At 67.2% G+C, this 42417-nt stretch carries 35 protein-coding genes, 3 rRNA genes and 2 pseudogenes; 29 read left to right on the forward strand and 11 right to left on the reverse strand.

What is annotated here, in order from left to right:
* From ABZW96_RS34635 to recN, 9 genes and pseudogenes are all read left to right on the forward strand, one after another.
* A 16S ribosomal RNA gene (locus ABZW96_RS34635) occupies positions 1 to 1396 on the forward strand; the annotation flags it as partial.
* Positions 1397 to 1722: 326 nt separating this feature from the next.
* Positions 1723 to 4836 (forward strand): 23S ribosomal RNA (locus ABZW96_RS34640).
* Positions 4837 to 4980: 144 nt separating this feature from the next.
* Positions 4981 to 5097, forward strand: a 5S ribosomal RNA gene (gene rrf, locus ABZW96_RS34645).
* A 662-nt stretch (positions 5098 to 5759) separates the two neighbouring features.
* A pseudogene (locus ABZW96_RS34650) lies at positions 5760 to 6824 on the forward strand (hypothetical protein); the annotation flags it as partial.
* A gap of 858 nt (positions 6825 to 7682) precedes the next feature.
* Positions 7683 to 8573, forward strand: a complete 891-nt coding sequence (locus ABZW96_RS34655) for an HAD-IIA family hydrolase (RefSeq protein ID WP_355080717.1) — start codon at positions 7683 to 7685, stop codon at positions 8571 to 8573.
* Between the two features lie 13 nt (positions 8574 to 8586).
* The gene (locus ABZW96_RS34660) at positions 8587 to 8889 is read left to right on the forward strand and encodes a hypothetical protein (RefSeq protein ID WP_355080718.1); all 303 of its coding nucleotides are present in this window, start codon (positions 8587 to 8589) and stop codon (positions 8887 to 8889) included.
* Position 8890: 1 nt separating this feature from the next.
* On the forward strand, positions 8891 to 9712 hold the full coding sequence (locus ABZW96_RS34665) for a TlyA family RNA methyltransferase (RefSeq protein ID WP_355080720.1): 822 nt from the start codon (positions 8891 to 8893) through the stop codon (positions 9710 to 9712).
* Positions 9709 to 10668, forward strand: coding sequence for an NAD kinase (locus tag ABZW96_RS34670; protein ID WP_355080722.1), 960 nt, complete (start codon positions 9709 to 9711; stop codon positions 10666 to 10668). The genes ABZW96_RS34665 and ABZW96_RS34670 overlap by 4 nt, the downstream gene beginning before the upstream one ends.
* Entirely contained in the window at positions 10646 to 12430 is a 1785-nt protein-coding gene (gene recN, locus ABZW96_RS34675) for a DNA repair protein RecN (RefSeq protein WP_355080724.1), read from the forward strand. The genes ABZW96_RS34670 and recN overlap by 23 nt, the downstream gene beginning before the upstream one ends.
* Before the next feature lie 9 nt (positions 12431 to 12439).
* Here recN and ABZW96_RS34680 read toward each other — a convergent pair whose 3' ends face one another.
* Positions 12440 to 12859: an SRPBCC family protein gene (locus tag ABZW96_RS34680; protein WP_355080725.1), complete on the reverse strand. Its 420-nt coding sequence runs from the start codon at positions 12857 to 12859 to the stop codon at positions 12440 to 12442.
* 1280 nt (positions 12860 to 14139) lie between these two features.
* Here ABZW96_RS34680 and steA point away from each other — a divergent pair.
* The 13 genes from steA (at position 14140) to ABZW96_RS34745 (ending at position 27850) form a co-directional block, all read left to right on the forward strand.
* Complete coding sequence (gene steA, locus ABZW96_RS34685) at positions 14140 to 15354, forward strand: putative cytokinetic ring protein SteA (protein ID WP_355080727.1); 1215 nt, start codon at positions 14140 to 14142, stop codon at positions 15352 to 15354.
* An 8-nt stretch (positions 15355 to 15362) separates the two neighbouring features.
* Positions 15363 to 16307, forward strand: coding sequence for a copper transporter (locus ABZW96_RS34690; protein WP_355080729.1), 945 nt, complete (start codon positions 15363 to 15365; stop codon positions 16305 to 16307).
* Between the two features lie 223 nt (positions 16308 to 16530).
* Entirely contained in the window at positions 16531 to 18252 is a 1722-nt protein-coding gene (locus ABZW96_RS34695) for a CTP synthase (protein ID WP_355080731.1), read from the forward strand.
* A 4-nt stretch (positions 18253 to 18256) separates the two neighbouring features.
* Complete coding sequence (locus ABZW96_RS34700) at positions 18257 to 18916, forward strand: NUDIX hydrolase (RefSeq protein WP_355080733.1); 660 nt, start codon at positions 18257 to 18259, stop codon at positions 18914 to 18916.
* A gap of 6 nt (positions 18917 to 18922) precedes the next feature.
* The gene (gene xerD / locus ABZW96_RS34705) at positions 18923 to 19867 is read left to right on the forward strand and encodes a site-specific tyrosine recombinase XerD (protein ID WP_355080735.1); all 945 of its coding nucleotides are present in this window, start codon (positions 18923 to 18925) and stop codon (positions 19865 to 19867) included.
* Positions 19868 to 20006: 139 nt separating this feature from the next.
* Complete coding sequence (locus tag ABZW96_RS34710) at positions 20007 to 20471, forward strand: cupin domain-containing protein (RefSeq protein ID WP_355080736.1); 465 nt, start codon at positions 20007 to 20009, stop codon at positions 20469 to 20471.
* 160 nt (positions 20472 to 20631) lie between these two features.
* Positions 20632 to 21606 (forward strand): ParA family protein, encoded by a 975-nt coding sequence (locus ABZW96_RS34715; RefSeq protein WP_355080738.1) that lies wholly within the window; start codon positions 20632 to 20634, stop codon positions 21604 to 21606.
* A 548-nt stretch (positions 21607 to 22154) separates the two neighbouring features.
* Positions 22155 to 22961, forward strand: coding sequence for a segregation/condensation protein A (locus ABZW96_RS34720; RefSeq protein WP_355080777.1), 807 nt, complete (start codon positions 22155 to 22157; stop codon positions 22959 to 22961).
* Between the two features lie 55 nt (positions 22962 to 23016).
* Entirely contained in the window at positions 23017 to 23673 is a 657-nt protein-coding gene (scpB, locus tag ABZW96_RS34725) for an SMC-Scp complex subunit ScpB (protein ID WP_355080740.1), read from the forward strand.
* A 9-nt stretch (positions 23674 to 23682) separates the two neighbouring features.
* The gene (locus tag ABZW96_RS34730) at positions 23683 to 24756 is read left to right on the forward strand and encodes a pseudouridine synthase (RefSeq protein ID WP_355080742.1); all 1074 of its coding nucleotides are present in this window, start codon (positions 23683 to 23685) and stop codon (positions 24754 to 24756) included.
* A gap of 65 nt (positions 24757 to 24821) precedes the next feature.
* Positions 24822 to 25499, forward strand: a complete 678-nt coding sequence (gene cmk, locus ABZW96_RS34735; RefSeq protein ID WP_355080779.1) for a (d)CMP kinase — start codon at positions 24822 to 24824, stop codon at positions 25497 to 25499.
* Positions 25496 to 26914, forward strand: a complete 1419-nt coding sequence (gene der / locus ABZW96_RS34740) for a ribosome biogenesis GTPase Der (protein WP_355080744.1) — start codon at positions 25496 to 25498, stop codon at positions 26912 to 26914. The genes cmk and der overlap by 4 nt, the downstream gene beginning before the upstream one ends.
* A 120-nt stretch (positions 26915 to 27034) precedes the next feature.
* Positions 27035 to 27850 (forward strand): acyl-ACP thioesterase domain-containing protein, encoded by an 816-nt coding sequence (locus tag ABZW96_RS34745; protein WP_355080746.1) that lies wholly within the window; start codon positions 27035 to 27037, stop codon positions 27848 to 27850.
* On the opposite strand, the gene ABZW96_RS34750 is transcribed toward ABZW96_RS34745, so the two are convergent.
* Both ABZW96_RS34750 and ABZW96_RS34755 read right to left on the reverse strand, forming a co-directional pair.
* The gene (locus ABZW96_RS34750) at positions 27847 to 29295 is read right to left on the reverse strand and encodes a mannitol dehydrogenase family protein (RefSeq protein ID WP_355080781.1); all 1449 of its coding nucleotides are present in this window, start codon (positions 29293 to 29295) and stop codon (positions 27847 to 27849) included. The genes ABZW96_RS34745 and ABZW96_RS34750 overlap by 4 nt on opposite strands.
* 97 nt (positions 29296 to 29392) lie before the next feature.
* Positions 29393 to 29569 (reverse strand): hypothetical protein, encoded by a 177-nt coding sequence (locus ABZW96_RS34755; protein ID WP_355080748.1) that lies wholly within the window; start codon positions 29567 to 29569, stop codon positions 29393 to 29395.
* A 273-nt stretch (positions 29570 to 29842) separates the two neighbouring features.
* On the opposite strand from ABZW96_RS34755, the gene ABZW96_RS34760 reads away from it, so the two are divergent.
* From ABZW96_RS34760 to ABZW96_RS34770, 3 genes are read left to right on the forward strand one after another with little or no spacing between them, the layout of a single operon-like run.
* Positions 29843 to 30322: a DNA starvation/stationary phase protection protein gene (locus tag ABZW96_RS34760; RefSeq protein ID WP_355080750.1), complete on the forward strand. Its 480-nt coding sequence runs from the start codon at positions 29843 to 29845 to the stop codon at positions 30320 to 30322.
* Complete coding sequence (locus tag ABZW96_RS34765) at positions 30322 to 30762, forward strand: anti-sigma factor (RefSeq protein ID WP_355080754.1); 441 nt, start codon at positions 30322 to 30324, stop codon at positions 30760 to 30762. The genes ABZW96_RS34760 and ABZW96_RS34765 overlap by 1 nt, the downstream gene beginning before the upstream one ends.
* Positions 30752 to 31591 (forward strand): RNA polymerase sigma factor SigF, encoded by an 840-nt coding sequence (locus tag ABZW96_RS34770; RefSeq protein WP_355080756.1) that lies wholly within the window; start codon positions 30752 to 30754, stop codon positions 31589 to 31591. The genes ABZW96_RS34765 and ABZW96_RS34770 overlap by 11 nt, the downstream gene beginning before the upstream one ends.
* Before the next feature lie 6 nt (positions 31592 to 31597).
* On the opposite strand, the gene ABZW96_RS34775 is transcribed toward ABZW96_RS34770, so the two are convergent.
* Complete coding sequence (locus ABZW96_RS34775) at positions 31598 to 31831, reverse strand: hypothetical protein (protein WP_355080757.1); 234 nt, start codon at positions 31829 to 31831, stop codon at positions 31598 to 31600.
* A gap of 385 nt (positions 31832 to 32216) precedes the next feature.
* Between ABZW96_RS34775 and ABZW96_RS34780 the strand changes: the two genes are divergently transcribed.
* A complete protein-coding gene (locus tag ABZW96_RS34780) occupies positions 32217 to 34235 on the forward strand; it encodes an AMP-binding protein (protein WP_355080783.1) in 2019 nt (672 codons plus the stop codon).
* 24 nt (positions 34236 to 34259) lie between these two features.
* Here ABZW96_RS34780 and ABZW96_RS34785 read toward each other — a convergent pair whose 3' ends face one another.
* Together ABZW96_RS34785 and ABZW96_RS34790 are read right to left on the reverse strand one after the other, a co-directional pair.
* A complete protein-coding gene (locus tag ABZW96_RS34785) occupies positions 34260 to 35624 on the reverse strand; it encodes a wax ester/triacylglycerol synthase family O-acyltransferase (protein WP_355080759.1) in 1365 nt (454 codons plus the stop codon).
* A gap of 182 nt (positions 35625 to 35806) precedes the next feature.
* Entirely contained in the window at positions 35807 to 36457 is a 651-nt protein-coding gene (locus ABZW96_RS34790) for a hypothetical protein (protein ID WP_355080761.1), read from the reverse strand.
* Positions 36458 to 36656: 199 nt separating this feature from the next.
* Here ABZW96_RS34790 and ABZW96_RS34795 point away from each other — a divergent pair, with 199 nt between their 5' ends.
* Positions 36657 to 37151, forward strand: coding sequence for a hypothetical protein (locus ABZW96_RS34795; protein ID WP_355080763.1), 495 nt, complete (start codon positions 36657 to 36659; stop codon positions 37149 to 37151).
* Positions 37152 to 37208: 57 nt separating this feature from the next.
* Here the strand turns inward: ABZW96_RS34795 and ABZW96_RS34800 are convergent, their stop codons facing one another.
* The 3 genes from ABZW96_RS34800 to ABZW96_RS34810 all read right to left on the reverse strand — a co-directional run bounded on the left by ABZW96_RS34800 (position 37209) and on the right by ABZW96_RS34810 (position 39166).
* Entirely contained in the window at positions 37209 to 37973 is a 765-nt protein-coding gene (locus tag ABZW96_RS34800) for a hypothetical protein (protein WP_355080765.1), read from the reverse strand.
* Between the two features lie 193 nt (positions 37974 to 38166).
* Positions 38167 to 38550, reverse strand: a complete 384-nt coding sequence (locus tag ABZW96_RS34805) for a helix-turn-helix transcriptional regulator (protein ID WP_355080767.1) — start codon at positions 38548 to 38550, stop codon at positions 38167 to 38169.
* A 130-nt stretch (positions 38551 to 38680) separates the two neighbouring features.
* Positions 38681 to 39166 (reverse strand): nitroreductase family deazaflavin-dependent oxidoreductase, encoded by a 486-nt coding sequence (locus tag ABZW96_RS34810; protein WP_355080769.1) that lies wholly within the window; start codon positions 39164 to 39166, stop codon positions 38681 to 38683.
* Positions 39167 to 39343: 177 nt separating this feature from the next.
* Between ABZW96_RS34810 and ABZW96_RS34815 the strand changes: the two genes are divergently transcribed.
* Positions 39344 to 40204 (forward strand): mycofactocin-coupled SDR family oxidoreductase, encoded by an 861-nt coding sequence (locus ABZW96_RS34815; RefSeq protein WP_355080771.1) that lies wholly within the window; start codon positions 39344 to 39346, stop codon positions 40202 to 40204.
* 21 nt (positions 40205 to 40225) lie between these two features.
* On the opposite strand, the gene ABZW96_RS34820 is transcribed toward ABZW96_RS34815, so the two are convergent.
* Together ABZW96_RS34820 and ABZW96_RS34825 are read right to left on the reverse strand one after the other, a co-directional pair.
* Entirely contained in the window at positions 40226 to 40804 is a 579-nt protein-coding gene (locus tag ABZW96_RS34820) for a helix-turn-helix domain-containing protein (protein ID WP_355080773.1), read from the reverse strand.
* Between the two features lie 81 nt (positions 40805 to 40885).
* A complete protein-coding gene (locus ABZW96_RS34825) occupies positions 40886 to 41761 on the reverse strand; it encodes an LLM class F420-dependent oxidoreductase (RefSeq protein WP_355080775.1) in 876 nt (291 codons plus the stop codon).
* Positions 41762 to 42095: 334 nt separating this feature from the next.
* On the opposite strand from ABZW96_RS34825, the pseudogene ABZW96_RS34830 reads away from it, so the two are divergent.
* Positions 42096 to 42417: pseudogene (locus tag ABZW96_RS34830) on the forward strand (cytochrome P450); the annotation flags it as partial.

Below are 42417 nucleotides of genomic sequence, written 5' to 3' on the forward strand. Positions count from 1 at the left end.
TGCCTCGCACTTCGGGATAAGCCTGGGAAACTGGGTCTAATACCGGATATGACCTCTTGTCGCATGGCTTGGGGTGGAAAGATTTATCGGTGCGAGATGGGCCCGCGGCCTATCAGCTTGTTGGTGGGGTAATGGCCTACCAAGGCGACGACGGGTAGCCGGCCTGAGAGGGCGACCGGCCACACTGGGACTGAGACACGGCCCAGACTCCTACGGGAGGCAGCAGTGGGGAATATTGCACAATGGGCGAAAGCCTGATGCAGCGACGCCGCGTGAGGGATGACGGCCTTCGGGTTGTAAACCTCTTTCGACAGGGACGAAGCGCAAGTGACGGTACCTGTAGAAGAAGCACCGGCCAACTACGTGCCAGCAGCCGCGGTAATACGTAGGGTGCGAGCGTTGTCCGGAATTACTGGGCGTAAAGAGCTTGTAGGCGGTTTGTCGCGTCGTCTGTGAAAACTCACAGCTCAACTGTGAGCTTGCAGGCGATACGGGCAGACTTGAGTACTGCAGGGGAGACTGGAATTCCTGGTGTAGCGGTGAAATGCGCAGATATCAGGAGGAACACCGGTGGCGAAGGCGGGTCTCTGGGCAGTAACTGACGCTGAGAAGCGAAAGCGTGGGTAGCGAACAGGATTAGATACCCTGGTAGTCCACGCCGTAAACGGTGGGCGCTAGGTGTGGGTTTCCTTCCACGGGATCCGTGCCGTAGCTAACGCATTAAGCGCCCCGCCTGGGGAGTACGGCCGCAAGGCTAAAACTCAAAGGAATTGACGGGGGCCCGCACAAGCGGCGGAGCATGTGGATTAATTCGATGCAACGCGAAGAACCTTACCTGGGTTTGACATACACCGGAAACCTGCAGAGATGTAGGCCCCCTTGTGGTCGGTGTACAGGTGGTGCATGGCTGTCGTCAGCTCGTGTCGTGAGATGTTGGGTTAAGTCCCGCAACGAGCGCAACCCTTGTCCTGTGTTGCCAGCACGTAATGGTGGGGACTCGCAGGAGACTGCCGGGGTCAACTCGGAGGAAGGTGGGGACGACGTCAAGTCATCATGCCCCTTATGTCCAGGGCTTCACACATGCTACAATGGCCGGTACAGAGGGCTGCGATACCGTGAGGTGGAGCGAATCCCTTAAAGCCGGTCTCAGTTCGGATCGGGGTCTGCAACTCGACCCCGTGAAGTTGGAGTCGCTAGTAATCGCAGATCAGCAACGCTGCGGTGAATACGTTCCCGGGCCTTGTACACACCGCCCGTCACGTCATGAAAGTCGGTAACACCCGAAGCCGGTGGCCTAACCCCTTGTGGGAGGGAGCCGTCGAAGGTGGGATCGGCGATTGGGACGAAGTCGTAACAAGGTAGCCGTACCGGAAGGTGCGGCTGGATCACCTCCTTTCTAAGGAGCATCTGCTCAGACACCTCGAACAGTCGAGTGTGGCTGTGCCAGAGCCGTTCATGTCCTCGAATGTGGGACTGCGGAGCTCATGGGTGGAACGCTGGCAACTTCTTCCGCGTATCGGTCGGTCTTCGATGGCTGGCTGGTGGTTGATATATCGACACACTGTTGGGTCCTGAAAGAACAGACGTTCTTTCCAGGCAAAAAATACGATCCGCTCGGATCTCCGGTTCATACCGCGGGGCTTTGTGCTTCGGCTGGTGTCGGGTTCGGGTTCGAGTGGGTGTGTTGTTTGAGAACTGCACAGTGGACGCGAGCATCTTTGTTTGTAAGTGTTGAAGAGCGTTCGGTGGATGCCTTGGCACCAGGAGCCGATGAAGGACGTAGGAGGCTGCGATAAGCCTCGGGGAGCTGTCAACCGAGCTGAGATCCGAGGATTTCCGAATGGGGAAACCCGGCACGAGTGATGTCGTGTCACCCTCCGCTGAATATATAGGCGGTGGGGAGGGAACGTGGGGAAGTGAAACATCTCAGTACCCACAGGAAGAGAAAACAATTGTGATTCCGTGAGTAGTGGCGAGCGAAAGCGGATGAGGCTAAACCATGCGTGTGTGATAGCCGGCAGGTGTTGCACGTGTGGGGTAGTGGGGCTCACTTTCCTATCACTGCCGTGGTAGGCAACAGTCAGAAAAGTGCGTGTTAGTCGAAGTGGTCTGGAACGGCCTGTCGTAGAGGGTGAGAATCCCGTAGGCGAAAATGCGTGCTCTGTTGTAGTGGGTGCCCGAGTAGCAGCGGGCCCGTGAAATCTGCTGTGAATCTGCCGGGACCACCCGGTAAGCCTGAATACTCCCTGGTGACCGATAGCGGACTAGTACCGTGAGGGAAAGGTGAAAAGTACCCCGGGAGGGGAGTGAAATAGTACCTGAAACCGAACGCTTACAATCCGTCAGAGCCTTCCCTTTTGTGGTGGGGTGATGGCGTGCCTTTTGAAGAATGAGCCTGCGAGTCATCGGTGTGTGGCGAGGTTAACCCGTGTGGGGTAGCCGTAGCGAAAGCGAGTCCGAATAGGGCGTTTGAGTCGCATGTCATGGACCCGAAGCGGAGTGATCTACCCATGGCCAGGGTGAAGCGACGGTAAGACGTCGTGGAGGCCCGAACCCACTTAGGTTGAAAACTGAGGGGATGAGCTGTGGGTAGGGGTGAAAGGCCAATCAAACTCCGTGATAGCTGGTTCTCCCCGAAATGCATTTAGGTGCAGCGTCACGTGTTTCACATCGGAGGTAGAGCTACTGGATGGCCTAGGGGGCCCACAAGCTTACCGAAGTCAGCCAAACTCCGAATGCCGGTGTGTGAGAGCGTGGCAGTGAGACTGCGGGGGATAAGCTTCGTAGTCGAGAGGGAAACAGCCCAGATCGCCGGCTAAGGCCCCTAAGCGTGTACTAAGTGGAAAAGGATGTGGGGTCGCGAAGACAACCAGGAGGTTGGCTTAGAAGCAGCCACCCTTGAAAGAGTGCGTAATAGCTCACTGGTCAAGTGATCCTGCGCCGACAATGTAGCGGGGCTCAAGTACACCGCCGAAGCCGCGGCATTCCAGCATTATTCTGCTTTCGAGCCAGGAGCTGGGATGGGTAGGGGAGCGTCGTGCAGCCGTGGAAGCAGCGGGGTGACCTAGTTGTGGAGGCTGTGCGAGTGAGAATGCAGGCATGAGTAGCGAAAGACGAGTGAGAAACTCGTCCGCCGAATGACCAAGGGTTCCTGGGCCAGGTTAATCCGCCCAGGGTGAGTCGGGACCTAAGGCGAGGCCGACAGGCGTAGTCGATGGACAACGGGTTGATATTCCCGTACCCGTGTATCCGCGCCCAATGGCGAATCAGTGGTGCTAAGTGCCCAAATGTGGATGGACTTCCTTCGGGAAGCTTGAAGCGGCTGCGCACGACCCCTGCTGTAGTAGTCAAGCGATGGGGTGACGCAGGAAGGTAGCTGGGCCAGGTGGTGGATTACCTGGTGTAAGCCGGTAGGGCGTTGTGTAGGCAAATCCGCACAACATGTGCCTGAGAGGTGATGCGTAGCCGATTGAGGCGAATTCAGTGATCCTATGCTGCCGAGAAAAGCCTCTAGTGAGTTGGTACACGGCCCGTACCCCAAACCGACACAGGTGGTCAGGTAGAGAATACCGAGGCGATCGAGAGAACTGTGGTTAAGGAACTCGGCAAAATGCCCCCGTAACTTCGGGAGAAGGGGGACCACGTCTGGTGACGATCTTTACGGTCCGAGCTGGGTGTGGTCGCAGAGACCAGAGAGAAGCGACTGTTTACTAAAAACACAGGTCCGTGCGAAGTCGTAAGACGATGTATACGGACTGACGCCTGCCCGGTGCCGGAAGGTTAAGAGGACCGGTTAGCGCTTTCGGGCGCGAAGCTGAGAATTTAAGCCCCGGTAAACGGCGGTGGTAACTATAACCATCCTAAGGTAGCGAAATTCCTTGTCGGGTAAGTTCCGACCTGCACGAATGGCGTAACGACTTCTCTGCTGTCTCAACCACAGACTCGGCGAAATTGCATTACGAGTAAAGATGCTCGTTACGCGCGGCAGGACGAAAAGACCCCGGGACCTTCACTATAGCTTGGTATTGGTGTTCGGTACGGTTTGTGTAGGATAGGTGGGAGACTGTGAAGCGGGCACGCCAGTGTTCGTGGAGTCGTCGTTGAAATACCACTCTGGTCGTATTGGACTTCTAACCTCGGACCCTGATCGGGTTCAGGGACAGTGCCTGGTGGGTAGTTTAACTGGGGCGGTTGCCTCCTAAAATGTAACGGAGGCGCCCAAAGGTTCCCTCAGCCTGGTTGGCAATCAGGTGTCGAGTGCAAGTGCACAAGGGAGCTTGACTGTGAGACTGACGGGTCGAGCAGGGACGAAAGTCGGGACTAGTGATCCGGCACCGGCATGTGGAAGCGGTGTCGCTCAACGGATAAAAGGTACCCCGGGGATAACAGGCTGATCTTCCCCAAGAGTCCATATCGACGGGATGGTTTGGCACCTCGATGTCGGCTCGTCGCATCCTGGGGCTGGAGTAGGTCCCAAGGGTTGGGCTGTTCGCCCATTAAAGCGGCACGCGAGCTGGGTTTAGAACGTCGTGAGACAGTTCGGTCTCTATCCGCCGCGCGCGTCAGAAACTTGAGGAAGGCTGTCCCTAGTACGAGAGGACCGGGACGGACGAACCTCTGGTGTGCCAGTTGTCCTGCCAAGGGCACTGCTGGTTGGCTACGTTCGGAAGGGATAACCGCTGAAAGCATCTAAGCGGGAAGCCTGTTCCAAGATGAGGTTTCTCACCACCTTCGAGTGGTTAAGGCCCCCTATAGACCATGGGGTTGATAGGCCGGAACTGGAAGCACGGTAACGTGTGGAGGTGACCGGTACTAATCGGCCGAGGACTTACCAACAAAGGTTGCTACGCGTCCACTGTGCGGTATCTGAAACAACACACAGATACCCGGAACACATTCCGTTTCCCATCCACCATTTGTGGTGGTGGGTGCGCCCGGCAGGGTGGGAGTGTGGGAGGGGTGTGGATAGTTTCATAGAGTTACGGCGGCCATAGCGGTGGGGAAACGCCCGGTCCCATTCCGAACCCGGAAGCTAAGCCTGCCAGCGCCGATGGTACTGCACTCGACAGGGTGTGGGAGAGTAGGACACCGCCGGAACATCCTTTCACGATAGGGGACCCAGACTCTGGGTCCCCTATCGTCGTTTGAGCACCTGTTGGAGCTTCGGCGAAGCCGCCGTGCCCGCGCCCCACCGTTGGTACGTGATTGAATCTGTGGGCAATATCGACTTTTCGAAACAGAAAGGGAGCACCGTGCCGGAACAAAACGACGATCGGAAGCCCTTCCGGCGCGGCGCTCCCGATTCCGGGTCCGGCCGGCGAGGCGACAGCCAGGACGCGGGCCGCCGCGGTGGGGGATTCAACCGTCGAGGTGACTCCGGGGAACGCGGCGACTACGGCCGCCGCGGTGATTCGGGCGGTTACGGTGCACGAGAGGGTTCGTCCGACCGGGGCGGGTTCCAGCGCCGAGACAATTCCGGCGGGTCCGATCGTCGCGGGGACAGCGGTGGTTACGACAAGCGCGGCGGCGAGCGCGGTGGATTCGGACGCCGGGACTCCGGCGACCGGCCCGGTGACACCGGTGGTTTTCGTCGCGGTGGTGACGCGCCCAGGCGCGGGAGTTTCCAGCGCCGGGACGAGCCCACGGGCCGTGGCGCCGCCGGTCGAGGCGGTCCGGGCGACCGCGGTGGTTCCAAGCGGTACGAGGATTCCGGTGAGCGCGGTGGCTTCAAACGCAGGAGTGATTCCGAAGAGCGGCGCGATGAATCGCGGGGTGGCTTCCGCCCCGGCGGCGATTCGGGTAGTCGCGGCGGGTTCCGTCGTGGTGATTCCCCGCGCGGTGGATCCGACCGTCGCCGTGACGATTTCGGCGATCGAGGTGATGCCCGCCGCGGCGAAACGGGCGAGCGGGGTGCGTTCAAGCGGCGTGGCGACTTCGAGGATCGCGGCGACGCCGGACGGCGTGGTGAGTCCGGTTTCCAGCGCCGTGACGACGATCGCCGTCGCCAGGGACCGGACCGGGAAGGTCGGCGCGACGTGGGCCGCGAGGCATCGGCACCGCGTGGTGAGGCGCCGCAGGAACGCCGCCGGGGCGGCGAAGGCGCTCGTGTCGGCGGAGGCCGTTCGCTCGACCGCCGCCCGCCGCGGCCGGAAGAACCCGATCTGCCGGAAGAGGTGCAAGCGACCGATCTCGACCCCGCCGTGCGGCGGGATCTGCTCAGCTTGGACAAAGGCAATGCGGAGACGGTCGCCCGGCACCTGGTGATGGCGGTGCGGCTGCTCGATGACGATCCCGGGCTCGCTCTCGCGCATGCCAGGGCTGCACGGCAGCGTGCCGGGCGGATCGCGGTCGTGCGCGAGACCGCGGGAGTGGTGGCCTACCACGCCGGTGAATGGGCGGAGGCCTTGTCGGAGTTGCGTACCGCGCGCCGGATGTCCGGTGGCTCGGGACTGCTCGCGGTCATGGCCGACTGCGAGCGCGGCCTGGGGCGTCCCGAGCGCGCGATCGAGCTCGGTCGCAGTGACGAGGCGCGCGCCCTGCGCGGCGACGATGCCGCCGAACTGCGCATCGTCGTGGCAGGCGCGCGCATGGACCTGGGCCAGTACGACCAGGCCGTCGTGACCCTCCAGACCTCTGATCTGGACCCGTCTCGGACGGGTTCGGCCGCGGCCCGCCTCTTCTACGCCTACGCCGACGCCCTGGTCGCCGCCGGACGAACCGACGAGGGCCTCACCTGGTTCCTGAACGCCGCCTCCGCAGACTTGGACGCGGAGACGGACGCCGAAGAACGCGCCGCCGAACTCACGGGCGACACCGACATCTGAACCTGCGATCGCAGCCGCGGAGGCGGGCTACCCTCGACGGCCCGTCATGGCGGAGTTGCCGAGCATACAGGCCCACCTCGTGGATTACGGGCAACCGGAGACGCTGTGGTGTCCGGAAGGTGTGTTGCCCATGCTGTGCCCGTCCCGCGTGGTCATCGCCGCGATTCGGACCCGGGGAGATGGGTTGGCCTCCGCGGTCTGTCGTGGCGGATCGGGTGCGGCGCGGTCTCGATCGGAGAAACCGGCAGGCTCATCTCGTGGATTACGGGCAACCCGAGGCGCTGTGGTGTCCGGAAGGAGTGTTGCCCATGCTGTGCCGGTCCCGCGAGGTCGTCGCCGGGACTCGGCCCGGTCGAGGCGGATCGTGGGCCGTCCGAATGCGCCCTCTGTCGGACGCGGCGACCGTTCCTGCGGCGAGTCCGGCGATGAGCAGCGCGGATGCCCCCTGCTTCGACTTTTCCCGGCTGCCTCTGGTCGCCGGGCCGCGACGACCCGCTCCCCCTGCCGCGATCGTCACCGGAAGAACACTGCGCATGCGGACCTCAATCGTTCGGGGTGTGCAGCCTGTCGGCATCGCGCTGAGGCGATTTCGACTGCATGACCTCACCCCGTGTCCGGGTCGCTCCCGGTGATACCGAGTCCGGAGCGAATTGCCCGGTGGACGCGGGCATACCGAGGACGTGGCCGCTGGTCGGAAACCGCCGTCGGGGTATGTGATCCGACGCTGCGGGAGTGGCTGACGCCACGTCTTTCCGGTCCGCTCGCTGGCGTAGTGTCGGTGTCTCGGACTCGGCGGACGGCGGGTCCGGCGGTGATGCGTCGGCACGGCGCCGATCGGTGACACGGAGTGAGAGTGGTGTGAAGCGACTACGAGAGCGCTACCGAGCCCTGCTGCTGGATCTGGACGGCACGTTGTATCGCGGTCACGCGGTGATCGAAGGGGCGCCGGAAGCGCTGGCGGCGGACGGGCAGGCGGACCAGCGGCTGGTGTACGTCACCAACAACGCCAGCCGCGGACCGCAGGTGGTGGCCGCGCATCTGTCCGAACTCGGGTTTCCCGCATCCACCGACGACGTGGTGACCAGCGCCCAGGCAGCGGCGCGGCTGTTGGCCGAGCGGCTCGACCCGGGTGCGCACGTGCTGGTGGTCGGCACCGACGACCTGGCCGCCGAGGTGGACGGCGTCGGACTTCGGCCGATCCGGCGCTTCGACGGGGACGCGCCCGCCGCTGTGGTGCAAGGACATTCACCACACACTTCTTGGCCGGACCTCGCCGAAGCCGCCTACGCCCTGCGCGCGGACGCACTGTGGATCGCGGCCAACACCGACCGGACCCTGCCGAACGAACGCGGCCTCGCGCCCGGTAACGGTGCGATGGTCGCGGCGTTGCGCGCCGCCTCCGATCGGGAGCCGATCGTCGCGGGCAAACCGTATGCGCCGCTGCTGGAGGACGCGCTCGTCCGGGCCGGTTCCCGCTCCGCTCTGGTGGTGGGCGACCGCCTCGACACCGATATCGAGGGCGCCAACCGTGTCGGTCTGGACTCGTTGCTTGTGCTCACCGGTGTCAGCACGCTGGACGAACTCCGGAAAGCCCCGGACGGGCAGATCCCGACATATGTCGCCGACTCGCTCGACGCCCTCAACCACGCGGTCGTTGCCGCCGAGCCGGAAGCCGATCTCGGTGAGATGCTTCAGCGCAACCCGGGGCGAGCTGTGACGGTCCGCGCGTCCGATTCGGAAATCCGATAGCGTTGACGCCACGATGACTACTCCAACGCCTCGTCCGCACGGCCCCGGTACGGGCGCCGGTGCACCGGGTCCCCGCCCAGGGGCCCCACTGCCCGGTCAGCACCTGCCGGGTGCGCAAGGGCGCCCGGAGCCTGCCGATCCGGATCGAATTCGCGGCGAGGTCGACAGCCTGCTCGCCGAACTCGACTTCCCCGGCCGAAGCGGAGTCGCGACCGACAGCGCCGAAGCCGGAGTCGACATCACCCGTCGCGCTCGCATCCTGGAGCAGGCACATGACGTGCTGGTACAGGCCTTGGCCACGGTGGACAAGATCTGAGGTGGCCAGGCGCGCGCGGGTGGACGCGGAACTGGTTCGCCGCGGGTTGGCGAGATCGCGAGAACACGCGGTCGAGCTGATCGGCGCGGGCCGCGTCCTGATAGCTGGAACGGTCGCGGTGAAGCCGGCGACCGCCGTCGAGACGGGCACCCCGCTGGTGGTCCGCGACGAGCCCGACGAGGTGTCGTGGGCCTCGCGCGGTGCGCACAAACTGCTCGGGGCGCTGGAGCGGTTCGAGCAGGACGGGTTGTCCGTAGCGGGTAAGCGCTGTCTGGACGCGGGCGCCTCGACCGGCGGTTTCACCGACGTGCTGCTGGCACGGGAGGCGCGGGAGGTCCTCGCGGTCGACGTCGGCTACGGCCAGCTGGTCTGGCGCCTGCGCAACGACGAGCGGGTCCGGGTGTTCGATCGGACCAACGTGCGCAACCTGACGCCCGAAACCATCGGCGGCACGGTCGAAATGGTGGTGGGCGACCTGTCGTTCATCTCGCTGAGCCTGGTGCTGCCCGCGCTGGCCGCGTGCGCCGCGCCGGGCGCCGACCTGCTGCCCATGGTGAAACCGCAGTTCGAAGTCGGCAAGGAGCGGGTCGGTTCGGGCGGCGTGGTGCGTGATCCCGCGTTGCGCGCCGAGGCGGTGCGCACGGTGGCGGCCGCGGCCGCGGAACTGGGCATGCGTACCGCCGGTGTCGTGGCGAGCCCGCTGCCGGGCCCGTCCGGCAATGTCGAATACTTCTTGTGGTTGCGTACCGACGGGCCGTTCGAATACGACGGTGAGCAGGTCGCCGCGCTGGTCGAGCGTGCGGTTGAGGAGGGTCCACAGTGAACGCGCTGGCCGAGCCCTGCGGCCGGGAGATCTTGCTGGTGTCGCATCCCGGTCGCGCGGAGATCATCGAAACCGCCCACCGGGTGGCGAAGATCTTCGCCGACGCGGGCATCTGCCTGCGTGTACTCGCCGACGAAGCGGACAGCACGCGGTTCGAGTCCGAGCCGGGCGGTTTTCCGGTGCGCGTGGTCGAGCACAGCGCGGAGGCGGCGGTCGGCTGCGAGATGGTGCTCGTGCTCGGCGGCGACGGTACGTTCCTGCGTGCCGCCGAGTTGGCGCGCCCGGCCGGGGTGCCGGTGCTCGGGATCAATCTCGGCCGCATCGGTTTTCTCACCGAGGCCGAGGCCGAGCACTTGGACGAGGCGCTCGCGCAGGTGGTCCGACGTGATTACACGATCGAGCACCGGATGACCATCGACGTCACCGTGCGGATCGAGGACGAGGTCGTCGACAGCGGATGGGCGCTGAACGAGGCGAGCATCGAGAACGCTTCGCGCATGGGGGTTCTGGAAGTGGTGCTGGAAGTCGACGGGCGCCCGGTCTCGTCGTTCGGCTGTGACGGCATCCTCATCTCCACACCGACCGGATCGACCGCCTACGCCTTCTCCGCGGGCGGCCCGGTGGTGTGGCCGGAACTGGAAGCGTTGCTGGTGATTCCGAGCAATGCCCATGCCCTGTTCGCGCGACCGCTGGTGACCAGCCCGGATTCCCGGATCGCGGTCGAGTCCGTGGCGACCGGACACGATGCGATAGTTTTCCTGGACGGCAGGCGCACGCTCGCACTGCCCAGCGGTGGACGGGTCGAAGCGGTTCGCGGCGCTCGACCGGTGCGCTGGGTGCGGCTGGACTCCGCACCGTTCGCCGACCGGATGGTGCGCAAGTTCCAATTGCCCGTGACAGGCTGGCGTGGCCGACGGCGAACGGAGAGCACAAGTGCTGACAGAGATCAGGATTGACGGGCTTGGCGTCATTTCCACGGCGACCGCGCAGTTCCACGCGGGACTGACCTGCCTGACCGGCGAGACCGGCGCGGGCAAGACGATGGTGGTGACCAGCCTGCATCTGCTCAGCGGTGCGCGCGCGGACGCGGGCCGGGTCCGGCTCGGCGCGTCCCGTGCCGTGGTCGAGGGCCGGTTCACCATCGACGACGTCAACGACGCCGCCCGCGCGGAGGTCGCGCAGGTACTGGAGGCGGCCGCGGCCGAGCAGGACGACGACGGCAGCGTCATCGCGATCCGCACGGTCGGCAGCGACGGTCGCTCGCGTGCGCATCTCGGTGGCCGCGGCGTCCCAGCCTCGGTGCTGGCCGATTTCACCGCCCCCCTGCTGACCGTGCACGGGCAGAACGATCAGCTGCGTTTGCAGCGCCCCGACCAGCAGTTGTCGGCACTGGACCAGTTCGCGGGCGACGCGGTGGGTACGCTGCTGCGGAAATACCAGGTGCTGCGCCGATCGTGGCTCGACGCCCGCACCGAACTGCTCGAACGGACCGCTCGCAGCCGGGAACTGGCGCTCGAGGCCGAGCGACTCGAGCACTCGTTGAACGAAATCGACGCCATCGCGCCGGAACCCGGCGAAGACGTGCGCATCGTCGACGAGGTGCGCAGGCTCAGCGATCTGGACTCGCTGCGGGAGGCGGCGGCCACCGCGCACGGCGCGCTGGCCGGGCCTGCCGACGTGCCCGAGGACGGTTCCGGCGCGCTGGAGGCGCTCGGCGCCGCGCGCGCCCGCATCGAAGCCGCCGACGATCCGGCGCTGGTCGCGCTCGCGCCGCGCCTGGCCGACGCCATCGCCGTGGTGGTCGACGTGACCACCGAGCTGAGCGGGTATCTCTCGGACCTGCCTTCGGACCCGGGTGCGCTGGATTCGCTGCTCACCCGCCAGGCGGAATTGAAGACACTGACCCGGAAGTACGCGCCGGACATCGATGGCGTACTGGCTTGGGCGCAGGAGGCGCGCACCCGGCTCGGCTCGCTGGACGTTTCCGAGGAGGCGCTGGCCAAGCTGGCCGCCGAGGTGGACACCGCCGCGGAACGGGTGCGGGAGGCGGCGAAGAAGTTGAGCGCCGCGCGGACCAAGGCGGCGGGCAAGCTCGCGACCGCGGTGAGTGCCGAGCTGGGTGGTCTCGCCATGGGCAAGGCGCGTCTGGAGGTCGAGGTGCGGCCGATGCTCGCGGGCGCGCAGGACTCGGCGCCGCTCACTGTCGACGGCAAGGAATTGCACGCGGGGTCCACAGGCGTCGATGAGGCCGAGTTCCGGCTGGCCGCGCATTCGGGCGCGCAGTCGTTGCCGTTGAGCAAGAGCGCGTCCGGCGGTGAGCTGTCCCGGGTGATGCTGGCGCTGGAGGTGGTGCTCGCTGGGTCCGAGCATGGAGCGACGATGGTGTTCGACGAGGTCGACGCGGGCGTCGGCGGGCGAGCCGCGGTGGAGATCGGCCGCAGGCTGGCCCGGCTGGCGCGTACCCACCAGGTGATCGTGGTGACCCATCTGCCGCAGGTGGCGGCGTTCGCCGACACCCACCTGGTGGTCGACAAATCCGACGACGGCAAGGGCACTGTCAACAGTGGCGTCCGTGCGCTCACCAACGACGAGCGGGTGGTGGAACTGGCGCGCATGCTGGCCGGTCTCGACGACACCGAGACCGGCCGGGCACACGCGGAGGAACTGCTGGCGACGGCGCGCGCCGAGAAAGCGGGCGCCGAGGTGGCCACGCGCTGAGCGCGCGGGTCAGCGCACCGCTTTCTGCGCGCCCTTGATGAACTGGCCGATCAGGTTCTTCAAACCGAACTCGAGCACCTTGGCCGGCACCGGAAGCGACGGATCGGACTCCATCGTGTAGGAGACGAGAGTGCCGTTGTCGGCGTCGGCGAAGGTGACGATGCCGACGTGCCGCTTCACCGGCGCGCCCTTGACGATCTTGTACTCCATTCGCTCACCTGGCACGAGCTTGGTGATCTCCTCCGTGACACCGACCGGGCCGAGGCCGATCAGGTGCTGCGCGCCGACGCCCTCCCGCTCGGTCACGCCGGGTTTGACCAGCTTGACCTGCACCGGAACGTAGGGGCTTATGCTCTCGCGGTCGGCGAAGAGCCGGTACACGACCTCACGCGGGGCGGCGATGACGGCGTCGACGGTGGTGCTGGCCATGAATTCTCCTCTTCCAGTTACGTGTGACGGGCAGCATATAGGTACAGCGGGCGCGGCTCGGTGATCGTGTCGTCCGCATCACAATCGGCGGCGAGCCGTTCGGGTGGCCGGTGTTCCGCGCCGCTGCCGTCCGGGCGCGAAGTGTCCGAGTCGATGCGCTGTGACGACGGGCGTCGAGCGCATAACCGGTCAGATCTACTGGTGATATCCGTGAAATATCTAGTCACGGATGCGGATCTTGGTTGCCGGACCCGAGGATGGCCCCGGAGCGATGGGTAGTTCGCTGCGGTCAAAGGTTGTGTATCAGGGATTTTCGCGTCTGGTGTAGATGTCGAGCGAATCAATGTCCGTAATGTCCGTTTAGTGATCTACTATTGAAGTCAGTAAGTGAACGGCGGGTGAATTCCGCTGAACATGGGAAGCGCCGAGGCAAAGGGGCCATCATGCGCAGTGTTCTTACGGTGACGATCGCGACGGGGGGACCGGGGTGTCGCGGCTCGGCGACCGGAGGTGGCCGGGAAAGGTCGAAGAAGGGCGCATTCGCCCTGCTCGTCGCCGGTCTCGCCGCCGGAACGGTCGCCGCGGCGGGCGGCGCTGCCGCGGAGTCCTTGTCGCGCTCCGACCACTCAGGGCGTTCGGGTTCGCACGGCGACTCGACGGGGTGGCACAAGATCGATCCGTTCGGATACCGACACTCCGACCCGAATTCGCTGCGACAGAACGAACATCAGCATGCCCTGCGTGAGTATCACCGGCAGAACATGCCGCGACCCGACGAAAGTGGTGCGAGCGACGGCTCTGGCGAAACGGCCTGGTCTCGTACTCAACGCCCGGACGGCAGTGGCTGGACTGTGTGCCGTCCGCAGGCGAAGTGGTGCTGACCGGTGAACGAGGCGCGAACTCCGCCGCAGCGATGGGCGCGGTGAGTTCTCGCGTGCTGGCGAAGTCGCTCCGCATCAGATCGCTTCCGGTGATGAGTAGCGAGATATTCGCTATGTACTGGAATCGCACTGTGCCGCGCCGTCAGTGTGACTCGAAGCGGGATTCGCAACTCGATTGCTGACTGGGTCGATCGTGGGGGCGTTGCCTGATGGTCGACCTTCGGCAGTTTGTGAATAATTCGCTGCCTCACTACACAAATGCAGGGACTGCTTCATGAATCGAGTGACGGCGGTGTTGTCGGCGAATGGGATTGCCAGTACATAGCGTGATATCGAATGGGGCTGTGTGAGACGGCGCGCCTCCACCAATGGTTGAGGGTTTGCGGTCATCATCGCTGCATGAAGATGCCGGCGCTGTTGTCGAGAAACACCGAAACGCTTCCTGGTCTGATCGGGACGGCCCGGGTGGATCGCGACACCCGGCGGCTGCTCGGCCGGGTCGGGCCGGGCGACATCGTCGTCCTCGACGAGATGGACCTCGATCGGATGACCGCCGACCGGCTGGTCGAGGCACGCGTCGGCGCGGTGATCAATACCTCGCCGTCCATCTCCGGCCGTTACCCCAACCTGGGCCCCGAGGCGCTCGTGTCCCATGGGATCCTGCTGCTGGACACGGTGAGTTCGGATGCGTTCAAGCGGATCAAAGACGGTGTCAAGGTCCGCGTCGACGGTGGCGTGGTCTACGCCGATCGGCTGATCAAGAAGGAACCCGAGGTGCTCGTCGAGGGCATCGAGCTCACCGGGCCTGCCATCGCGGAGCGGATGATCGAGGCGCGCAACGGTCTGGCCGATCACCTCGAGGCCTTCGCGGGCAACACCATCGAGTTCATCCGGACCGAGAGCGCGCTGCTCATCGACGGGTTCGGCGTCCCGGAACTGGATCTGGTGATGAAGCAACGGCACGTGGTGGTCGTCGCCGACGGACCGGACCACGCGGAGGATCTGCAACGGCTCAAGCCGTTCATCAAGGAATACGCCCCCATCCTGATCGGGGTGGGGCGCGGCGCGGACACTCTGCGCAGGCGTGGATACCGGCCCGACGTCATCGTGGGCGATCCGGAGGAGATCACCACCGCGACGATGAAGTGCGGCGCCGAGGTGATCCTGCCCGCCGACACCGATGGCCACGCCAAGGGCCTCGAACGCATCCAGGACCTCGGCATCGGCGCGACGACCTTCCCGTCTTCCGGTTCGCCCGCCGATCTTGCGCTGCTGCTGGCCGAGCATCACGAAGCCGCGCTGATCGTCACCGCGGGAGCGCCCGCCTCGCTCGACGACTTCTTCGACCGGGGCCGCCGCGACAGCAATCCGGCCACCTTCCTGACTCGGCTCAAGGTGGGCACGAAGCTGATGGACGCCAAGGCGGTGGCCACCTTGTACCGCAACCGCGTGTCCGGAGTCGCCGTCGCGCTGGTGGTGCTCGCCGCGCTGGTCGCGGTGATCGTCGTGTTGCTGGCGTCCAACAGCGGTGGCGACGTCCTGGACTGGGGTGTGGACAACTGGAACCGCTTCGCGCGGTGGGCGCAGGGGCAAGTCGGAGCTCGAGAATTCTGAGGAGAACGATGATTTCGATGCGCCAGCACGCCATCTCGATCGTCGCGATCTTTCTCGCGCTCGCGATCGGTGTGGTGCTCGGATCCCAGACGCTCGCGGCGGATCTGCTGTCGGGCTTGCGGGCGGACAAGGCCGACCTGCGGCAGCAGGTCGACGCACTGACCGAGCGGAACCGCCTGCTCGACGAGCAGACCACGGCCGCCGACCGGTTCATCGCCGGTTCGTCGGGCCGCATTCTCGGCGGTGCGCTGGCCGACCGCAGTGTCGTCGTGTTCACGACCCCGGACGCCGATCCCGGGGACGTCGACGCGGTGACCAGAGCGCTCGCGGCCGCGGGCGCGGGCGTCACGGGACGGATCGCGCTCACCGAGGCGTTCGCCGACGGCAGCGAAGGCGATCGGATGCGCACGGCCGTCACGAACGTCATCCCGGCCGGGGCGCAGCTGCGTACCGGCGCGGTGGACCAGGGCAGCATGGCCGGTGATCTGCTCGGCCTGGTACTGCTGCTCGATCCGGCCAACGGGCAAACCCGGAGCACCCCGGAGGAACTCGGGCTGGTGCTGGAGACCCTGCGCGGCGGCGGCTTCCTCGCCTACGGCGACACGCCGGTGCGACCCGCGCAGATCGCGGTCGTGATCACCGGTGATGGCGCCGCCGCGGCCCGGGACGGCGTCGGCTCGAATACCGCGCGCTTCGCGGGCGCTCTGCGCGGCCGGGGTGCGGGAGTGGTGCTCGCCGGTCGCGCGGGCGCCGCCGACGGGCAGGGGCCGATCGCCGTGGTCCGCTCCGACGCGGCGCTCGCGGCGCAGGTGAGCACCGTCGACAATGTCGAGCGCGAGCTCGGCCGGGTCACGACCGCGCTCGCGCTCACCGAACAGCTCAACGGGGGCGCCGGACGATACGGCACCGGCGCCGAGGCCGCCTCGCTCACACTGGCCGTCGTGCCTGGCTGACCAGCCGGAAGACTGTCGTCGGGCAACTGGAGGATGCGCGCGCCGGGCCCGGATCGATCGCTATCACGGGCGTCGCGGCACCCGCTTCCTCCGCACGTCGGCGACCGCGACGAGACGCGCCCCACAGTCCGGCCGCGCGGGCTCTGATCGATGTCCCGCGATCGGCGGGCAAACGCGCGTGGCATTCGAACGGACGGGCGGATTCGTGTTACCGTGAAGACCCGTGGGTCAAACACGGATTCAGGCGCGAACGGACACGAAGCACATCTTCGTCAGCGGTGGTGTCGCCTCCTCATTGGGTAAAGGTCTTACCGCCTCCAGCCTCGGTCAGCTGCTGACGGCGCGTGGGCTGCGCGTCACGATGCAGAAACTCGACCCGTATCTGAACGTCGATCCCGGCACGATGAACCCCTTCCAGCACGGCGAGGTGTTCGTGACGGAGGACGGCGCGGAGACCGACCTGGACGTCGGCCACTACGAGCGCTTCCTCGACCGGGACCTGTCCCGCGACGCGAACGTGACCACCGGGCAAATCTATTCGTCGGTCATCGCCAAGGAGCGCCGCGGCGAGTATCTCGGCGACACGGTGCAGGTGATCCCGCACATCACCGACGAGATCAAGAGCCGGATCCTCGCGATGCGCGGCCCGGATCTGCAGGGCCAGACGCCGGACGTGGTGATCACCGAGATCGGCGGCACCGTCGGCGACATCGAGTCGCAGCCGTTCCTGGAGGCCGCCCGCCAGATCCGCCACGACGTCGGCCGGGACAACGTCTTCTTCCTGCACGTCTCGTTGGTGCCCTACCTGGCGCCCTCCGGGGAGCTGAAGACCAAGCCGACCCAGCACTCGGTGGCGGCGCTGCGCAATATCGGCATCCAGCCCGACGCGCTGATCCTGCGCTGCGACCGTGAGGTCCCGCAAGGGCTGAAGAGCAAGATCGCGCTGATGTGCGACGTCGAGGTCGACGCCTGCATCTCCACGCCGGACGCGCGGTCGATCTACGACATCCCGCGGGTGCTGCACCGGGAGGGCCTGGACGCCTACGTGGTGCGCAGGCTGGGCCTGCCGTTCCGCGACGTGGACTGGACGGTGTGGGGCGACCTGCTCGACCGGGTGCACGCGCCGCGCGAGACGGTCGAGGTCGCGCTGGTCGGTAAGTACGTCGATCTGCCCGACGCGTACCTCTCGGTCACCGAGGCGCTGCGCGCGGGCGGGTTCGCCTCGCGGGCCAAGGTGAACATCCGCTGGGTGCCCTCCGACGAGTGCGAGACTCCCGCGGGCGCGCAGCACGCGCTGCGCGACGTGGACGCCGTGCTGATTCCCGGCGGCTTCGGCATCCGCGGCATCGAGGGCAAGGTCGGCGCGATCCACTACGCGCGTACCCGCGGCATTCCGCTGCTCGGCTTGTGTCTCGGATTGCAGTGCGTCGTGATCGAGGCGGCGCGCACGGTGGGGCTGGCGGAGGCCAACTCGGCCGAATTCGAACCGGACACGCCGCACCCCGTCATCTCCACCATGGCCGACCAGGAGCAGGCCGTGGCAGGTGAGGCCGACCTCGGCGGCACCATGCGGCTCGGCGCCTACCCGGCGACCCTGGAGAAGGGCTCGGTCGTCGCCCAGGCCTACGGCAGCGAGCACGTCTCCGAGCGTCATCGCCACCGTTACGAGGTGAACAACGCCTATCGCGACAAGGTCGCCGAGAGCGGCTTGAAGTTCAGCGGCACCTCGCCGGACGGGCACCTGGTCGAGTTCGTCGAGCTGCCCGCCGACGTGCATCCGTTCTTCGTCGCCACGCAGGCGCACCCTGAATTGAAGAGCCGGCCGACCCGCCCGCATCCGCTGTTCGCGGCGCTCATCTCGGCGGCGCTGAAATACAAAGCGGCCGAACGACTTCCGGTGGACATTCCGGGCGAAGAACTGGCGGGTGCGGCGGAACAGGCGTAGTGGCATGACCAACGGGGGCGCTGCCGAGCCGGGCAGCCACGACTTCGAGATCGAATCCAGCAGAACCGTCTACAGCGGCGCGATCCTCGCGTTGCGGCTCGACCAGGTGCGGATGCCGGGTGGCCGGGTCGTCGAGCGCGAGGTGATCGAGCACCACGGCGCCGTCGCGGTCGCCGCGATCGACGACGACGGCAACGTGGTGCTGATCAACCAGTACCGTCATCCGATCGGCAGGCGGCTGCTCGAACTGCCCGCCGGTTTGCTCGACGTGCCCGGGGAGGACCCGCTGCTCGCGGCGCGTCGTGAGCTGGCCGAGGAGACCGGGCTGGCCGCCCGGGAATGGGCGGTCCTGGTGGACGTGGCGCTCTCGCCCGGGTTCACCGACGAAGCGTTGCGGATCTACCTGGCTCGCGGGTTGTACGAAACCGATCGTCCGGAGCCGGAATTCGAGGAGGCGGACCTGGAAGTGGTCCGCATGCCGGTCGACGCGGCGGTCCGCGCGGCGTTGAGCGGGGAGATCGTCAACGCCACCGCGGTCGCCGGCGTGCTCGCCCTGGCGGCCGCGCGGGCGGACGGCATCGAACCGCGGCCGCCGGACGCCCCATGGGACGGGCAGCCGACGAATTTCCTCCGCCGCAAGGCGGCCCAGAAGTCCGAAGACTGACCGGAGGTGCTCGGTCGCGAGCTCGACACCTATCTCGACCACCTCACCGTCGAGCGCGGCGTCGCGCCCAACACCCTGAACGCCTACCGGCGTGATCTCGGTCGGTATCTGGACTTCCTGACCGGGCGCGGCATCGGCTCGCTCGACCGGGTCGACGAGTCCGACGTCGCGGAGTTCACCATGGCGCTGCGCTCGGGCGGCCCCGGGCACCCGCCGCTGGCGGCGAGTTCGGTGGCCCGCGCGCTGATCGCGGTGCGCGGCTGGCATCGCTTCGCCGCCGCGGAGGGTTTGACCGACACCGATGTGGCGCACGCGGTGAAGCCGCCCGCGCCGGGGCGCAGGTTGCCCAAGGCGCTGCCCTACGACCAGGTGCTGAAACTGCTGGAGGCGGCGGGCGGCGGCCAAGGCGATCCCGCTGCGGGCGTAGACGGCGGACCACGCGGCCTGCGTGACCGCGCACTGCTTGAATTGCTGTATTCCACCGGCGCCAGGATCTCGGAAACGGTCGGGCTGGACGTCGATGATCTCGACATCGAGGAACGGGCGGTCGTCCTGCGCGGCAAGGGCGGGAAACAGCGTCTTGTGCCGATCGGGCGGCCCGCGCTCGCCGCCGTGGACGCGTATCTGGTGCGGGGAAGGCCCGTGCTCGCCGCACGCGGAAAAGCCAACGCGGGAGCCCTGTTCCTGAATGTACGCGGCGCCCGGCTGTCCCGGCAGAGTGCCTGGCAGGTCCTGCACACCGCCGCCGAACGCGCGGGCATCGCGGCCGCGGTGTCACCGCACACCCTGCGCCATTCCTTCGCCACCCATCTGCTCGACGGCGGCGCCGATGTGCGGGTGGTGCAGGAATTGCTGGGCCACGCCTCGGTGACCACGACCCAGATCTATACCTTGGTGACGGTCAACACCCTGCGCGAGGTCTGGGCCACCGCGCATCCCCGCGCCCGGTAATCCGTTGCACGCGTCGGGAACTTCGCGTGCGCGATGTGACGGAACAAAGTGGACTGTAGTCCGGTTGTGCTGGTTCGCCGGGTGAGCGCGGTGCTGTCACCGACGGCTCGGTTCCCGACCACAACGCGAGGTGAATTGCATGGCAAAGTCTTTCATCGTCCACGAGTCCGATGTCGAGGCGATTCCGTTGCCCGGCGGCGGCTCCTTCCGGCTGTTGGAGGACAGCGAGAACTCCGAAGGGCTCTTCGGCGCCAATCGGCTGACCCTGGCCGCGGGTGCGGACGGCACCCGGCCGCACCATCACACGAAGTCGACCGAGATCTTCTATGTGCTGGGCGGCACAATGGATTTTCTCGTCGACGGCGCCAGAACCGCGGTGAGCGAAGGTGGTCTGGTGGTGGTTCCGCCGGGCACGGTGCACGCCTTCGGGGCCACCGCCGAAGGGCCCGCCGAGTTTCTGGCTGTGCTCACACCCGGTATCGTCCGCTTCGAGTACTTCCGGCAACTCGGCCGGATCGCGCGCGGGGAGGCGGACTGGGACAGCATGAACGAGTTGCACGACCGGTTCGACGTTCATTTCGATGGCGGACCGCAGTGGCGCTGACCAGCGCGGCACGAACACGCCGCGCGCAGGCGCGGCACTCGAGTGCCGTCAAGCGGTAGCGTCTATCGAGAGCTGGACCGCACGAAAGCGAGGTCGGCACCGATCGGCCTCGCTACGCTCGGCGAGGCAACCGGCAAGGACGTATAAGGAGCAGCGGATCGTGACGACAGCCGGCGCGGCAGAGCCGCCGATGGGTGCTGGGGCGGAGCCGCTTACGGGCTCGCGACCGGGTCCGTACTCGGACGCCGCGGCGGAAACGCTGTGGGGCCATGGAGTGGAGCCGGTCCCGGAGGACGCGACGCTCGGCCCGACCGGACGGCCGTTGCGGCTGGTGCCGGACCCGCCGCCGGTCGGCCAGCACGGTGACGCGCTGATCGTGGCCATGTGCAACCAGAAGGGCGGCGTCGGCAAGACCACCTCCACCATCAATCTCGGTGCCGCACTGGCCGAATACGGCCGTCGCGTCCTGCTCGTCGACCTGGACCCGCAGGGCGCGCTGTCGGCGGGTCTCGGCGTCGCCCACCACGATCTCGACCTGACCGTGCACAACCTGCTCATCGGTTCCAAGGTGTCGATCGACGACGTGCTGATGCAGACCAGGGTCCCGAACATGGACCTGCTGCCAAGCAATATCGACCTTTCCGCCGCCGAGATCCAGTTGGTCAACGAAGTGGGCCGGGAACAGTCGCTCGGCCGCGCGCTGGAGCCGATCCGCAACCGCTACGACTACATCCTCATCGACTGCCAGCCTTCGCTCGGTCTGCTCACGGTCAACGCCTTGGCCTGCTCGGACGGCGTGATCATCCCGATGGAATGCGAGTACTTCTCGCTGCGCGGGCTCGCGCTGCTCAACGACACCGTCGAGAAGGTGCGGGACCGGTTGAATCCGCGGTTGAGCCTGTACGGAATAGTGGTCACCATGTTCGACTCTCGACTGCTGCATTCCCGCCAGGTCATGGCGCGGGTCGTCGAGGTGTTCGGTGACCTGGTCTACGACACCGCCATCGCGCGCACCGTCCGTTTCCCGGACGCCAGCGTCGCGGGCGAGCCGATCACCACGTGGGCGCCGAAATCCAGTGGCGCCGAGGCGTATCGGTCGATGGCTCGGGAAGTCATCCACCGATCCGGCCGGTGACCGTCCACTCGGACCCTTCGTCTGCGTCCCACCACAACCCGTCCGGCCAAGGGTCTTCCGCGGCGGGATCGACATCCACGCCGGACGACCGCGCGTCCGATTCTCGTGGGCCGGACCCGGCCGGCCCTGGGCGGGGTCCCGCACTCGGCAACGCGGCCGCCGCATTCATCGCCGCAGGCCGGGACGCTGCCCCCCGGCGCGCGAACCCGGCCGTCGTCGGAGGCGCCACGCCTCGGCCCGCACCGGAGGCGGAGGCCTCCCCGGCACGGGACAGCGCGGACGAACCGTCTCCGAAACCATCCACGCAGCCCACCGAGGATGTCGCGCGGGAGGACTCCGAGACAGTGGGCGATCGGCCCGCTGACGTGCCGGACGCACCGGGCCGTTCGTCAGACGTGCCGGATGCACGTGGCCGTGCGTCGGCTACGCCCGGCGGGTCGGACGCCTCTGGCTTTCCGCCGGACACATCGGACGCATCCGATCCCTCGCCCGGCACGTCGGAGGCGAAAGAACAGCCGACGGCCGAGCCGCACGCGTCCGGATTCCGGCTGCGACTCAGCAACTTCGAGGGGCCGTTCGACCTGCTGCTCACCCTGATCAGTTCGCGCAAGCTGGACGTCACCGAGGTGGCGTTGCACAAGGTCACCGACGAGTTCATCGCCTACACCAAGGCGCTGACCGCGAACATGGCGCGGCAGAACACCTTGCGCGCGGACAAGATCCTGGACCAGACCACGGAATTCCTGGTCGTCGCCGCCACCTTGCTCGATCTGAAGGCGGCGCGCCTGCTGCCGTCCGGCGAGATGACCGACGCCGAGGACCTCGAACTGCTCGAGGCGCGCGACCTGCTGTTCGCCCGGCTGCTGCAGTACCGCGCGTTCAAGCAGGTCGCCGAACTGCTCGGCGAACTGGAGGCGGCCGCGCTGCGCCGCTATCCGCGCGCGGTCGGCCTGGAGGAGCGCTACGCCGGTCTGCTGCCCGAGGTTAGGCTTGGTGTCGGGGCGGCCGAGTTCGCCGCGATCGCCGCGGCGGCCTTCCGGCCCCGTCCGGTACCCAAGGTCGGGCTCGACCACTTGCACACGCACGCGATCTCGGTGGCCGAGCAGGCGGCACTGGTGCTGGAGCGGCTCAAACAGCGTGGTGCGGGTGCGTGGACATCCTTCGGCGAGCTGGTCGCCGACTGTGAGGTACCGGTCCAGATCGTCGCCCGCTTCCTGGCGCTGCTCGAGCTGTATCGCGGCAAGACGATCGAGTTCGATCAGCCCGATCCGCTCGGTCCCTTGGCGGTCAGCTGGATCGGCGACGAGGCCGCGCAACAGGTGGACACCGTGACTATCGAGGAGGACTACGGGTGAGCGAGCACAGCGCGCGTTCGCGCACGGCGGAGGCGAACTCCGGTGAGGCGCGGTCGTGAGTGAGGCAGTGGTGGAACTCACCCCCGAACCGCTCGCGGACGCCGATTTCCGTTCGGCGCTGGAGGCCATGCTGCTGGTCGTGGACGTTCCCGCGCCGGTAGACCAGCTCGCGGCCGCATTGGGCGACAGCACCGAACGCGTCGAGCGGACCCTGCGTGAAATGTCCGCTGAGCTCTCGGCGCGATCCAGTGGGATAGATCTGCGTTTCGTCGGTGACGGCTGGCGCTTCTATACTCGCAGCGAGTACGCGCCGTATGTGGAGCGGATGCTGCTCGACGGCTCCCGATCGAAACTGACCCGGGCGGCCTTGGAGACGCTGGCGGTGGTGGCATACCGTCAGCCGGTGACCAGGACCAGGGTCAGCGCGGTGCGCGGCGTGAACGTCGACGGGGTGATGCGCACCCTGCTGGCCAGGGGTCTGATCGCCGAGGCAGGCGTGGACCCGGAGACCAACGGGACGCTGTACCGCACCACCGAGCTGTTCCTGGAACGGATCGGACTCGCTTCGCTGAGCGATCTGCCACCCCTGGCGCCCCTGCTTCCGGGCGTCGACCTGATCGACGAGATCAACGAGAGCCTGGAGACGGACCCCCGGTACACCAGGTTGAGGAAACCCGCCGAGGCCGATTTGGACCTCGGCACCGAAGAATGACAGGACACCATGAATACGCCCGCTCGCCGAGATGGCACACCGGATCGTAGGAAACGCGGCGCACAGCCCGAACGAGGCGGCGCGAGCCGCAACTCCAGCTCACGCGACGCTCGTTCGGCCCAACGGGGTATCGCCGCCCGCGGCGCCCAGCAGGGCGGCGGGGGCCGAGCGGACCGACGCGGATCCGCCCCGGTTCCGAACCCGCAGCGGCACGCGGCCGCGAGCAAGAAGAAGCCCAAGCCGCAGCGGCAGGTCGCGCCGCCGCCGCTGCTGAGCAACGCCAAGCCCGCGCGCCACCAGAACGTGGAGCCGGACTCGTCCGGCGGTCACACCAAGCTCCCGTGGGGCGAGGGGGAGCGGTTGCAGAAGGTTCTCGCCAAGGCGGGCGTGGCCTCGCGCCGGGCCGCCGAGGAGATGATCGCGCAGGGCCGCGTCGAGGTCGACGGCATGATCGTGCGCGAGCAGGGCCTGCGTATCGACCCGCAGCACGCGGTGGTGCGCGTCGACGGCACGCGCGTGGTGGTGCGCGAGGAACTGGTGCACGTCGCGCTGAACAAGCCCAAGGGCTGGCAGTCCACCATGTCCGACGATCTGGGGCGCCCCTGCGTCGGTGACATCGTGGCCGAGCGTATCGCCGCGGGTCAGCGGCTGTTCCATGTCGGGCGACTCGACGCCGACACCGAGGGCCTGCTGCTGCTCACCAACGACGGCGATCTGGCGCATCGGCTGATGCACCCGTCCTTCGAGGTCTCCAAGACCTATCTGGCGACGGTGCACGGCGAGGTCAACAATCGCGCGGTCGGCAAGCGGTTGAAGGAAGGCCTGGAGCTGGAGGACGGTCCCGCCAAGGTGGACCGTTTCCAGGTGCTCGAGCTGGGGGAGGGACGTTCTCTGGTGAAGGTGGTGTTGCACGAAGGGCGCAAGCACATCGTGCGCCGCCTGCTCGACGCGGTGGGTCATCCGGTCATCCGGCTGGTCCGCACTCATATCGGCCCGGTCGCGCTGGGCGACCAGCGGCCCGGCACGCTGCGCGTACTCGGCCGCGATGAAATCGGCAAACTCTACGAGGCGGTGTCGTTGTGAACGGTGTGGAGATCCCGGTGCAGGCGCCGGCGCGGTTGGCCGGTCCGAGCCCGCTGGTGGTCGCCATGGACGGGCCGTCGGGTACCGGGAAGTCCAGCGTGTCCCGGCGCCTGGCCACCCGGCTCGGCGCCAGGTACCTCGACACCGGCGCGATGTACCGGGTGGCGACGCTGCGCGTGCTGCGGGCGGGCATCGAACTGACCGACTCCGCGGCCATCGGCGCCGCGGTCAAGGAGCTGCCGCTGTCCATCGGCACCGATCCCAGCCGCGAGGTGATCGAGCTGGACGGCGAGGATGTGCGGTCGGAGATTCGCGGCGACGCGGTCACCAAGGCGGTTTCGGCGGTCTCCGCGGTGCCCGAGGTGCGTGAGCTGCTCGTCGCCATGCAGCGCGACATCACGGCGGCCGCGGGGCGGATCGTGGTGGAGGGACGCGACATCGGCACCGTCGTGCTGCCCGCCGCCGACGCCAAGATCTACCTGACCGCGTCCGCCGAGGCGCGGGCGCACCGGCGCAATCAGCAGAACATCGCCGAGGGCAGGGGCGACGACTACGCGGGCGTGCTCGCCGACGTGCAGCGCCGCGACACCCTCGACTCGACCCGCAAGGTGTCCCCGCTGCGCCCCGCCGAGGACGCGGTACCGGTAGACACCAGCGAACTGTCCATGGACGAGGTTATCGACGAGCTGTATCGCGTTGTCGCGCAGCAGGTCTCGACGTGTGGAGCCGGAGGGGACCGATGAGTGGGGACGTACTCGCAGGCGACGGCGTCTGGAGCGACGAAGCCGACTGGGAGCTCGCCGACCTGGAGGGCGAATTCGAGGACGCGGCGCACGTCGCGATGCCGACGCTGGCCGTGGTCGGCCGCCCGAACGTGGGCAAGTCGACGCTGGTGAACCGCATCCTCGGCCGCCGCGAGGCGGTCGTGGAGGACATTCCTGGCGTGACCCGCGACCGCGTGTCCTACGAGGCGAACTGGGCGGGTCGGCGTTTCCTGGTCCAGGACACCGGCGGCTGGGAGCCCGACGCGAAGGGCCTGCAGCAATCGGTGGCCCGCCAGGCCGAACTGGCCATGCACACCGCCGACGCGATCCTGCTCGTGGTCGACGCGGTGGTGGGCGCCACCGCCACCGACGAGGCGGCCGTGAAGAAGCTGCGCCGCTCCGCCGTCCCGGTGATCCTGGTCGCCAACAAGGTCGACGACCAGCGGGTGGAAGCGGAAGCGGCGGCGCTGTGGTCGCTGGGACTCGGCGAGCCGCGCATGGTCAGCGCCGCCCACGGCCGTGGCACCGGCGACTTGCTCGACGACGTGCTCGAGGTGCTTCCCGAGACTCCGCGCGAGGGAACCGGCGGCGTCGGCCCGCGTCGCGTGGCGCTGGTCGGCAAGCCGAACGTCGGCAAGTCGAGCCTGCTCAACAAGCTGGCGAACGACGAGCGCTCCGTGGTGCACGATGTCGCGGGCACCACGGTCGACCCGGTCGACTCCCTCGTCGAACTGGGCGGCAAGGTCTGGAAGTTCATCGATACCGCGGGGTTGCGCCGCAAGGTGTCCAATGCCAGCGGCACCGAGTTCTACGCCTCGCTGCGCACCAAGTCGGCGCTGGAGGCATCGGAGGTGGCGATCATGCTGGTCGACGCCTCGCAGCCGATCACAGAACAGGATCTGCGGGTGATCAGCCTGGTCGCCGATTCCGGGCGGGCATTGGTGCTGGCGTTCAACAAGTGGGACCTGGTCGACGAGGATCGTCGGCTGCAACTAGAGCGTGAGGTCGACCGCGAGCTGGTCCGGGTGCCGTGGGCGCAGCGAGTGAACATCTCCGCGCACACCGGCCGCGCGGTGCAGAAGCTGGTGCCCGCGATGGAAACCGCGCTCGAGTCCTGGGACAAGCGCATTCCGACGGGCAGGCTCAACACCTGGCTGAAGGAAGTGATCGCGGCGACCCCGCCGCCGATGCGCGGCGGCAGGCTGCCCCGCGTGCTGTTCGCCACCCAGGCGACCACCCGGCCGCCCACGTTCGTGCTGTTCACCACCGGCTTCCTGGAGGCAGGCTACCGGCGCTTCCTGGAGCGCAGGTTGCGCGAGGAGTTCGGTTTCGACGGCTCGCCGGTCCGCATCTCGGTGCGGGTGCGGGAGAAGCGGGATCGTTCGAAGAAATAGGCGACGACGGGTGCGAGGGCAACCCACCATGGCGAATGAAAGCTAATTGTTAGCGGACGAACGTATATGGTCGATAATCCGGTCAAAATGCCTGATAAAACGCGACATCTTCTCGTGTAGATGACGATATGGGCAGTGCTGCCCACAACTGTGGCAAATAGCTGGCATCATCCGGGCATGGGCATTCCCAGCGTGCTGCCGGAACCGCCGGCCGTCCTGACTCCGTTCGAGACGGGATGGCCCGTGCGCCTCGCCGACACCGATCGTGACCAGCGCCTGCGACTCGACGGTGTCGCGCGTTATCTGCAGGACGTCGGCTACGACCATCTCGAGGTCCTCGAGGACGGCGATATCCATCGCCTGTGGGTGATCCGCAGGACGGTGATCGACGCGCTCAAACCGCTCGGATTCGGTGAGTCGGCGACGTTGCGGCGATGGCCTTCGGCGACGTCGACCCGGTGGTGCACGATGCGGGTCCAGATCGGCGGCAGCGCTGGTGGGCTGGTGGAGACCGAGAGCTTCCTGATCCATTTCGGCACCGAATCGGGCGTACCCGCGCGGATGAGCGACCGATTCCTCGCCCCCATGCTGGCCTGTACGACCGAGCACCGGCTCCGCTGGAAAGCCGAGCTCACCGATCCCATGCCCGCGGCGGGCGAGCCCGGGGTGCAGATCCGGCCCTTCCCGCTACGGGCCACCGACATAGACCTGCTCGACCATATGAACAACGCGGTCTACCTCACCGCGCTCGAAGAAGTCCTGGCCGATTACGCCGAACTGAAATCGGGTCCGCACCGTGTGGTGGTCGAGTACGGGAAACCGGTGCGATGCGGCGAGGACGTCGAGCTCGTCGCCCGACGGGCCGACTCGAGCCTGGACGTGTGGTTCGCTGTCGGCGCGGACTGCCGGGCGGTCGCCCGCGTCACCCCGCGCTAACCGGCCAACTGTTCGACGGTCGCGTGCGCGCCCCTGGTGCGCAGGCTGTCCAGAGCCGCCAGATACGCGGTCACGAACCGGGGGTGGTCGATCAGGTCACCGAACAAGGATCGCTCGCCGAGGAAAGCGGTGGGCTGCTCGCGCTGCCGCCGCGCGAGGGGGACCAGCCGGTCGCGGAGCCGGTCAACGATCTCGATCGGGTGCCCGTGCTCGTCCACGCCCTCGGCATAGCGTGCCCAGCTGGCGACGACCGCCGCCGCGCAGTCGATCGGGCCGCCGCTGCCGAGCTGCGCCCGGACAACCGGAAGCAGCCACTTCGGGATCCGGTCGGAGGATTCCGCGCACAGCCGGGCGATGGTGTCGCCGATCGCGGGATTGGCGAACCGGTCGAGCAGCGTCCGCTTGTAGTCGCCCAGGTCGACCCCGGGGACCGCGCGCAGCGTCGGCGTGGCCTCGGCGTCCATGTAGCGGGTCAGGAACCGCCGGAAGACCGGATCCTGTGCCGCTTCGTGCACCAGCCGATAGCCGCTCAGGTACGCGAAGTAGCACAGCGCCTGGTGGCTCGCGTTCAGCAACCGAAGCTTCATCAATTCGTAGGGAGTGACGTCGGCGACGACCTGCACGCCCACCTCTTCGAAGGCCGGACGGCCGAGTCCGAACGAATCCTCCAGCACCCACTGCGCGAACGGCTCGGCGACCACCGGCCAGCGGTCGGTGAGCCCGTAGCGCCGCGCGATCTCGCCGGTCGCTCCGGGCGGGGTCACCGGGGTGATCCGGTCCACCATGGAATTCGGGAAGCGCACCTGCTCCGTCACCCAGGCTCCGAGCCCCGGATCGCGCAGCGAGGCGAACGCGCCGAACATCCGGCGCGCGACGTTCCCGTTGCCCTCGATGTTGTCGCAGGACAGCACGGTGAACGGCGCGATATCGCGGGATCGGCGGCGGGCCAGCGCCTCGGTGACGAGTCCGAAAACGGTACCGGGCGGCGCGTTCCCGGCCAGATCGGCGCGGATTCCGGGGTCTTCCGGGTCGAATTCCCCGGTAGCGGCGGCGATGTGGTAGCCACCCTCGGTGATGGTGAGTGAGACGATCCGGGTCGACGCATCGGCGAGCTTCGCCACGACGGTCCCGGGATCGTCCGGTGCGTACCGGTAGTCGACCAGCGAGCCGATCGCGCGCGTGGTCCACGTGCCGTCCGGCGCGACCGTCGACAGCGTGTACAAGCCGTCCTGCGCCCGCAGCACGTCGCGCATGCGTCGATCGCCGGGCAGCACGCCGACTCCGCAGATGCCCCACTCGTCCCCGAGGCCGCGTTCGAGCAATCGGTCGACGTACATCGCCTGGTGCGCTCGATGGAAGCCGCCGACGCCGAAATGCACTATGCCGGTGGTGATCCGGGATCGGTCGTAGCTCGGTGTCGAGATCCGATCGGCGAAGTCGGGCATCGTGGCCGCCCGTAAGGGCGTGGCTGTCCGTTCCGGCATACCGCGCCTCCCCGTGTTGTGTGGATCACACCATAGTGCAGCAGGAGTCCGGAACCGGTCAGCCCTGCGGAGGCGGCAGCAGCGAATCCATGCCGTGCCGTCGAGCGCCGAATACTCGTTCGCAGTTCGCTCGCTCGACGTCGGCGGAGAACTGCTCGGTATCCCGGCGCGCCCGTGCCGGAGTCGGCGTCGCCGATGGACCGGCCGCCACGTCCATGTGCTCTTTCTCGGTCATACCTCACGGTGCCCGGAAACTGGTCAGTCCAGCAACAATAGTTGCCGATATGGCAAAAATCTGTGGGTGCTCGCTCATTCCGGGGCGGATGACGGTACGCCCGCCGAGCTGGCGGTCACCGCCGTTCTCGTGCTCTTTCTGTCCGCCGCGTGGCCGACGAGGGGCCGGGGCGCACACCCCGTTTCGTCCGGCCGCGGAAGCTACCGGGGGGTTTATCGCCGCAGAGCTGGGTAGACCGTCGGTGTCCCGATCGATGGCAGAAAGGTTCAGCGCATGTCGCAACCCATCACCAGTACTTTGGACCCGGAGCAGCAGCGCGTCGCGGGCGAAACTCTCCAGGCGACGGTGGTCGACCTGATCGACCTGTCGCTGATCGCGAAGCAGGCGCACTGGAACGTGATCGGCACCAACTTCCGGTCGGTGCACCTGGCGCTGGATGAATTGGTGATCGTGGCACGGGAGTTCACGGACTCGGCCGCGGAACGCGCCACCGCCGTGGGAGTCAGCCCGGACGGGCGCGCCGCGAGCGTGGCCAAGGATTCCGGCGCGATCGGCATCGGCGAGGGCTGGCAACAGGACACCGACGTCATCGACACGATCGTCGGCAACCTCGCCGCCGTGATCAAGCGGCTGCGTGAACGCATCGCGGCGACCGAGAAGGCCGATCCGGTGACCCAGGATCTGTTCCTGGCGATCGCGGCGCGGCTGGAGCAGTTGCACTGGATGTGGCAAGCGCAGCTCGCCACGGTGTGATGCGGGTGATCACGTGCGCGTTCGGCGCGCCCGCCACGGAGACCGCCACGGTCACGGTGCGGATCCCCGCCGACGCGCGACACCTCGCCTTGATCCGCGCGATGACCGACACCGTGTGCCTGGTCGCCGAGGTTCCGCTCGACGCCGCCTCGGACATCCGCTTGGCGATCAACGAGGCGGTCACGATGCTGCTGGCGGACGCCATGCCGGGCTCGATGCTCGGCTGCGCGTTCACCTACGGCCTCGGCCGGATGAGCGTGCGTGTCGACGCCGCCGCCGTGGTCGGCGGCGAGCTCCGCAGCGATCCGTTGAGCTGGGAACTGGTGCGCATGCTCACCCGCTCCCTATCAATTTCCCGTGACCCTTTTGATTCCGAACTCGGCGGGTACCCGACCGTTATCGAATTCAGTTGGGAACGAGGACCATTTGATGAAACGTGAGTTCACGACCGACGGAAATGACACGGCGAGGCGCACCCGCGGGGGCGACAGCTACGACAACATCGAGCCGTGGTTCGAGAAGATGGCCGCGATGGACGAGGGGGATCCGCACCGCGCGGCGCTGCGCGAGGAGGTGACCCGGCGGTGTCTTCCGCTCGCCGAGCACATCGCCAGGAAGTTCTCCGGCCGCGGCGAGAACTACGAGGACCTGCTGCAGATCGCCCGGGTCGGGCTGGTGCTCGCGGTGGACCGTTTCGATGTCTCGCGCGGCAGTTCCTTCCTCGGATTCGCGGTCCCCACCATCATGGGCGAGGTGCGCAGGCATTTCCGCGACAACACGTGGTCGTTGCGAGTGCCGCGCAGGCTCAAGGAGATTCAGCTGCGCGTCGGCCCGGCCACCGAGACGTTGTCGCATCGCCTCGGCCGGATGCCGACGGCCAGGGAGATCGCCGAGGAGTTGGACGTCGACCTCGGTGAGGTCACGCAGGCGCTCATCGCGGGCAACGCCTATCAGGCCAATTCGCTGGACGCGGCAGGCCGAGAGGAGGGCGACGGTGCGCCGCAGTCGCTCGCCGACACGCTGGGCTCCGAGGAGCCGTGCTACGACCTGCTGGAGCAGGCGATGGCCGTGCGCCCGCTCATCGCCGAGTTGCCGCCGCGCGATCGACAGGTGCTGGTCATGCGCTTCTACGAGTCGCGGACCCAGAGTCAGATCGCCGAAGAGCTGGGTGTGTCCCAGATGCAGGTGTCGCGCATTCTCGCCAGGATTCTCAAAGACCTGCGCGAACGCGCGCTCGGCCCGGAAGAACTCGTTTCGAGCGCGGCCTGAGTTCGCTCACGTGCGTGGACGGGCGGCCGCGCCGGTCATCGGTGTGGCGGAGACCTCGCCGGTCCAGCCGCAGGGCAGGGCGCAGCTGGCGATGATCTTGGTCTCCAAGTCGCCGTTGTCGTAGCGCAGCGTGGTGCTCTCCGCGTAAGCGGGATATCCGCACGCTCGGCATTTGCCGAAGAAATCGAGGATCTCCTCGGCGCGGGCGTGCGCGATTCGTCGTGCGGGCTTGTCGTCCATAACCTCTCCAGCCAGCGTTCGGTCCTGCCGAGCAGGCGTCTGTGACGTTAGGTCGGAGGTCGCCGCCCGGCGGGAGTTCGGATGATCGTTGGGCTGATTCACAGGCGTCGCGCGGGTGATTTGGGCCGGTTCCCAGGTTCAGGTGAATGCTGGGCAATCGCAGCGTATTTCCTGCGTGTCGCTGGTAGTAGCGACGATGCCCTGGCTACTTGACCTCGCTTGTGACTGACGTTACAAAGGAGCTACCCGCCGACCCGAAGTTCTTCGAACCGGCCGACGAGAAGTGCACAAGTTGGTTACCGATGTCATCGACGTAGTCGCCGAATTCGCGATCGCCCGCAAGACCATCTGGGATCTGCTGCTCGAACCGCAGACTTATCCGCGCATGTTCACCGGTATCGGCGCGTGCGAGCAGATCCAGTCCGCCGACGGCAATGTGGTCTGGCAGATGCGCGTCGGTACCTACGGGTCGGGCATACGCACCCACCAGATCCGGATCAGCGTGGGCCGGTGGTACGAGAGCTTCGAGATGCAATACGCCGCACTGGGCAGCTTCGCGTCGGTGCGACTGCACGGCGACGAGGACCGCACCAAGGTCACCGTCACGTATTTCGCGCCGAGCCGGGTGCACCCGCGGGTGAGCGAGCTGTCCAATGTGGCGATCGGCGAGTGGACCAAGGCCGGACTGAAGCGGGTGGCCGACGTCGCCAAGGGCGCGCGGACATCCTTGGTCGTCAACGGCGAGGATTCGCCGATCCGGCGCAACGCGGGTGTGGCGCGGCAGATGGTGGCCACCGGCGTCGTGTTGCCGGTTCGTTTCGATCGGACTCTCAAACAGCTGCGCTCACTGGCGAAATGGGGTTTCAACCTGGCGGGCGGATACGCCGCGGGCGCGGCGTACGCCCCGGAGCGGACCGCGATCATCGACGACCGCGGCACCCGGTCCTTCGCCGACATGCACGAGCGCACCAACGCGCTGGCCGCGGCGATGGCCGCGCACGACCTCGGCCCGGGCGACGCCATCGGCCTGCTGGCGCGCAACCACGCGGCCATGGTCGAATGCATGGTCGCCGCAGGCAAACTGGGTGTGGACGTGGCACTGCTGAACGCCGGGCTGGCGGGCCGCACCATCGAGGAGATCGTCCAGCGCGACCGCCTGTCGGCGCTGTTCGTCGACGGTGACCTCGAGGAGTTGGTGCGCTATCTGCATACCGACATCCCGCGCTACAACACCGACGAGCGTCCGCCGGTACCCGACCGGACGACCGTGGACCAACTGGTGGCGGAGGGGCACACGACTTTCCGCACCCCTGCCCAGCCGGGACGGCTCGTCGTGCTCACCTCCGGGACCAGCGGGACGCCCAAGGGTGCGCGCAGGCCGCATCCGAAGGGCTTCGGGTCCATCGCGGCATTGCTGTCGCGCATCCCGATGCAGATGAACGAGACCATGCTGATCCCGGCGCCGCTGTTCCACACCTGGGGGTTGGCCGGCCTGCAACTGAGCACCGCGCTGCGCGCGACCGTGGTGCTGGCCGAACGGTTCGACGCGGAGGACTGCCTGCGCCGCATCGCCGAGCACCGGGTCAACACGGTGATCGTCGTGCCGACCATGGTGCAGCGCATCCTCGACCTCCCCGCGCACGTGCGTGCTCGCTACGACACCTCCAGCCTGCGGCACATGATCAGCTGCGGTGCGCCACTGGCAGGCGCGACCGTCGAGCGGTTCATGGAGGCCTACGGCGACGTGCTCTACAACGTCTACGGATCCACCGAGGTCTCCTGGGCGACCATCGCGACCCCCGAGGACCTGCACACCTCGCCGACCACGGCGGGACGCCCGCCGCTGGGCACCAAGGTGGCCGTGCTCGGGCCGGACCACCGCAGACTCCCGATCGGCGCCACGGGACACATCTTCGTCGGCAACCACATGCTGTTCGACGGCTACGTCAACTCCGCGCCACCGGACGAGGCGCACGGCATGCTCGACACCGGCGACCTCGGCTACCTCGACGCCGCGGGCCGGTTGTTCATCGCGGGACGAGACGACGAGATGATCATCTCCGGTGGCGAGAACGTCTTCCCGCGTCCGGTCGAGGAGGCGCTCGCGCACCTGCCGCAGGTCAGTGACGTCGCCGTGGTCGGTGTGCCGGACCACGAATTCGGCCAGCGGCTCGCGGCGTTCGTGGTGAAACGCGAAGGGTCCGGCCTGGATTCGGACATGGTGCGCACCTACATCCGCAACCGCTTGAGCCGCTTCTCGGTGCCGCGCGACGTCACCTTCCTCTCGGCGCTGCCGCGCGGCGACACCGGCAAGATCCTCAAGCGTCTGCTGGCCGGTCCCGGCGCGGCCGAACCGGAGCTGCCGCCGTCGATCAACGGTCTGGGCACCGCGGGATCACCCTGAACATCCGGCGGCAGCGCCCGGCGGTCAGTAGACGGTGTCCTCCAGGTCGGTCAACGCGGATTCCAGGTGATCGAGCAGCCTGGCCACGTCCGGCACGCTGCGGCGGCAGGCGACGATGCCGATGTCCAGGCTGTCGGCATTGCTGGTGAGGGTGATGTTCACCGCCTGCCCGTCGAGCGGGATCGACAGCGGGTAGCTGGCCGCGACGCGAGCTCCATTCCAGTACTGCGGTTCACGCGGTCCCGGAATATTGGAGATGACGATGTTGAACGGCGGGCTGGTCAGCGCGACCGTGGCGGGAAGCAGCAGTGACAGGGCGAGGGGACTGAGCGTCAGCGCCGACAGCGAGACCGCCTGAACGGGGGACAGCGCGCGGTAGATCTCTTTGCTGCGATGCATCGAGGAGCTGATCGCCGCCAGCCGCGCGGCCGGGTCGGGCAGGTCGGTGGCCAGATTGCACAGCAGCGCCGCCACGGCGTTGCCCCCGCCGTCACCGTCGTCGGATTCGGGACGCAGCGAGACCGGCACCATGGCGATCAGCGGCTTGTCCGGCAAGGCGACGTGTTCGAGCAGGTAGGTGCGCAGCGCACCCGCCGACATCGCCAGCACCACGTCGTTGAGCGTGGTGCCGGTCATCTTCTTGACCTGGCGGATCCGGTCCAGCGGCCACGAGCGGGCGGCGCAGCGGCGGGCCCCGCCGATCGGGACGTTGAACATGGTGCGCGGTGCGGCGAAGGGCAGCGTCAACTGCTGCTCGAGCAGCGCGGTACGGGCCAGGCGCAAGGCCGAAGGCGCCGAGCCCGCCGCGGCGAGCAGGGCGCGCGCCCGGGTGCCGAGCGTTTGCCTCTGCGGGGGATTCGGGCGGTGCCCGGTCGAAGGCGGGAGATGCCAGGGCACCAGCGCTTCGCCGGATTCCGGGTCGGTGGTGAGCGTTCGCTGCAACAGGCGCTGGGCGCCGACGCCGTCGATGAGGGCGTGGTGCATCTTCGCGTACAAGCCGACCCGATCGCCGGCGAGCCCTTCGACCAGATGCGCTTCCCACAGCGGCCGGTGACGGTCGAGCAGGGTGCTGTGCAATCCCGCCGTTACTTCGGTCAGGGCGTCCAGGCCACCCGCTTCCGGCAGTGCCCACCGCTGAACGTGGTAGTCGAGCTCGACGGCGCTGTCCACGGTCCAGGCCAGCTGTGGAGTGCCGAACAGGCGAGCCGGGCGCTTGCGGAACGTGGGGTGGAAATTTCGGTCGGCCGCCAGCGTGGCGTACGCGCGCCGGGCGAATTCGGGTCCGGTGCCCTCCACGGGGTCGAAGATGGACAGTGAACCGACGTGCATCGGATGCTCGCGTGATTCCGCGATGAGAAACAGGGCGTCCACCGGCGAGATGAATTCCATGGGCAGTTCCCTCCTGGCGACGCCGCGGCCTCGCCACGGTCTGGTTCCGGACATGGGGACGGCCGCCGGACTGCTCATGGCGCTGGGAGATCTACGCCGGTCGAACGACGATCCCCAACCGATGATTCGATGCCGAATCCGTACCGGCTGGGCGGTTCGTCGCGAAATTGTGCGCGCGGGCCTCAGGACAGGCGGCTGACCGGCCAATCCTGCGGCAGTGCGAGGCGTTCGCTGATCATGCTGATCGCGCTGTGCAGGGCCTGGATCTCATCGATGCCGCTGGCCAGCGACGCGCCCTGCTTGCTGATATGGAACCGGCACAGGTGCTTGCGCCGGTCGGCCGCCAGATACGGCCTGCCGATGATGATCGACAACGAGCTGTCGGCTTCGTAGAGGGTGCGGGCCGCGATGAGCGCCTGCGGCTCGTAGGCGACCGTCGTGGCGGCACGCGAGGGACGGGTGGGCGCGGCGGGGAAGCCGGGGTCGGACGGCTCGGTCACCGCGAAGTGCGCACCGTGGCTGTTGGCCTGCCGCAGCTCTTGGGCGATGTCCTGGAACGCGCGGTAGAGCGCGGCGATGGAATCGACGCCGTGCGCCCATCGTTCGCCGATTCCCTGGATGCGAAAACCGCACACCACACCGGTGTCACCCGGTGCCATCTGCGGTTTCCCCACCTCGATGGAGACCTCTCGCGTGGCATCGGAGACGGTTCGGGTGGCGATCACCTCCCTGATCCGCCGCCATCTCATGCTCGCGATCGCACCGCCGTGTTCGGATTCGCGCACTGCGGGCGTGGTCGTGTCACCAGTGACCCGCGCCGGTATCGCTCTCATGATGTCTGGAGTACCCAAGTTGGACCCTCGTTTACCCTGCGGTTCGAGGTGACCTGGAACGCAGTGTGAAGACACGCCGTATCGGCAAAAGGGCTACCGGACGGTTAACGCGCCTCGCGTTTGGCAGGCTGTCGCCGAGGGTGTGATGGTGGGGCCGCGACGATGAGGAGGGGCGGACGAAGTGGTAACGATTGCGCAGTTGCGAGCGGTTCTGTCGATCTTGCGCGTGGACCCGGACGAGGTCGGCGCACGGGCGGATGAGACGGGTCTGCACGGTCCGGACGCCGAACGTGTCCTACTGATCGGTTTGCTACACCGGATCGCGAGCAGCGAGCTGCGCGACGTCGTCACCACCACGATGGACGACGAGGAGGCCGCACGGGCCGCCGCGGTCAGCACCCTGCCGGTGAACGGGGAGAACCCCACGGAGCAGGCGCGTTTCGACGCGCACTGGCTGCACGACCGTATCGGCGCGCTGGCGGCGGGCACCACCGTGGAACCGGTGCCGGTGTTGCTGGACGCCGCCGCGCGGTCGGCGGACGCGGCCGAGGTCCTGCTGTTGCTCAGCCGCAATCCCCGTGGCCACGACGCGGACACCAGATGGGAGCGTGCGCTCGACGATCTGGGACGCGCCTATCACTTGATCAACGACGAGCGCGTGGGTCGCTCGAACACGACGACCGCGCCGTTGTAGCGACGCGGTCGATCGGAAGTCCGCCCGGCGGCGCGCTGCTGCGCCGCCGGGACACGGCTACTTGGTTTGGGCCGGAGCGGTTTGGACGGGCTTGTCGGCGAAGCGGGTAGTGCCGTCGGCCGCCTGCAACGTGGTGAGCAGGTCGACACCCGCCACGACGAGCGTGGGCCCGCCGACCGCGATGGTTCCGAGGATGCCGCCGAGGCTCGCGCCGGTCAGCAGACCGGCCACGCAGCCCACGGCGATGGTGACCAGGCAGCCGATCGTGGCGCCGATCGCGGTGCCGACGAAACCGCCTATGGCGGTGGCGAGCCCGAACTGGCTGGCGAATTCGTCACGGGCGCGCTGGTTCTCGGTCATGGACGCGACCGGCTTGGCCACCAGTGGCTCGGTGATCGCGATGCCCTCCGGCCTGGACGGCTTCAGCTCGAGCACGGTGCTGTCCTTCTTCAGCTCCGGGCGCACCGGAATGGCGGTCCCCGCGATCCGGAAGTCGAGCGGCAACGTCATCGCGACGTGGCCGTCGCGGTCCCGGATGTCTACCACGTCGATCACTTGCGCGATGTCGGCCGGGGCGCCCCCATGATCGACGAGCACCCCGTCGCGCTCGGTTAGTCGCGTGTTCTCGTCGCCCGCGGGCTGATCGCGCAGTGCCTTGGACAACTGGAAGGTTCCGCCCCGGAGCGCGGCGACCACCGTCTGGTCGACGATCTTGGCCGAGTAGGTGATGTCGGGAGCGGGCTCGCCGTGGGCGACGCCCGCGCCGACGGTCAGCGAGCCGATGGCGAGTATCGCTGCCGCAGTGATGCCGCGGAGTTGCATGTTACGTCCATTCCTTCATCGGGTTAACACCTGCGTCCAGCACGGCCGGACCCGCGCACTCCGGCGGCGCAAGAGCAGTCGTCTAGGGTCGCTGAGCAGCCTAGCAGCGCCCACAGCTACCGATGAGCGTTCCGGCTCGACCGGTCGGAGATATCGAAAAATTCTCCGACCGGCCGAGTTTCGGATCCGGCGCTCAGCGCGCCGTGGCCAGTTCGCTTGCCCGCTCGGCGCGCAGGATCGTCGCGCTGGTGCCGGGCGGCCACTCGAGTCCCGCGTCGAGCCGGTCGAGCACCTCGGTACCAGGCCGTGGATTGCGGGACCGCTCGATCTCGCTGATCACCTTGGCCGGCGGGCCGCCGTTGCCCGCCACATCCGCCTGGGTCCACTTCATCTCGCGCCGCCGCGCACGCACGCGCGTGGCGAGCCCGTCGAGATCGAGCACGATGGCCGTCTCGACCTCGTCCGGGGGCAGCGGCGCCGGTCGCGCCGGTGCGTCGTGCTCTTCCTGCTGGTGCTTCTCCCGCAGCATTCCGGCGGTGATCAGCCTGGACCGTTTCCGCCTACCCATCTTCGCCACACGCTCTCCCATCCTCGGTCGAGTCGATCGATTGCGTCGCACTGCTCCGGCGGGCGGGCGGCGCCCATCGCGCCGGGAACGCTGAACATCATGGGGGAGGGTGGCCGCGGACCTCGCTCGACGCGCCGGGTCAGTGCAGCCGGTCCTCCGGCTGAAGAATGAGCACCGGGATTTCGCGCTCGGTCCAGGATTGGTAGGTGTCGAAGTCCGCGTAGAGGGCTACGAGCAAGGGCCACAAGCGATTCTTCTCCTCCCGGCTCGCCACGCGGGCGCGGACGCGTCGGTGCTCGGCCCCGACCTGTACCCGGGTCACGGGATGTGCCAGGAGATTGAAGTACCACTGGGGGTGATTCGGCAACCCGCCTTGCGAGGCGACCACTACCAGGTCGGCGCCGTCGACGAGGTACAGCAGCGGGACGGTGAACAACTTGCCCGATCTGCGACCCCGATGCTCGAGCAGCAAGGTGGGTACCGGCTTGCGGAAGCCGGCGCCGATCCGCCATCGTGCGCCGACGCGCCCTCCGGTCCGGCGGTACGCCCAGGTCTGCGCTCTGGACATGTATTTGATGACGGTCGTGACCAGCGGGGAGTCGAGGTTGCGTGGCCGCTTGGGCATCAACGATCACCCCGCTCGGGCCGGGATGCGGCCGCGGAATCGGGTGCGGTGACGAGTGATTGATCCATACCTTTGTCCGTAGTATCGTCCAGACAGATGTCCGGTTACTATTCCATATATGTGCGGCGCGTGTCGCGGGGGGTGACGGGAACCGGCGACGAGCACGGTGGAGGAAACATGGATCGGGTCAGCGGCAAAGTCGTCCTGGTGACCGGTGCGGGACGGGGGCAGGGCCGCAGTCACGCGGTCGCCTTGGCCGAGGAAGGCGCCGACATCATCGCCTTCGATATCTGCGCCGACATAGCCGGCAACGAATACGCACTGGCGACCGAAGCGGATCTCGCCGAGACCAAGGAACTGGTCGCCAAGACCGGCCGTCGGGTGGTGGCCGCACAGGTCGACGTGCGCGATCGCCCCGCGCTGCAAGCGGCGATCGCGGCGGGCGTCGCCGAACTCGGGCGCTTGGACGTGGTCGTGGCGAACGCCGGGATCTGCCCGCTGGGCCACCATGTGCCGTTGCAGGGCTTCGTGGATGTCTTCGACGTCAACTTCGTCGGCGTGGTGAACACCGTGCACGCCGCGCTGCCGCATCTGGGCGCGGGCGCCTCGATCATCGTGACGGGATCGGTCGCGGGCCTGGTGCCGCAGACCGGATTCAACGGCCAGCAGGCACTGCAAGGTCCCGGCGGCGACGGCTACGGCCTGTCGAAGAAGATGATCCGTTCTTACACGCAGACTTTGGCGTTGACGCTGGGGCCGAGCTCGATCCGCATCAACGCGGTGCATCCGACCAACGTCGACACCGACATGCTGCACAACCCGGGGATGTACCAGATCTTCCGTCCCGACGTACAGAACCCGACGCGCGAGGACGCCGAGGTCACCTTTCCCTTCATGCAGGCCATGCCGATTCCCTTCGTCGAGTCCTCGGACATCTCGCACGCGGTCACGTTCCTGGCCTCCGACGAGTCGCGCTACGTGACCGGTTTGCAGATGTTCGTCGACGGCGGCGCGTCGCTGAAATTGGGCCTGGCCTGAAGTGACGCGGAACGCGACGCGTCACTTCAGGATGAGCATCGCGGACCGCTCGATGCGGTCCGCGATGTCGGAATACGATTCGTAGCCCATCCCGGCATGGACCAGCGCACCCGCGTAGAGCAATTCGAGCGATTTCAGAATATCCGCGTCGGGATTTCCGGACAGCGCGTGCGCGAGGCGGGTGCGAATTTCCAAGCCGATGCGCGACCGCAAATGCTCGACGTCGGGATCGCGGCCGAGCAGCGCGCTGGTGACCGCGCCGGACAATTCCGGTTCGTCGGCGACCAGCAACGCGATGCTGCGGAGTTCGGCGATCACCCGCACGGTGGCGTCCGGATCCTCGCTCACAGGGGAGGGTTGTGCGCGCAGCCTGCGCCAGAAGATCTCCGCGACCAAGTGCTCCTTGGAGGAGAAATAGGTGTACGCGGTGGCGGTGCCGACCTTGGCGTTGGCGGCCACCATCCGGATGGTCATGCCGGCGAAACCCTCCCGGGAAAGCACTTCCAACGCCGATCTGGTGAGCTTGTCGACGGTGTCGGCCTGCTTTCCGGACAAGCGCCGCCGCGTGGCTTCGACGGTTCTGGAATCGCTTTCGGACATGTGTCTAGATGGTAGTGTCGTTATTTCGTTCGAGCAACTTTCCTGCTGCGGAAATAGTTGTGTGTTCGGCCACGTAATTCGCTACGGCCGGCTCGCCGCGCCGAGCGGCGGGCCGATGTCGGTCAGTTTGCCGGACAACCGCTCGAGGTAGGCGCACACCGCGGGCTCGTCTTTGTCCGGCAGTCCGTACACGACGTCGGTGACGCCGGCGCGGTCCCACTCGGCCAGGCGTGCGGCGTCGGGTTTGTAGTCCAGGGCCACCACGCGCGGACGTCCGGGTCGCCCGGCCTGCTGCCAGATCTCGTGCAGCAACGCGAGACGATCGGAGATCTCCGTTTCCCCCGGGGTGGTGATCCAACCGTCCGCCGACTCGGCTATCCAGCGGAAGGTGCGTTCGGTGCCCGCCGCGCCGATCAGCACCGGCACCGAGCGCCGGACCGGTTTCGGCCACGCCCAGCTCGGGCCGAAGCGCACGTACTCGCCGTCGAAACCGGCCTCGTCCCGGCTCCACAGCGCCCGCATCGCCGCCAGGTATTCGCGCAGCACGGTGCGTCGCTTGTTCGCGGGTACTCCGTGATCGGCGAGTTCGTCGGTGTTCCAGCCGAATCCGGCCCCCAGCACGACCCGGCCACCGGAGAGGTGGTCCAGTGAGGCGATCGTCTTGGCAAGGGTGATCGGGTCGTGCTCCACGGGGAGCGCGACGGCGGTGGCCAGCTCGATGCGTTCGGTGACTGCCGCCGCCATGGACAGTGCGACCCACGGGTCCAGCGTGCGCAGGTAGCGGTCGTCGGGTAGCGACGCGTCGCCGGTCTGCGGGTGCGCCGCGTTGCGCGCGACCGGGATGTGGGTGTGCTCGGGGACGTAGAAGGAGGCGAACCCCGCCTGCTCGGCCGCTCGGGCCGCCGCGGCGGGAGTGATGCCGCGGTCGCTGGTGAACAGGACGATGCCGAATCGCATGGAAATCCTTGTCTGGTCGTTCGACGAGCTGTCGTGCGCTGCCCGCGTGACGGCATCGGCGAAGGTGGCCGCGTGCTGCGAACCGCCGTGTCTGGACAGTTGTATGGAATATAGTCCGATCGCCGAGCTGCCTACAAGAACGTGTTCTTGATTCGTGGTGTGTGTCGGCCTGGCGATCGGACGGCGGATTTCTTTCCGCGAGATCGCTTGTTCGGGATTGTCCTGAAAAACTGTCAGTGGTACCGTCCAGACACATGTCCAGCTATGTGTCTCTACGGAGCGTTGGGTGGACGATCCTTGTTGAGAACTTGTTATCGAATTCGGAGTGTGGGCGATGACGGCTGTGGTGGGGCCGCTGGTGTTCGACCCGTATGACTACGGGTTTCATGAGGATCCATATCCCACGTATCGGCGGTTGCGGGAAGAAGCGCCGCTGTACCACAACCCGGGTCTGGGATTTTGGGCGTTGTCGCGGCATCCGGATGTGGTGGGGGCGTTCCGTGACAGTGTGCGGTTGTCGAGTGCGAACGGGGTGTCGCTGGATCCGGCGGCGTGGGGTCCGCACGCGCATCGGACCATGTCGTTCCTGGCGATGGATGATCCGCGGCATCTGCGGATGCGGCGGTTGGTGTTCAAGGGGTTCACGCCGAAACGTG

The sequence above is a fragment of the Nocardia sp. NPDC004168 genome (assembly GCF_040610355.1).
Lineage (GTDB): Bacteria > Actinomycetota > Actinomycetes > Mycobacteriales > Mycobacteriaceae > Nocardia > Nocardia sichangensis.

Excerpts from the sequence above, each read along its gene's own strand:
- ABZW96_RS34810 (WP_355080769.1), bottom strand. The coding sequence starts at position 39,166 with ATGCCCAAGCGGCCACGCAACCTCGACTCCCCGCTGGTCACGACCGTC.
- ABZW96_RS34730 (WP_355080742.1), top strand. The coding sequence starts at position 23,683 with ATGAATACGCCCGCTCGCCGAGATGGCACACCGGATCGTAGGAAACGC.
- ABZW96_RS34660 (WP_355080718.1), top strand. The coding sequence starts at position 8,587 with ATGACTACTCCAACGCCTCGTCCGCACGGCCCCGGTACGGGCGCCGGT.
- ABZW96_RS34745 (WP_355080746.1), top strand. The coding sequence starts at position 27,035 with ATGACGATATGGGCAGTGCTGCCCACAACTGTGGCAAATAGCTGGCAT.
- ABZW96_RS34750 (WP_355080781.1), bottom strand. The coding sequence starts at position 29,295 with ATGCCCGACTTCGCCGATCGGATCTCGACACCGAGCTACGACCGATCC.
- der (WP_355080744.1), top strand. The coding sequence starts at position 25,496 with ATGAGTGGGGACGTACTCGCAGGCGACGGCGTCTGGAGCGACGAAGCC.
- ABZW96_RS34825 (WP_355080775.1), bottom strand. The coding sequence starts at position 41,761 with ATGCGATTCGGCATCGTCCTGTTCACCAGCGACCGCGGCATCACTCCC.
- ABZW96_RS34780 (WP_355080783.1), top strand. The coding sequence starts at position 32,217 with ATGTTCACCGGTATCGGCGCGTGCGAGCAGATCCAGTCCGCCGACGGC.
- cmk (WP_355080779.1), top strand. The coding sequence starts at position 24,822 with ATGGACGGGCCGTCGGGTACCGGGAAGTCCAGCGTGTCCCGGCGCCTG.
- ABZW96_RS34775 (WP_355080757.1), bottom strand. The coding sequence starts at position 31,831 with ATGGACGACAAGCCCGCACGACGAATCGCGCACGCCCGCGCCGAGGAG.
- ABZW96_RS34800 (WP_355080765.1), bottom strand. The coding sequence starts at position 37,973 with ATGCAACTCCGCGGCATCACTGCGGCAGCGATACTCGCCATCGGCTCG.
- ABZW96_RS34710 (WP_355080736.1), top strand. The coding sequence starts at position 20,007 with ATGGCAAAGTCTTTCATCGTCCACGAGTCCGATGTCGAGGCGATTCCG.
- ABZW96_RS34760 (WP_355080750.1), top strand. The coding sequence starts at position 29,843 with ATGTCGCAACCCATCACCAGTACTTTGGACCCGGAGCAGCAGCGCGTC.
- ABZW96_RS34765 (WP_355080754.1), top strand. The coding sequence starts at position 30,322 with ATGCGGGTGATCACGTGCGCGTTCGGCGCGCCCGCCACGGAGACCGCC.
- ABZW96_RS34755 (WP_355080748.1), bottom strand. The coding sequence starts at position 29,569 with ATGACCGAGAAAGAGCACATGGACGTGGCGGCCGGTCCATCGGCGACG.
- ABZW96_RS34790 (WP_355080761.1), bottom strand. The coding sequence starts at position 36,457 with ATGAGAGCGATACCGGCGCGGGTCACTGGTGACACGACCACGCCCGCA.
- ABZW96_RS34680 (WP_355080725.1), bottom strand. The coding sequence starts at position 12,859 with ATGGCCAGCACCACCGTCGACGCCGTCATCGCCGCCCCGCGTGAGGTC.
- ABZW96_RS34815 (WP_355080771.1), top strand. The coding sequence starts at position 39,344 with ATGGATCGGGTCAGCGGCAAAGTCGTCCTGGTGACCGGTGCGGGACGG.
- ABZW96_RS34785 (WP_355080759.1), bottom strand. The coding sequence starts at position 35,624 with ATGGAATTCATCTCGCCGGTGGACGCCCTGTTTCTCATCGCGGAATCA.
- steA (WP_355080727.1), top strand. The coding sequence starts at position 14,140 with ATGAAGATGCCGGCGCTGTTGTCGAGAAACACCGAAACGCTTCCTGGT.
- ABZW96_RS34690 (WP_355080729.1), top strand. The coding sequence starts at position 15,363 with ATGATTTCGATGCGCCAGCACGCCATCTCGATCGTCGCGATCTTTCTC.
- ABZW96_RS34820 (WP_355080773.1), bottom strand. The coding sequence starts at position 40,804 with ATGTCCGAAAGCGATTCCAGAACCGTCGAAGCCACGCGGCGGCGCTTG.
- ABZW96_RS34700 (WP_355080733.1), top strand. The coding sequence starts at position 18,257 with ATGACCAACGGGGGCGCTGCCGAGCCGGGCAGCCACGACTTCGAGATC.
- ABZW96_RS34770 (WP_355080756.1), top strand. The coding sequence starts at position 30,752 with ATGAAACGTGAGTTCACGACCGACGGAAATGACACGGCGAGGCGCACC.